Below are 56,943 nucleotides of genomic sequence, written 5' to 3'. Positions count from 1 at the left end.
GCACGATCTTCGGCGCCGACCTGCTCGACGTGCCGCCGCAGCGGCGCTTCTATGTCGGCGGTGGCGGCACGCTGCGCGGCTTCGACTACCAGTCGCAGAGCCCGCACAATGCGCAGGGCGATATTATCGGCGGCCTTTCGTTCCTCACCGCCTCCGCGGAGGCGCGCATCAAGATCACCGATACGATCGGCATCGTGCCCTTCGTCGATGTTGGCACGGCCTCGTCCGGCGACGTGCCGGACCTGAACGATCTCGGCGTCGGCGTCGGCGTCGGATTGCGCTATTATACGGCCGTGGGTCCGGTGCGCCTCGATGTGGCCATCCCGGTCAATCCCGGCCCCGACCAGACGGGCTACGGCGTCTATCTCAGTCTCGGACAGGCCTTCTGATGAAAATCGCCCGCATCATATTGAGCTGGATCGGCATAGCGCTGATCGTCGTGCTCGTGGTTGCGATCGGCCTGTTCGCGGCCATCCAGACCAGCGCGGGCAAGCGCATGCTGGCCGATTTCGCAGGCCGGATGGCGAGCAGCAACGGCCTCACCGTCACGATCGAAGGGCTGAGTGGCTTCATCCCGACCACCATGGGCGTCGAGCGTGTGACGCTCGCCGATAGCGAGGGCGTGTTCGGGGAAGTCGACGGGCTCGCGCTCGCCTGGCATCCGCTGGCACTGCTGAGCGGGACGATCGATGTCGAGCGCCTCGGCGCAGATCGCGTGTCGCTCGCCCGCCGCCCGGTTCTGCCGGCGGCCGCGCCCGACACCAGCACCAGCACGTCGGGCTCGGGCATTCCCATGCTGCGTGTCATTCTCGGCTCGCTCGATATCGGCGAGATCGCGCTCGGCGAGCCCGTCCTCGGCATGCCGGCGACGCTCGGCCTGCAGGCCTCCGCCCAGTTGGTCGACCCGGCGCAGGGCCTCGCGCTCAATTTCGCCGTCCTGCGCAAGGACGCGCCGGGCGAGATCAAGGGCCGCGTGCGCTTCATTCCCGATCCCGGCCAGGACAGCGGCAAGGATACGCTCGTCCTCGATGTCACCGCCTCGGAACCGGAAGGCGGCTTGGTCGCACGGCTCGCCGCGATCGAGGGGCTGCCGCCGCTTTCGCTCTCGATCAAAGGCAGCGCCCCGCTCGACGACTGGAACGGCAAGCTCGTGCTCGACGCCGCCAACGCCGGCCGCATCGAGGGCACGGGCGCGGTGCGCCGCGTCGAGAACGGCCGCCGCATCATGCTCGATCTCGGTGGCGCGGTCGCGGGCCTCGTCCCGGCCAGCGTCCGTCCCCTCTTCGACGACCACACCACCGTCGTCGGCTCGGCCGTGGTGCAGGATGATCGCAAGGTCGCGATCGAGGGCCTGAACCTCTCCGCCGCCGGCTTCGGGCTGGCACTGGTCGGCAGCCTCGATACCGAAGCCAAGACCGCCGACATCACCTTCGACCTCGTCGGCGGCGACCCGGCCCGCTTCGCCTCCTTCGCACCCGGCATCACCTGGTCGGGCTGGCGCCTCAATGCCGCCATCTCCGGCGCCTTCGTGGCGCCCGCCGTCAACGCCACGCTGACCGCTCAGGGCCTGTCCGGCAAGGGCTATGGCGCGCAGAACCTGAATGTCGTCGCCAAGACGACGCCACAGGCGGGCGGCCTCGCCTTCACAGTCGACGGCACGGCGTCGGGCCTCTCGGCGAGCGATCCCAAGGTTGCGGCGGCGCTGGGCCAATCCGGCACATTCTCCGCGGCTGGCTCGACCGGCGCCAATGGGCCGGCCCTGACCCGCGCGACCATCGCGCTGACGCCGGTCGATCTCGCCTTCGAGGGTACCGCGACGCCGAAATCCGTCGCCGGCGCGCTGCATCTGAACCGCCTCGACCTCATCGCCTTCTCCGCGCTCGCCGGCCGTCCGCTCTCCGGCACGGTCGCGCTCGAAGGAACCGTCGATACCGGCGCCGATTTTGCGAAGGTCGCGCTCGACGTGAACGGCACCGCCGACAAGGTCGCGACCGGCATCCCGACCGTGGACGGCTTTTTCGCCGGCCGCAGCACGATCAGGGGCGCCGTGGCGCGCTCGGCTGACGGGAGCATCACGGTCAACGGGCTGACGCTGGTGGCGAGCGGGCTCGACCTGACCGTCAATGGCGGCATCCAGCAGGCAACCGCCGACCTGACCGCCAAATTGAAGCTCGCCAATCTCAATCGCCTCGATCCGCGCGTCTCCGGCGGCGCCAATGCCGAGTTGCGCTTCTCCGGCGGGCTCGACGCGCTGGGCCTTGCCGGCACGATCGACATTGCCTCGGCGAAGGCGATGGACAAGACGATCGAGAACCTGCACCTCGCGGTCGATCTCGCCGACCTGACCGGCAAGCCCTCCGGCTCGGTCAAGCTCGACGGCCGCATCGCCGGCAAGCCGGCAACGGGCAGCGCGCGCTTCGCGGTCGGCGGGACCGGCCAGCGCGTCGACGATCTCGACTTCACGATCGGCAGCGTCCGCGCGCAGGGCGCGGCCGGCATCGGCGCGAACGGCATCGTCGATGGCCGCTTCACGGTCGCGGCCGGCAACCTGGCCGATCTCTCGGCGCTGATCCTGACCGATATTCGCGGCCGGCTCGATACCACCATCGTGCTCGATGCGGTCAATGGCGTGCAGCGCGTCGCGGTCAATGGCCGGGCGCAGGATATCGTCTTTGCCGGCAACCGCCTCGACCGTGCCGATATCGATGCGCGCGTCGTGAACCCGGCCGGCGTGCCCAGGATCGACGGCAAGGTGACGCTGGCTGGCGTTACGGCCGGTGATCAGCGGATCGAAAACGCCGTCATCACCGCCAAAAGCGCGGGCACTGCCACCGATGTCACGCTCGATACCGCGCTCCTCGGCGCGTCGATCAATGCGCGCGCCAATATCGCGCCGGCGGGCAGCGACATGCGCATCCGCCTCGATCAATTCCGCGCCGCCAAGGGCCCGACCACCATCACCCTCTCCTCGCCCGCCAATCTGACGCTCTCGGGCAGCAGCGTGGCGATCGACCGGCTGGCGCTCACCACCAGCGGCAACGGCAATGTCACCGTCAGCGGACGCGCCGGCCAGACGCTGGACCTGACCGTCGACATACGCGCCCTGCCGCTGGCGCTCGCTTCTCTCGCGGCGCCGACGCTGGACCTGCGCGGCACGCTTTCCGGCAATGCGCGGTTGAGCGGCCCGGCCACGGCCCCGAACGGCACGTATCAGCTCAACATCGCCAAGCTCTCCAATGCCGCGATCGCCAATCAGGGCGCGGGACCGTTCGACATTGCGGCAAACGGCACGCTCGGCGGCGGGCAGGTCCGGGTCGACGCGACGATCAATGGTCCGCGTCTCGAGGGCCTGACCGTTCGTGGTTCGGTGCCGATCGCCGCCGGAACGATGGATGTGCGCATTGCCGGCGCAATCGATCTCGCCATTGCCAATACGGCGCTCGCGACCTCGGGCTCGACAGTGCGCGGCAAGGCGACGATCGACGCGACATTGCGTGGCACTGCGGCGGCCCCGGCCGTCTCCGGCACGGTGCGTGTCGCGGGCGCGACCTTTATCGATTCGGTCAACGGCGTCACGCTCACCAACATCCAGGCCGTCCTGACCGGAACGGACCGCGCGATCCAGGTCACGACGCTGACCGCGCAGACGCCGAATGCCGGCCAGATCTCCGGCAGCGGCAACATCGCGCTCGACCCGGCGCGCGGCTTCCCGGCCTCGATCCAGATCAACATGCAGCGGGCCACGCTGCTTTCGAGCGACCTCGTGCGGCTGATCGCCGATGGCCGGCTGACCATAGACGGCCCGGTCACGACGCGGCCGAAGATCGCCGGACGGATCGATGTGCGCAATCTCGACATCAACATCGCCGACAAACTGCCGGGTGGCCTCGATCCGCTGACGGTCCGCCATGTCAACACCCGTGGCGCGCAGCAATCGGCGCAGGCGGGCCTGCGCGCCGCCTCGCAGGCTCGCGCCAAGGCCGGCGCCCGTGGCCGCGCGACACCCGCCTTCGTCGCGGATCTCGACCTCGCCATCGCGGCCGCAAACGGCGTGTTCGTGCGCGGCATGGGCATTGACGCGGAATTCGGCGGCGAGCTGACGGTGCGCGGCACCACGGCCGCCCCGGTCACGCTCGGCGGCTTCGAACTCCGGCGCGGCCGCTTCGACGTGCTCGGCCGCCGGCTCGATTTCACGGAAGGCAGGGTGGCCTTCGAGGGCAATACCGACCCGGCGCTCAATTTCACCGCGACCACGACCAGCAATGAGGTGACGGCGAACATCATCGTCTCCGGCCGCGCCTCGGCGCCGGAGGTGAGCTTCAGTTCTTCGCCGACCCTGCCTGAGGACGAAGTGCTCTCGCGCATCCTGTTCGGCCGCTCCGTCTCGACGCTGAATACGAGCCAAGCGCTGCAGGTGGCCCAGGCGATCGCGCAGTTCTCGGGCGGCGGCCCGGGCGTGCTCGACAGCGTCCGTCGCTCGCTCGGTGTCGATTCGCTCGATGTCGACACGTCCGGCAATGTCGGCATCGGCAAGCGACTGAACGACCGCATCTATATCGGCGCCAAGCAGGGCCCGACCGCCGCCTCCGGCAAGGTGACGGTCGATGTCGACGTCACCCGCAACATCCGCCTCCAGGGCGCCGCCGGCGCCGACGGCTCCAACGAACTCGGCCTCGGCGCGCAGTGGGACTATTGAGATCGGACGGCGGAGGCTGTCATGCCGAACGCATGACAGCCTCCGCCCGCTTGGCGAATATTGCCTTCCCTTATCCCCTCCCCCTGGATAGGATAGCCCCATGTCTCATGCGAACAATCCGGAAATCCTGAAGCGGCTGCGCCGGGCGGCCGGGCATCTGGCCAGTGTCGTTGCGATGGTGGAGGATGGGCGCGACTGCCTGGCCATCACCCAGCAGATGCAGGCCGTAATCAAGGCGCTGGAGATGACCAAGCGCACCTTGATCCATCATCATATCGACGAGCATCTCGGCCATGTCGCCGGCAACGCCGCTGGCCCGCTGCCGGCCGAGGCGCGGGCCCTGGTCGCCGAGATCAAGGAAATCAGCAAATATCTTTGAGGAGGGCCGCCATGTCCGGTCTCGCCCAGCATATCCCGCACCCAGACGGACTCGCGCACGACCATGTCTTTCTCGGCGCCCGGCATGACCGCAACCAGCGCCGCACGCTGATCGTGGTCGCCATCACCGCCGCCACCATGATCATCGAGATCGTGGCGGGCTATTTCTATGGCTCGATGGCGCTGCTCGCCGACGGCTTCCATATGTCGACCCATGCCGGCGCGCTGCTGGTCGCGGCGCTCGCCTATCGCTATGCCCGCCGCCATGCGCATGACCCCGCCTTCAGCTTCGGCACCGGCAAGATCGGCGATCTCGCCGCCTTTGCGAGCGCGGTCGTGCTCGGCGTCGTCGCGCTGCTGATCGCGGCGGATTCGCTCTGGCGCTTCGCAAGCCCGGTGACGATCCATTTCGAACAGGCGATCCTGATCGCCGTGATCGGCCTCTTCGTGAACCTCGTCAGTGTCACGCTGCTGCATGAGGGCCATGATCATGGCGACCACGGCCATGCTCATGGGCACGGACATGGGCACGGGCACGACCATGGCTCCCACGATCACGGCCATCACCATCATCATGAAGCGCGCGACCATAATCTGCGCGCCGCCTATCTCCATGTCGCCGCCGATGCGATGACCTCCGTGCTGGCGATCGGCGCGCTGGTGGCCGGGCGTTTTCTCGGCTGGGTCTGGCTCGATCCGGCGATCGGCGTGCTCGGCGCCGTGCTGATTGCGAGCTGGTCGATCAGCCTGCTGCGCGAGAGCGGCGCCATACTGGTCGATGCGGCGCCCGGCACGGGCCTCGACGCGGCCGTTCGCGCCCGGCTGGAGCGGGGCGGCGATCATGTCACCGACCTGCATCTATGGCGCGTCGGTCCGGGCCACCATGCCGCCGTGATCAGTCTCGTCACAGCGACGCCGGCCGAGCCCGCGCATTACAAGACAGCGCTCTCCGGCATCCATGGCCTCTCCCATGTGACCGTCGAGGTCAACGCCGCGCGGGCGGCGCCCTGACGTCTGAAGGAACGCGGCCGGCCGGGCTCAGCGCCCGACCAGCGCATGGAAATTGCCGTCGGGATCCTTGAACCAGGCCGCCTTCATGTGATCGCTGACGTGGATATCCTCCGCGCGCCGCATGCCGGGCATATCATAATGCGCGAAGGCGACGCCCCGGCCGCGCAGGGCGGAAACGACGGCCTTGATATCGTCGCCGAGATCCCAGGTGACGCTCGTCGCCTGGTTGGTGCCGGCGAATGGCGAGGGATAGACCAGCAACGACGATGCGCCGGTGCGATAGGTGACCGTGCCGGGCTCGCTGCCGGCCTCCGGTGTGAGGCCGAGCGTGCCTTCATAGAATAGCCGCGCCGCCTCGAGATCGCGCACGGCGACCGTCGCGATCGCGGTCGCCGACTTCAGTGAGCTTGCCGTCTTGAGCATGATGGTGACCTCCTGCAACGCCGCCTGCGCCGCGACCAAAGGACGGGCGGCGGCGGGGATTTCCGACAGGATGGCCCCCGATCGCCGCCGAAATCGGCGATAGCGCTTGCACTGCGCCACCGCAGAGGCCATCAGTCCGGCATGAACAGCACCACACTCCGCCTCGACCAGGCGCTCGTCGCGCGTGGCCTCGTCGAGAGCCGCGCCCGGGCGCGCGACGCCATATTGCGCGGCCATGTCCGCGTCGACGGCCGCGCCGTCGACAAGCCCTCCCTCTCCGTCCCGTCCGATGCGGAACTCGCGATCGACGATCCCGCCGCCGCCTATGTCTCGCGCGCCGCGCTGAAGCTCGTCGGTGGGCTCGGTCATTTCGGCTATGACCCGGCCGGCCGCATCGCGCTCGATGTCGGCGCCTCGACCGGCGGCTTCACGCAGGTTCTGCTCGAGCGCGGCGTCGAACGCGTCCACGCGATCGATGTCGGCCACGACCAGATGCATCCGAAGATCGCGGCCGATCCGCGCGTCAAGGCCAGCGAAGGGCTCAATGCGCGCGACCTGATCGAGGATGATATCGGCGAACCGTTCGACGCCATCGTCTGCGACGTCTCCTTCATCTCGCTCCGCCTCGCCTTGCCGCCGGCACTCGAGCTCGCCGCGCCGGGCAGCTGGGCGATCATCCTGGTGAAGCCGCAATTCGAGGTCGGCAAGGGCGGCATAGGCAAGGGCGGCATCGTGCGCTTCGCACAGGAAGGCGAAGCTGCCGCCGAGGCCATCGCGCGCTGGATCGCGGAGGAGGAAGGCTGGATCGTCGACGGACTCATCCCCTCGCCGATCGAGGGGGGCGACGGCAACCGCGAATTCCTGCTCGGCGCGCGCAAGGAGACAGCCCGTGGCTGAGACGCTCACCATCACATCGATCGGCCATGAGGGCGACGGCATCGCCGAAACCACCTCGGGCCGCGTCTATGTCCCGTTCACGCTGCCCGGTGAAACCGTCGCGGTTGAGATCGAGGGCGAGCGCGGCCATCTGGTCGATATCGTCACCCCGAGCCCCGAGCGGACCGCGCCGGCCTGCCGCCACTTCACCGTCTGCGGCGGCTGCACGATCCAGCATTGGGCGGCGGAACCCTACCAGGACTGGAAGCGCGGCCTCGTCGCCACCGCCTTCCAGCAGCGCGGCATCGAGACCGAGATCGCGCCGATCGTGCCCGTCGGCCCGCATACGCGGCGGCGAGCGGTGTTCTCGCTGATCAAGACCGATAGCGGGACGGTTCTCGGCTTCCACCGGCGCGAAAGCCATGACGTGCTCGCGATCGAGGAATGTCCGCTGCTGGTGCCCGAGATCGAGACGCGGCGGGAACGCCTCGCCCATCTCGCCGATCGCCTGCTGGAACGGGGCAAACGCGGCCGCATGACCGTCATCGCGACGGATAACGGCCTCGACGTCGCGCTCGACGAGGTCAAGACGCCGAGCCGGGCCGATTACGAGGCGCTCGGCCGGCATTCGACCGATGGCATCGTCGCGCGACTGACGGTCAATGGCGCGCAGATCTTCATGAGCCGCGTGCCCGAGATTCGCACCGACGCCGCGCTGCTCTATCCGACGCCCTCGGGCTTCCTGCAGGCGACAGCGCCCTCGGAGACCGCGCTCGCCCGTCTCGTCGATGCGGCGGTCGGCAAGGCCACGCCCGTGGCCGATCTTTTCTCCGGTATCGGCACCTTCACGCTCCGCCTCGCCAGACGCGCGCCCGTGCTGGCGGTCGAGGGCGATACGATTCTGCTGCAGGCGCTCGATCGCTCCATGCGCTTTTCCAAGGGCATCAAGACGATCACCGCGCGCCGCCGCGATCTCTTCGTCAATCCGATGGCGCCGCCGGAGCTGAAGCCGTTCGGCGCGGTGGTGTTCGATCCGCCGCGGGCCGGCGCCAAGGCGCAATCGGAGATGCTGGCGAAATCGACCGTGCCGAAGATCGTCGCCGTTTCCTGCAACCCGGCGACACTCGCCCGCGACGCGCGCATCCTGATCGATGGCGGCTATCGGCTGACCAGGGTCACCCCGGTCGACCAGTTCCTCTGGTCGGGCCATGTCGAGGTGGTGGCGGAGTTCGAACTGGCGCGCAAGAGCGGGCCGACGGCGAGACCGGTGAGGCTGAGTTGAGGCCGAAACGCCGGGACCGCCGGTTTAGATTGAAAGAGCGAGAAATTCGACCACGGCCTCGCCAAGCCTTTTCATCTCGTTCTCTCCAAGCCGACCAATCCGCTTGCCGAGCTTTGACCGTGGCACGGTCGTGATCTTGTCGACCATGAGGTCTGACGGAGTTCGCAACCCATTTTCTGCCGACGGCTCGATGAGTAAACGAACGAATGCTGCGTCGGCCAAATTACTGGTGATAGGGCATATCGTTACAGAATCGATCGCCGCGAAAGCGTCGCTCTGAAGGATGACTACCGGTCGCGGCTTGCTGGCGTAGTCAGGACCACCAGCAACGGTCCAGACTTCGCCGCGACTCATTAGAATTTCAGATAAGAGATTTCATCGATGAACGCCTGCTCCTCCGCCTCGTGCGGACTTTGAGCGACGAGCAAAGACTGGCGCCGCGCCTCGGCGAGGTATTCGGGTGAACTGGTATCGTGCACCCAGATCTGGACGAGCTTCATCCCCTGCGCCCGCATGCGGGCACGATGCGCCTGGACTCTTTCGCGGTTGGCCTTACGCTTTTCGGCAGGGCTCATCGATCCCTCCTCGGATTACATGTAACATAGGCGTTGATCGGCGGCTCTCGCAAGGGATCGAGGATGACAGCCCGGGCCCAACCAACCGCTGGACCGCATCAGCGAAGGAACGCGTCTTGGACATCGCCACTCTGCTCGCCTTTGCCGCCGCCTTCTTCGTCTTCGCGGCGAGCCCCGGGCCCGACAACATGACCATCGTCGCGCGGACGATCACGCAGGGCGCAGCCTCAGGCGTCGCCTATGGCGCCGGCACATCGGTCGGCATTCTGGTCTTCCTGGCGCTCGCCGCCTTCGGCCTGTCGCTGATCGCTGCCGAGATGGGCACGCTGATGGCCGTGCTGCGCTATGCCGGCGCGGCCTATCTCGTCTGGATGGGGATCCGCCTCTGGCGCGCCGAGCCGGTCGTGCCGGATCCCGCCATGGTTCAGCGGCAAAGCCTGCTTCCGACCTTCGCGACGGGCGTGGCGCTCAATCTCGGCAATCCGAAGATGCCGCTCTTCTATGTCGCGCTGCTGCCCAACATTGTCGGCGCGCATCTGGCGCCGCGGGACGTCGCGGAACTGGCTATGGTCATCATCGCCGTCGAGATCGTGGTGGTCGGCGGCCATGTGCTGCTCGCAAGCCGCGCCCGGCGGCTGCTGCGCGACCCGAAGACAGTCCGCACCGTCAACCGTGTCGCGGGCGGCACGCTGGTCGGTGCGGGCGTGGCGGTTGTCGCGGCCCGGTAGATTTCTCAGCCGTTCTGCGCGCGATGGCGCAGATAGTGATCGGCGATCGCGCAGGCGACCATCGCCTCGCCGATCGGCACCGCGCGGATGCCGACGCAAGGATCGTGGCGGCCTTTGGTCATGACGTCCACTTCCTCGCCCTGCGCCGTGATCGAGCGGCGCGTCGTCAGGATCGACGAGGTCGGCTTGACGGCGAAGCGGGCGACGATCGGCTGGCCGGTCGAAATGCCGCCGAGAATGCCGCCGGCATGGTTTGAGAGAAAGAGCGGCTTGCCGTCATTGCCCATCCGCATCTCGTCGGCATTTTCCTCGCCGGTGAGCGCGGCCGCGTCGAAGCCCTCGCCGATCTCGACGCCCTTGACGGCGTTGATCGACATCAGGAGGCTGGCAATGTCCTGATCGAGCTTGGCATAGATCGGCGCGCCGAGGCCGGCGGGAACGCCTTCGGCGATGATCTCGATCACGGCGCCGACGGAGGAGCCGGCCTTGCGGATGCCGTCGAGATAGTCTTCCCACAGCTTCGCCGTCTCGGCGTCGGGGCAGAAGAACGGGTTCTGGTCGATCTCGTTCCAGTTCCAGCGGTTGCGATCGATCTTGTGCGGCCCGATCTGGACCAGCGCGCCGCGCACGGAGACGCCCGGCACGATCTTGCGTGCAATGGCGCCGGCCGCGACCCGCGCCGCCGTCTCGCGCGCGGAGGAGCGTCCGCCGCCGCGATAATCGCGAATGCCGTATTTGACGTCATAGGTGAAATCGGCATGGCCAGGCCGGTAACGATCCTTGATGTCACCATAGTCCTTGGAGCGCTGGTCGACATTCTGGATCTCGAGCGCGATCGGCGTGCCCGTGGTGAGCAAGGTGCCGTCTTCCTGCGGCAGCACGCCGGAGAGGATGCGCACCTCGTCTGGCTCGCGACGCTGCGTGGTGAATCGCGATTGCCCGGGTTTGCGCTTGTCGAGCCAGGACTGGATCTCGGCCTCGGAGATCGCGATCCGCGGCGGACAGCCATCGACGACGGCGCCGAGCGCAGGCCCGTGGCTCTCGCCCCAGGTCGTGACGCGAAACAGATGGCCGAACGTATTATGCGACATGGCGGGAACCGGACTCCGAGGATCGGCCCCGGTTCTAGAAAGATGGTGCGCCGACGTCAAACCCCGCGCGCATCAACCGCTGTCGGATGGCCCGAACGCCCACGCTCCGCCGCCGTCAGGGGACGTCGCACAAGGCGCGACTCAGGGGAACAATTGGCGTGGGGATGAGCCGGACTGACAATCCATATTCTTGATTATAAGCAACGCTATCATCAGCTTATCCAACAGTCACAAACTTGTGATTCAGAGCCGGTATTGGGAACAAAATTCCTTTATGGCGCATCAATCCGGTTGCGACCGGAATTTCCATCTCAAGAAATGTCAAGTGATGCCCCGGATGATTTCTCAAGGGCCATTTCGTTCACTTCCTTGTGAATTGCAGCTTGGGTCACAATGACCAAATTCCGGCATGGAACGATGCATATCCTGAGCAGGCGCGCAGCTCGGATTGGCTTCGTCCCGGATGAGAACAAGAAGAGACGCCGGAGCAAACACAATGCGCCACCTTATGATCGCCGCGGCCCTGGCCGCGTTTATTGGCTCCACGGCGGGCGCAGTGGCCGCCTCCCAGACCGAGGGCACCGTGCAGAGCGTGAACGCGACATCCGGAACGCTGGTTCTCGACACGGGAGAGACCTTCACGTTCGCGAACAGTCTGGTGCTGCGTGGCATCCTGCCCGGCCAGCCGATCGCAGTGACCTATCGCGGCCAGGGACAGGGCGTCGGCGCCTTCAACCCGCATCGCGAGGCTCATGACAACAACGACAGTAATTGAGTTGGTTCCTGACCTCCAAGCCTAGACCGACTCACTCCGACGGCGCCCGGATTACCCCACCCGGGCGCCGTTCCCTTTTCAGGCCGTGCATGACGGGGCGCCAAAAGCGCCGGCGCCCGCTTCAGATCCAGCCGGCAGCCTGGCCGTTCCAGACGAAGACCTTGTCCTGCGGCACGTCCAGCATCGGCGTCACCGAAGGGTCGAGCTTCAGCAGCAGTCCACGCAGCACGCGGCAGACGCCGCCATGCGATACGACCACCGTGTCGGTGTCGATGCCGTCGAGCCAGCCCTTGATGCGCATGGAGAGCATGGCGTAGCTCTCGCCACCCGGCGGCACGAAATCCCATTTGTCGGCTTCGCGCTCATGCACGCGCTCGGGAAAAAGCGCCTTCAGCTCGGGGCCGGTGAAGCCCTCCCACTGGCCGAAGGTGATTTCCTTCAGAGTCGGGTCCTGCCGGTAGAGAGAGGGGTCCAGCCCCATCGCGCCGCGCACGATCTCCATCGTCTCGCGCGTGCGGCCGAGCGGGCTCGCCACGAAATCGAAATCCTTCGTTTCGGGCATGATGTCGGCGAGCGTCAGGCCGTTACGGCGGGCCTGGCCACGGCCGCGCGCATTCAGGGGAATGTCGCGCTGGCCCTGGAAACGGCCTTCGACATTCCAGTCGGTCTCGCCGTGCCGGATGAAGACGATTATCGGCACCGCGCACCTCGTTATGCGAATGTCAGTCCTTGACGACCGAGATATCCGGCGCGTCGACCGCCTTCATGCCGACGACATGATAGCCGGAATCGACATGGTGGATCTCGCCGGTCACGGCGCGCGACAGATCCGACAGGAAATAGACGCCGGAATCGCCGACCTCCTCCGTCGTGACCGTGCGGCGCAGCGGCGCGTTATATTCGTTCCACTTGAGGATGTAGCGGAAATCGCCGATGCCGGATGCCGCCAGCGTCTTGATCGGGCCGGCGGAGATGGCGTTGACGCGAATGTTCTTCGGGCCGAGATCGACCGCCAGATATTGCACGCTCGCCTCGAGCGCGGCCTTGGCGACACCCATAACGTTGTAGTTCGGCATGACCTTCTCGGCACCGTAATAGGTCAGCGTCAGCACCGAGCCACCATCGGTCATCAGCTTTTCGGCCCGCTGCGTCACGGCCGTCAGCGAATAGACCGAGATCAGCATGGTCTTGGTGAAATTGCCCTCGGTCGTATCGACAAAGCGACCGGTCAATTCGTCCTTGTCGGAAAAGCCAATGGCATGGACGAGGAAATCGAGCTTGCCCCACTGCTTCTCGATCTCGGCGAAGACCGCATCGATCGAGGCGCCATCGGTGACGTCACAATGGCCGACCACCAGCGCGTCCAGTTCGGCCGCGAGCGGCTCGACGCGCTTCTTCAGCGCATCGCCCTGATAGGTGAAGGCGAGTTCGGCGCCGTGATCGTGACAGGCCTTGGCGATGCCCCAGGCGATCGACCGGTTGTTCGCGACGCCCATGACGAGCCCGCGCTTTCCCTTCATCAAACCGCCTGCTTCAACAACCATGCCTGTTCCCTCTTCGTAGCGTCCGGAGGCGCGCCTCCTATGACACAGCGACTATGCCGCTTCAAGGCGAAGGACGGGCTTGTCCATCACTCTCGATGTAAGGCTGTTGCGGAAAGCGGGCGAATTGGAAGGATTGCCGTCGGGGAAGCCCGGCCGCGCCGTCTTGTCGTGCCGTTCCATCGATCCTCCCCCCGTCCCAAAATCGATCGTTTGCCAGCGGCCGCGCCACCTTGCGCTTTCAGCCATCAAGGCGAAGCGCTAACGCTCGATCATCGGTTCAACCAAGGGAGGCCACCATGGCGGAACAGCCAAGCGGAGCAAAGAGACCGCCGCAAGAGAAGACGTGGCGCGGGACGGGCAAATATGCCCGCGTCGGCGTAGCGGCGCTCTTCTTCTGGAGCACGACGATCTATCCCGTGCTAGCGGAAACGGCAGCGGCCGACGCCAAGGCGGCGCAGGCGCAGGCCGAGACGGCCGAAAAGCCCGCCATCGTCCCGCCTGCGCCCGAGGCTGCACCAAACGCGGCCGAGGCGCCCGTCGCGGACAAGGCTGCGCCCGCCATTGCCACGCCGGCGCCCCCGAATGCGCCCGCCGTGACACCGGCGCCGCCCGCCTATTCGTTCTCGGAACTCGAATATCTGTTCGGGCCGATCGCGCTCTATCCCGACACGCTGCTTGCGCTGATCCTGCCGGCGAGCACGGACCCGCTGCAACTGATCCATGCCGAACACTGGCTCTACGACAATCCGGAAGCCGCGGCGAAGGGCGACTTTTCGAGCGCGGACGAATTGGGGCTCGACGCCGCCGTCGTCGCGCTGCTGCGCTTTCCCGATGTGATCGAGATGCTGAATGATCATCTCGACTGGACGGAATCACTCGGAACCGCCTTTGCCAACCAGCCGGGCGATGTCGCCGCCGTCATCCAGTCGCTGCGCGCGCAGGCCGAAACGGTCGGCAATCTCAAGACGACGCCGCAACAGGTGGTGACAGTCCGCCAGGAGCCGAACGCGCCGCGCGTCATCTATATCGCGCCGGCTGATCCGGAGCGGATCTATGTGCCGGTCTATAATCCGGCGACCGTGTTCAACACCGCCGCCACTGGCGCGCTCATCTTCGGCACGGGCGTGCTCGTCGGCTCGGCGTGGAACAATAGCTGGGGATGGAACAATCGCGGCTGGAACAACCGGGGTTGGAACCAGGTCTGGGTCCAGAACAACTGGTATGTCTCGCCCGGCTGGAACAATCGGCCCGGCCGACCCGTCTATCGGCCCGGCGCCTGGCGACCCGACCGCCCGGTGACGCGTCCTGACCGTCCCGGCAGCCGGCCAGGCAACAGGCCCGGCGATCGCCCGAGCAACCGTCCCGGACGTCCAGAGGCGCGGCCAAACCGGCCAGACCGTCCCGTGATGCGGCCCGAGCGGCCGAATGCGCGCCCGGAGCGCCCCGGCAACCGCCCGGAGCGTCCGGCTGCGCGCCCAGGCAATCGTCCCGGCAATGCGGGCGAGCGTCCGAACACGCCGAACCGGCCGGCGGAGCGGGCGAACCGTCCCAACCGGCCGGAGGGCAGCAACCGGCCCGGCGCCTCGGGTCGCCCGGCCAACCCGAACCGGCCGCAAAATGCGCGGCCGCGTCCGGAATCGCGGCCGCAGCAACGCAACCGACCCCAACAGGGCGCGCGTCCACAACAGCGCCCGCAGCAGGGCACGAGGCCGTCGCAGCCACAGCGCAACCGCCCGCAGCAAGGGGCGCGGCCACAGCAGCGGCCCGGCAACCAGCAAGGCGCCCGGCCGCAGCAGCGGCCGCAGCAAGGCGCCCGGCCCTCGCAGCCACAGCGCAACCGGCCTGAGCAGGGTCGGCCGCAACAGCGGCCACAGCAGGGTGCGCGGCCATCGCAGCAGCAGCGCAACCGGCCGCAACAGGGCGCGCGACCCAATCAGGGCGCGCGGCAGAATCAGGGCGGCCGCACGCAACAGCGGCGCAATTGCCCGCCCGGCAGCACCGACGCCCGCTGCCGCTGAGGCCAGAGCGATCAGATGGCGGCGCGGATGTCCCGCGCCGCCATCGACCATGCCCCTCCCGACGGGGCACGGTTGACGCGGGCGCCGCATGTCGCGCGCAGGGCGTTGACGAAGCGGCCTTCGTCCTGCTTGCTGCGGCGACAAACAAGGTCCCGCCGCCATGCTCAATCGCCCTACCCCCGCTTTGCTCGACCAGTTCGCCGCCATTGTCGGCCCGGCCCATGCGCTGACCGACCCTGCGGCGACGGAGCCCTATCGGATCGAATGGCGTGATCGCTTCCTCGGCAGCACGCCGATGGTGCTCCGCCCCGGATCGGTCGCCGAAGTCTCGGCGATCCTGGCGCTCGCCAATGCCGAGCGGATCGCGATCGTGCCGCAGAGCGGCAATACCGGCCTTGTCGGCGGACAGGTGCCCGATTCGAGCGGCACGGAGATCGTGCTCTCGCTCGACCGGATGACGCGCATCCGCGCCGTCGACCCGGAAGGCTTCACGCTGACCGCCGAGGCCGGCGCCATTCTCGCCGATGTGCAGAAGGCGGCCGAGACCGTCGACCGGCTGTTTCCGCTCTCCCTCGGCTCGGAAGGCTCGTGCCGCATCGGCGGCAACATCTCGACCAATGCCGGCGGCACGGCCGTGCTCGCCTATGGCAATATGCGCGACCTCGTGCTGGGGCTCGAGGTCGTGCTGGCCGATGGCCGGGTCTGGGAGGGGCTGAACGCGCTGCGCAAGGACAATACCGGCTATGACCTGAAGCAGCTCTTCATCGGCGGCGAGGGCACGCTCGGCATCGTCACCGCCGCCGTGCTCAAGCTCTTTCCCCGCCCGCGCGGCCAGGCAGTGGCCTTTGCCGCGCTGGCGAGCCCCGCCGATGCGCTCGGCCTCTTCAGCGCGGCGCGCGACCGCGCCGGCCATGACCTGACGGGCTTTGAACTGATGCCGCGCATCGGCATGGATTTCGTGCTCCGCCATATTCCCGGCACGCGCGATCCGCTCGCCGCACCGGCGCCCTGGTATGCGCTGATGGAAATCTCATCCGGTGATTCCGACGAGACGGCGCAGGCGACGCTGGAGGACCTGCTGGCGGCCGGATTCGAGCGTGGCGTGGTGCAGGATGCCGCCATCGCGCAATCGCTCGCCGAGGCCAAGGCCTTCTGGCACATACGCCATGGTATGTCGGAGGCGCAGAAGCCCGAGGGCGGCTCGATCAAGCACGACGTCTCGGTGCCGGTCGCCAAGGTGCCGGCCTTTCTCGACGAGGCGATCGCGGCGGTCGAGGCGATGGTGCCGGGCTGCCGGCCCGTGCCCTTCGGCCATCTCGGCGACGGCAACATCCATTTCAACATTTCCCAGCCGATCGGCGCCGACAAGGAAGCCTATCTCGCACGCTGGGAGGAGATGAACGCGCTCGTCCATGGCATCGTCGCCACCTATGGCGGCTCGATCTCGGCCGAGCACGGCATTGGCCGGCTGAAGCGCGACCTGCTGCCCGGCGTCAAGGGCCCGGTCGCCATGGCGATGATGCGCGGCATCAAGGACAGTTTCGACCCGAACGGCATCCTCAACCCCGGCAAGATGCTGGCGGCAAAGGAGTAGCCGCCCCCCTACGGCCCGTCACTGTCTTCGACCAAGTCTCCGTCGGAGACATGGCGGGCGTAGTGCGGTGTGCCATCCTTCGCGACCACGTGCCAGGGCGCGTTGGATCCGACGAAGATGTGTTCCCTCGGACGCACGGTGGGCACGTCGATCAGCGTGCCCATCTGGACGTGGACCATGGTGCCCTCATTGACGAGCGCGAACAGCGTCGAACCGCAGAAGCGGCAGAAGCGCTCGCCGGCCCGCACGTCGCCAAAGACAGTCAAATCTTCCGCGCCCTGCGTGATCTCGAATTTCGCCGGCTCGATGCCGGCAAAGGTACTGAAGGCCGATCCTGTCCGCAGGCGGCAGTTCTGGCAATGGCAATAGCCGGCATAGAGAAACGCGTCCTCCACGGCATATTCGACCCGTCCGCATTGGCATCGTCCGATCAACATCGATCTCTCCATCAGGCACTCACGAAATAGGGCTTGAGATTGGCGCGGACACGGTCTGCCACTGTCTCGCCCGCGAGATCGGGAACGAAGCGCGTTCCGGTGATCTGCTCGAATGCCTGAATGTAGACGTTCGAGGCCTGTTCGACGAGTTCCGCCGGGATTTCGGGAATCGGATCCTTGTAGGGGTCGCAGCGCTCCGTGACCCAGGCCCGAATGAAATCCTTGTCGAAGCTCGCCGGGCGAAGGCCCCTGGCAAAGCTGTCGGCATAGCTCGACGCGATCCAGTAGCGGCTGCTGTCCGGCGTGTGGATCTCGTCGGCGAGGAGGATGCGGCCGTCCTTGTCGGTCCCGAACTCGTATTTGGTGTCGGCCAGGATGAGGCCATGTTCGGCCGCCCTGGCCTGCCCCCGGGCGAACAGCGCCAGTGCATAGCGCGACACGGTCTCCCACTGCTCCGCCGTCAGCAGTCCCTGGGCGAGGATTTCCTCACCCGAGAGCGGCTCGTCATGGCCGCCATCAAAGGCCTTGCTGGTCGGCGTGATGATCGGCTGCGGCAGCTTCTCGTTGTCGCGCAGGCCGTCCGGCAGCGTGATGCCGTACATCTGGCGCTCGCCCTTGCGGTATTTGGTCAGGATCGAGGTGCTGGTGGTGCCGGCGAGATAGCCGCGCACGACGATCTCGACGGGCAGGATGTCGAGCCGCTGGCCGATGACGACGTTCGGATCGGGGTAGGACAGAACGTGATTGGGGCAGATATCGGCTGTCTGCTCGAACCAGTAGCGCGCCGTCTGGGTGAGCACCTGCCCTTTGAAGGGGATCGACGTCAGGATGATGTCGAACGCGCTGAGACGATCGGTGGCGATGATGATCCGGCGGCCATCGGGAAGATCGTAGTTCTCCCTGACCTTGCCCTTGTAGTGATTGGGCAACTCGGGAATGTCGATATCGGAGAGGATCCGCGGGTCGCTCATCGGGATTCTTGTCCACCGTTGATTGGCGTGTTGCCGTTCCGCCGGAGGTCTCCGCGGTGGCTGGTTCAAGCTACAGGCCAAACGCCTCGACGGCCATATGCGAGGCCGTGCGAAACCCGCGCCGAGCGGGCCAATCGGAGCCTCCCGACGACCGCCCGTCGGTGCTCCGGCGGGGCAGCCGCCGGGCGCTCCCGGCAATATTTCATCAACCCTCTTCGGTCACCCGGCGCTAACCCTCTCCAAGAACACCGAAATTTAACCACGTTCCTTAAGACGGAAACGGCTGGGCGCATGGCATTGTCCCTCCAACGAAGGGCGAGCCCAGGAAATCGGGAGCGCCCGTTAAGGCCCTGTTAACCGGGGCATAACGAGCCAAGAAGGAGCGACAGGCCATGGCAAACGCAGCAGCAAAGCGCGCACGCAAGGATCTCCGCCTCGATCCGTTCGCACTCCCGATCCGCTATTCCGCCCCCCTGCCCGGCCCGGCTTCGGCGACCGCCGCCTCGGTCTATCTCGACCGCGCCAAGGTCGTCGTGAAGCGCACGCTCGGCGGCATTCCGGCCACCCTCTCCTACCCGGTCAGCGCGTTTCGCGGCGTCGCCGTCCGCATGAAGGTCGAGCCGGAAACCGGTGATGTCAGCGCGGTGATCGAGCTGATGCACCGCGATCCCTGCATGACGCTGCCGCTCGCCGTTGCAGGCGATCTGGGCGATGCCGAGGATGTCGCAGCCGACTGGCAGGCCTGGGGCAAGGCGCTCGGCCTGCCGCTCCTGATCGTCGAAGGCGACGGCACCGTGCGCGAGGCGCTCTCCCAGCTCGGCGGCCTCGTCGTCAACCCGGTCAAGGCGCGCCGCATCGTCTCCTCGCTCTCCCGCCGCCGCCCCCGCTTCCTGAAGCGCCGCAAGACCGGCATTCAGGGCGAGACGGAACTGCTCACGGGCCGCGAGATCATCGCCCGCGACTAGAGATCCCGGCGATCAGAGAAGGATGTCGGCCAGGAGACCAGCGAAGAGGATGAAGCCGAAGATCTTGTTCGACTTGAACAACATCAAGGCCCCTTCGCCATCGTCGACCCTGACCGTCGCGACCTGCCAGCCCAGTTGCACGGCGCCGAGGCCGAGCCCGACATAAGATGGCAGCCCGACGCCGGCGCGCCAGAAGGCGGCGGCCCAAAGCACGACCGCACCGGCATAGAACAGGCCGATGAAGAGCGGCGCGCGATCGCCGAAGAGCCGTGCCGTCGAGCGCACGCCCATGATGGCGTCGTCTTCCTTGTCCTGCAGCGCATAGATCGTGTCATAGCCGATCGTCCAGAGCACGCCGCCGGCATAGAGCAGCAGCGGGGCGAGCGACAGGCTGCCGAAAATCGCCGCCCAGCCCATCAGCGCACCCCAGGAGAAGGCAAGCCCGAGCACGGATTGCGGCCAGTCGGTGATCCGCTTCATGAAGGGATAGGCTGCGACGACCAGCAGCGAGCAAAGCCCGAGCACGACCGAAAACCAGTTCAGCGAGAGCAAGACGGCGAGACCGACCAGCGCCTGCAGCACCAGGAAGATCTTGGCGTTGCGCACCCTGACCTGCCCGCTCGGGATCGGCCGCGAGCGTGTCCGCGCGACGCCGGCGTCGAGATCGCGATCGACGATGTCGTTATAGGTGCAGCCCGCGCCGCGCATGGCGATCGCGCCGATCGTGAACAGGATCAGTTGCCCGATATGCGGCATGGTCTCACCGAGCGCATTGCTCGCCATCGCCGACGACCACCAGCACGGCAAGAGCAGCAGCCACCAGCCAATCGGCCGATCCCAGCGCGCGAGCCGTCCATAGGGCCGGAGCCAGACGGGCGCATGGCGATCCACCCAATTGCCGCGCACGGCGTCGGCGACGTTGATGTCGGTCATGGGAACAAAATCCGTGATGGTCATCGCGATGGTACGGACTATAGCACCGCCCTCAGGGCGTCGCGATGTGACTTCGGCACGCGCTTCTCTCCCGCGCTCGATCCGGCCTGGTTCTTGCCGGGATTCGACATTCCCGCCCCCGCTTGCTAAGCGGCGCGGGCAATTCAATCGGACCGGACCATGGCTCAATCGCGGATCAATGTTCTTCTCATCGGCTCGGGCGGGCGCGAGCATGCTTTGGCCTGGGCGCTTCGGAAGTCGCCGAGGCTCGATCGGCTCTTCGCCGCGCCGGGCAATCCGGGCATTGGCGAATGCGCGAGCCTGGTCGAGCTCGATCCCTATGATTTTCCGGCCGTGATCGGCTTCTGCCGCAAGAATGCCGTGCGGCTCGTCGTCGTGGGGCCCGAGGCGCCGCTCGTCGCCGGTCTCGTCGATGCGCTCGAGAAGGCCGGCATCAAGGCCTTCGGCCCGACGCAGCAGGCGGCCCAGCTCGAAGGGTCGAAGGGTTACACCAAGGATCTCTGCACCGAGGCCGGCATCCCGACCGCCGCCTATCGCCGCTTCACCGAGGCGGCTCCGGCGCGCGCCTATGCGAGCGAGATGGGCGCGCCGATCGTCGTCAAGGCCGATGGCATCGCCGCCGGCAAGGGCGTGGTCGTGGCCGAGACGCTGGACGAGGCGCATGCCGCGATCGACGCCTGCTTCGATGGAGCGTTCGGAGCAGCCGGCGCTGAAGTCGTCATCGAGGAATGCCTCGTCGGCGAGGAGGCAAGCTTCTTCGCGATCTGCGACGGCAAGACGGCGATCCCGCTTGCAACCGCGCAGGACCACAAGCGCGTCGGCGACGGCGATACCGGCCCCAATACCGGCGGCATGGGCGCCTATTCGCCGGCGCCGATCATGACGCAGGCGCTGATCGACCGCACCATGGCCGAGATCATCAATCCCACGGTCGCGGCGATGGCCGCGCGCGGCGCGCCGTTCAAGGGCGTGCTCTATGCCGGGCTGATGATCACGCGCAAGGGCCCTGAGCTCATCGAATATAATGTCCGCTTCGGCGATCCCGAATGCCAGGTGCTGATGATGCGGCTTGCGAGCGACCTGCTCGAGATCCTGCTCGCCGCAGCCGAGGGCCGGCTTGAAGGCATCGCGCCGGAATGGCGCGAGGAGCCCGCGCTCACCGTCGTCATGGCGGCGAAGGGCTATCCCGGCAACTATGAGAAGGGCACGCCGATCGGCGGCATCGAGGCGGCGGACGCGTTCATCGGCACCAAGGTGTTCCATGCCGGCACGGCGCTGAAGGACGGCGTGCTGGTCGCCAATGGCGGGCGCGTGCTCAATGTGACGGCGCTCGGCGCCACCGTGGCTGAGGCGCAGAAGCGCGCCTACCAGGCGGTCGCCGCGATCGACTGGCCGGACGGCTTCTGCCGCTCCGATATTGGCTGGCGGGCGATCACGCGCGAGGTTTGAGGCGGGGGCGGCTGCCCGCCCTTCCCCCAGGGGTGCGAATCCGGCAAGGTCGAAGGTCAACATCAAGATCGTGCCCATGACTGCCCGACCCATGACCGTTCGCCGCCTTTCCGAGACCGTGATCAACCGCATTGCCGCCGGCGAGGTGGTCGAGCGGCCGGCGAGCGTCGTCAAGGAACTGGTCGAGAACGCGATCGATGCCGGCGCGAAGCGGATCGAGATCGTCACGGCCGGCGGCGGTACGTCGCTGATTCGCGTCATCGACGATGGCTCGGGAATGACGCGGGAGGATCTCGCGCTCGCCATCGACCGGCATTGCACGTCGAAGCTCGTCGACGATCTGCTCGATATTCGCACGCTCGGCTTTCGCGGCGAGGCGCTCGCCTCGATTGGCGCGGTGGCGCGGCTTTCCATCGCCTCGCGCCACGCCTCGGAGCCGCATGGCTGGGAAATCGTCGTCGAGGGCGGGCATGTCCATGAAGCGCGCCCGACGGGCCTATCCCAGGGAACGCGGGTCGAGGTCACGGATCTCTTCTTCGCGACGCCCGCGCGGCTCAAATTCCTGAAAGGCGAGCGCGCCGAGGGAACGGCGATCACCGATGTCGTCAAGCGCCTCGCCATGGCGCATCCGGAGGTGCGTTTCGCGCTGACCGGCAGCGACCGCAGCGCGATCGACTATCCCGCCGTTTCCGGCGACGACGCCTTCGCCGACCGGCTGCGCCAGGTCCTCGGCGCGGAATTCGCCGAAAACGCCATGCCGATCGAGGCGGAACGCGCCGGCGTGCGCCTGTCCGGCCATGCCGGGCTGCCGACCTTCCACCGCGCCAACGGGTTGCAGCAATTCCTGTTCGTGAACGGGCGCCCGGTGCGCGACAAGCTGCTGCTCGGCGCGCTCCGCGCGGGCTATGCCGATGTCATGTCGCGCGATCGCCATCCGGTCGCGGCACTTTCGGTCACGCTCGATCCGCACGAGGTCGACGTCAACGTTCATCCCGCCAAGTCCGATGTGCGCTTCCGCGATCCCGGCCTCGTGCGCGGGCTGATCGTCGGCGCGCTGCGGCAGTCGATCCACCAGGCCGGGCACCGCGCCACCTCGACGGGCGCGAGCGCGACGGTCGCCGCCTTCCGGCCGGGTGCTGCCTCCGGCTATCGCTCCTTCGCCAATGTGGCGCCGGCGCCAAGCTGGCGCGGGCCGTTGGGCGGCGCCGCCGCGGCGCCCTCCTACGAGCCGGGCGCCTACCAGACAGCGGCCTACCAGCCGGGCTTTGCGGAGCCGCAGGCGCGCTTCGAGGCGATCGACCGCCCCTCCGCCGATGCCCGCGCCAACCAGCCGCTCGAAACCGACAATACCAGCCGGCCGCTCGGCGCCGCGCGGGCGCAGGTGCACGCCACCTATGTGATCGCGCAGACTGATGACGGCCTCGTCATCGTCGACCAGCACGCGGCGCATGAACGACTGGTCTATGAGCGGCTGAAGACGGCGCTCGCCCGCGCGGGCGTCGCGCGGCAGATCCTGCTCATCCCCGATGTCGTCGACCTGCCGGAGGAAGATGTCGCCCGCCTACTGCGCCGGGCCGACGAACTCGCCGAGGTCGGCCTCGTCATCGAGGGCTTCGGCCCGGGCGCGATCGCGATTCGCGAGACGCCGGCTTTGCTGGGCGACATCGATGCGCGCGCCCTTTTGACCGATCTCGCCGACGACCTCGCCGAATGGGACGAGACGACGCGGCTGCGCGAGAAGCTCGACCATGTGGCGGCGACCATGGCCTGCCATGGCTCGGTGCGCGCCGGACGCAAGCTGCGCCCGGAAGAGATGGATGCGCTGCTGCGCGAGATGGAAGCGACGCCCGGCTCGGGCCAGTGCAATCACGGCCGGCCGACCTATGTCGAGCTCAAGCTCTCCGACATAGAAAGACTGTTCGGCCGACGCTGAGCGCGATTGCAAGAGCGACGTTGCAAGGCGGCCGGTTTCGGACGATATAGAGACCATGAACCGTATGGAACCTTCGGGCCGCGGCGGCGAAGCGCGTCTTCGCTATCTCGACGGCGATTATCAGATCCTTTCGCCAGGGTCGTTCGTGCGTTGCGCCGTCACCGGCGTTCCGATCCCGCTCGACGAACTGCGCTACTGGAACGTCGCGCATCAGGAAGCCTATGCGGATCCCGCGACCTCGCTCGCGCGGCACAAGGCCCTCGGCCTCGTCTGAACGTCGCGAAGCTGCGAGCCGATAGCCTTCGCTCGTCAGCGTGGGCTGGCGCGCCGCATGACGGCGGTGATCAGGCTCGCCAGCAGTTCCTCATTTTCGAACACCATGCGGACCTCGAAGACCTCGGTCCATTGCCGCAGCCGCGCGACTTCACCCTCCGCCCGGCTCAAGCGGGCGAAATCCTTGGCGGTGGTGATCAGCCTCAGGCCCTCGGTCTCGGCCCGGCCGAGCAGCATGCGGGCGTCTTCGGCGGTATAGACGTAATGATCGGGAAAGGCCTTCACATCGCCGATCGGCGCGCCGGCCCGGTCGAGCGAATTGAAGAATTTCTCCGGCCGGCCGATGCCGGCAAAGGCGAGATAGGGCTCCGTGCCCCAGTCGCGCTGCAGCGCCGGCATCAGGCGGGCGCGCAACACCGGCCGCCCGGCCCGCGCGCCACGGCGCAGCATCCGGTCGCCCGGCTCGCCGGGGCCGACAATGACGAGCGCGTCGGCGCGGGCGAGCTGCGTGCGGAGCGGCGCGCGCAGCGGGCCTGACGGCATGACCCAGCCATTGCCGATGCCGGTCGCGCCATCAACGACGAGGAGCGCCAGATCCTTGGCGAGGGCTGGATTCTGGAAGCCGTCATCCATGATGATGATATCGACGCCGGCGCGCTGAAGCAGCGGCAATCCGGCCGGACGATCCGGCGAGACCACTACGGGCCCGGCTTCGGCGAGCAACAGCGCCTCATCGCCGACCCGCGCGGCATCGTGCAGCTTGCGGTCGACCATGAGCGGCTCGCGCGCCGAGCCGCCATAGCCGCGCGTCAGGAAGCCGGGCGCGAGGCCGAGGCCCATGCAGATGCGGGCGAGCGCCAGCGCGGTCGGCGTCTTGCCGGCACCGCCGACGACGAAATTGCCGACGCAGATGACCGGGACGGATGCGCGGGCCGAGGGCGCGCGCCGCATGCGACGGCCGGCAACCGCCGACCAGAGCGCCGCGACGGGCGCAAGCGCCAGGGCCGGCAGCGAGCTGCGCTGCCGCCACCAGAAGCGCGGCGCCTGCCACTTCATCGCTTGCCCCCTGCCCGCTCCTCGCGGTCCCGCAGCCGCGCGGCGATCGCCAGCGGCTGGATATAGGGTATCAGCGACTTCATCGTCGCGTCGAGCGCGCCGGTATAAGGCGCGATCGCTTCGGCCGCCTTGGCGGCGCGGCGCTGCATCGCGGTCGGGTCGGCGAAGAGTTCGTCGAGGATGCTCGCGAGCTCCTCGGAACCGCGCACCAGCTCGGCGCGGCCGGAGCGATCGAGCGCGGCATAGATCTCGGCGGCGTTGTGGACATGCGGCCCGTGCAGGATCGCGGCGTTGAGCTGCGCCGGCTCGATAGGATTGTGGCCGCCGATCGGCACCAGCGTGCCGCCGATGAAGGCGACCGGGGCGACGCGGTAGAAAAGGCCGATCTCGCCCAGCGTATCGGCGAGATAGATATCCGTTTCCGGGGTGACGGGCTCGTCGAGGCTGCGGGTCGCGACCACGAGGCCGCGCTGCAGCAGTTGCTCGCGAATCTCAGCCCCGCGCACGGGATGGCGCGGCACGATGATGGTCAGCAATTCGCGACGGCGATGACGCAGCACGCGATGCGCCGCGGCGACGACCTCTTCCTCGCCCGGATGGGTGCTGGCGGCAACGAAGACCGACCGGCCGGCAATATGGGCTGCGAAAGCCGAAACCGCCTCGGGAGAGGCATAGGGCGGCGGCACGTCGAATTTCAGATTGCCCGTGACGCGGACCTGCTTCATGCCGAGCGCGGCGAGGCGCTCGCCGTCGCCATCGCTCTGCGCGAGCGCCAGCGATACGCGCGAGAAGAGCGGGCTCACCGCGCGGCCGAGCTTGTCCCAGCGCGTGAACGAGCGCTCCGACATGCGCGCATTGACAAAAATCTGCGGAATGCCGCGCCGGGCGAGCCCGCTCATCATGCCGGGCCAGATCTCGGATTCGACCGATATCGCGATATCGGGCTTCCAATAATCGAGAAAGCGGTCGACGAAGGGGGTCAGGTCAAGCGGCGAGAACTGGTGAAATGCGCCGCGCGGCAAGCGCTTGGCGGCGACCGCCGCGCTCGTCACCGTCACGGTGGTGAAGAGCACGTTCAGCCCTTCGTCGACGATCCGCTTGACGAGCGGCAGCACGGCATTGGTCTCGCCGACGCTTGCCGCATGGACCCAGACCAGCGGGCCGGCCGGGCGGTTGATCGAGGCGCGGCCATAGCGCTCGTCGCGCCGCGCGCGCTCTTCCTTGCCCTTGGCGGTGCGATAGGCGAGCAGGAACGGCACCACCGGCAAGGCGGCATAGCCGGCAAGGCGATAGGCGAGAAGGAGCGGGCCGCCGGAGGCCTCAAACATCGCGCCCGCCGACGCGCGCATAGGCGAGATCCGTGATGCGGTTCAGCTCGTGCTCGAGCTCGAGCCGCTTTTCTTCCTGCATTTGCTCGTCGGCATCGCCCGGCACGAAGACCGGCTCGCCGAAGATGCAGGCGCCCTTGCTGAAGGGCAGGTTGATCGTCGTGCGATCCCAGTTTTTCAGCACGAGGCGCCGGCTGGTGGCGAGCGCGATCGGAAGGATCGGCCGGCCGGAAACACGGGCGAGCGTGATGATGCCGGTTCCCGCATGGCGCGATTTCGCATTGGAGAGATCGGCGGTCATCGCGACCGTCAGGCCCTGCCCCAGCGCCTTCTTCATTTCCAGGAAACCGCGCAGGCCACCCTTCTCGATGACGCGCGAGGGCGTGCGCGCCGCCGAGGCGCGAATGGTGCGATAGCCGAACTTCTCCGCGATGATCGCATTGATCTCGCCATCGCGATGGCGCGAGACCATCACGGCGAGATCGAAACCCTTGTGCGGCACGAAGGGCGCCATCAGGTGCTGGCCGTGCCACATCGTCATGATGCCGGGCAGCAGATCGCCGAGCCGCTCGAGCGGGCGCTCGGGGTCGAATTTGATGCAGCTCGTGCGGCGCACGAGCTTCAGATAGGCAACGGCCGCGAGCCCGGCGAACCTGATTGTGCGATCGGAGGACCCGATGCGCTTCAGCAGACCCTGACGGTTCTCGCTCTTCTTCGCCGACGCTTCACTCAAGATCGAATTCGTTCCTTCCATCGGCCACCGGACAGGCGGCCTTAAAATCCGCCGGGGACCGCCGGGCGGACTATTCAGTTCTTGTCGGTCTCAGGGTCCAGCAGGCGGTGCAGGTGGACGATGAAATAGCGCGTCTGGGCGCTGTCGACCGTGCTCTGCGCCTTGGTCTTCCAGGCATCATAGGCTGTCTTGTAGTTGGGATAGATGCCGACAATATCGAGCGCTGACAGATCGGCGAAATCCGTCGCGTCGACGCCGCTCAATTCGCCACCGAACACCAGGTGGAGCAGTTGTTTCTCCGGCATCTTGCCATCATCTCCTTCGTCCGAACGTCAATCTGCCTCAGGGCGCCGATCCACTGGCGGACATCGCCTTGGCCTCGGCCGCGGCGATCAGCGGCGCCACCGCATCGGCGAGACGCGGCGTTGCGGCGATCAGCACGGGATGACGCGGGTCGAGCCGGTTATATCGCAGCCTTGCGCCGTCCAGATCCCTCAGGATTCCGCCAGCTTCGTGCACCAAAAGGTCGACTGCCGCAAGATCCCAGTCATGGGCATGGGGTCGCGCCGTCGCCAGATCCAGCCGGTCGGCCGCGACCATGGCGAGGCGATAGGCGAGCGAGGGCGTGTAGAGCCGTTCGGCGACCGTGAGGCCGGCCGAGGCGAAGGCGCGCAGATGGCGAATGGGGCCGGCGACCCGTGCCCCCTCGACCGAGAGATGCGCGCCTACATGGATACGTGCGCCATTCAGCCAGGCGCCGCCGCCCAGAACCGCCTGATAATATTCCTCGCGCGCCGGCACGGCCAGCGCGCCGGCGACGGGAAAGCCATCCTCGACGATCGCGACCGAGACGCACCAGTCATGGCTGCCCTCGATGAAGCCGCGCGTGCCATCGATCGGATCGACCACGAACACGCGGCGTCGGCCGAGGCGGTCGGCCGTATCGGCGGTCTCCTCCGAGAGCCAGCCATAATCCGGCCGCGCGCCCGTCAGCGTCGCATGCAGATAGCGGTCGGAGGCGATATCGGCCTCGGTGACGGGCGAATCCTCGCCTTTGGTCCACTGACGCGGGTCGTTCCTGAAAAAGCCGAGCGCGATCCGCCCAGCCTCACGCGCCGCCGCAACGAGCAGCTCGAGGTCGGCCGTGCGATCTACGGGTGCGCCGACTGTCGATGGCAGATCACCGTCCGGCAAGGGTCATCCCTTCGATCGCGACGGTCGGCGCATTCACGGCGAAGCGGTATTCGAGATCGTTGGCCGCGACCAGCCGCCTGAACATGTCGCGCAGATTACCGGCAATGGTGATCTCGCCGATTGCCTCGGCGAGCTCGCCGTTCACGATGCGGAAACCGCCGGCGCCGCGGCTGTAATCACCCGTGACGCCATTGACGCCATGGCCGATCAGTTCGGTCACATAGAGGCCGTCGCCGATCGCCGCCAGCAGTTCCTGCGGGCTCTGGCGGCCCGGCAGGAGGGTCAGGTTGGTCGCGCTCGGATGCGGGTTGCTGCCGCCGCCGACAGCCCGGCCATTGGTCTCGAGGCCCAGTTCCCGCGCCGTGGCACTGTCGAGGAACCACGTCCGGAGCACGCCCTCGCTCACCAGATCGAACGGCTCGGCCGCCACGCCCTCGCCATCGAAGGGGCGCGAGGCGAGGCCGCGAATGCGGTGGGGATCGTCGGTGATGCGGATATCGGGAGCGAAGATCTGCTCGCCCAGCGCCCTCTGCAGGAAGCTGGTCTTGCGCACGATCGTGCTGCCGTTCACGGCGCCGGCGAGATGGCCGAGCAGCGAGACAGCGACGCGGGGATCGAACACGACATTGACCGGCCCGGTCGGCAGGCGGGTCGGATAGAGCCGGCGCACGGCGCGCTCGGCCGCCACCTTGCCGATCGAAGCGGCATCGCGCAGGTCGCTGCCATGAACCTTGGAATCGCTGTCATAATCTCGCTCCATGCCGGTGCCCTCGCCGGCAATGGCGGTCGCGGACACGCTGTGGCGCGAGCCGAGATAGGAGCCGGAAAAGCCGTGCGAGGTGGCGAGCACCGCGCCGCCGAGCGACCAGCCCGCCGATGCGCCGCCGGACTTGCTGACGCCGGGAACGCCGAGCGCGGCGGCCTCAGCCAGGCGGGCCCGCTCCACCAGTTGCTCCGGCGATGGGATCGTCTCGTCGAGCAGGTCGAGATCGGGGAATTCCTTCGCCAGCCGATCCTGTGGCGCGAGACCGGCGAAGCGATCTTCCGGCGCGACCTTCGCCATGGCGACGGCGCGCTCGGCGAGTTCGTCGGCCGCGGCGAGGCCGTTGGTGGAAATGCTCGCATGGCGCTGGCCGATGAAGACGCGCAGCGACAGCTCGTCGCTTTCCGAACGCTGCGTCTCCTCGACGGCGCCGTTGCGGACATCGACCGAAAGACCGATCCGGCGGAAAGCGACGGCGTCGGCGGCATCGGCGCCGGCCCGGCGCGCTGCGGCAACGAGTTCGGCGGCGCGATCGACGAGGCGGGATTGATCAGGCATGGCGGTCATGGCGGTTCTCCGTTCCCCCTTGTGTAGGGATCGCCGCCGGGCCGAACAACCCCATCCCATTGTGGCTGTTCCATATGCGGCGAAACTGACAAAGAATGCTCATGTTTCGCGTCCATAAAATGGCGCCGGCGGAGAGGCGATCGATTCGCCGTGTCCGTCGTCTTTCCTTGCATCCGTGCCCCTCAGGCGGCATCGTCTATCAGACCACCAGAGCGCAGAAGGGGCCTTGATGGCAGTCGAAACCCAGGGCACCGACCTCATCCAACTCGTCGCATTGCTCGGCGCCGGCGTCGTCGCCGTGCCGATCTTCAAGCGCCTCGGGCTCGGCTCGGTGCTCGGCTATCTCTCGGCTGGCGTCGTCATTGGGCCCTTCGGCCTGCGTCTCTTCACCGATCCGCAGTCGATCCTGCATGTCGCCGAGCTCGGCGTCGTCATGTTCCTGTTCGTCATCGGCCTGGAAATGCGCCCCTCGCGGCTCTGGAGCCTCAGGAGCGAGATCTTCGGGCTCGGTCTCGCGCAGGTGCTGACCTGTGGCGGCCTGTTGACGGTCCTCGGCATTGCCGCCGGCTTCGCGCCAGCCGCCTCCTTCGTGGCGGGCATGGGCTTCGTGCTGTCATCGACCGCGATCGTCATGCAGATCCTGGACGAGCGCGGCGAGACCTCGACGCCGGGCGGGCAGCGCATCGTCTCGATCCTGCTGCTCGAGGATCTGGCGATCGTCCCCCTCCTCGCCATCGTGACCTTCCTCGCGCCTGCCCACGAGGATGCGGGGGAAACGTCGCGCTGGCTTTCGATCGCGATTGCGGCCGGGGCGATCGCCGGACTGCTCGTCGTCGGCCGATGGCTGCTCAATCCGATGTTCCGCCTGCTCGCGACGGCGCATGCGCGCGAGGTGATGACCGCCGCCGCGCTGCTCGTGGTGCTCGGCGCCGCGCTGGTCATGCAGCTCGGCGGGCTCTCCATGGCGATGGGCGCCTTCCTCGCCGGCGTGCTGCTTTCGGAATCGAGCTTCCGCCACCAGCTCGAGGCCGATATCGAGCCCTTCCGCGGCATCCTGCTCGGTCTCTTCTTCCTGAGCGTCGGCATGTCGCTCGATCTCGGCGTCATCGCGCGCGACTGGCCAACCATCGTCATGGCCGTGATCGGCTACATGGCGCTGAAATCGCTCGGCATCTATGTCGTCGCGCGCCTGTTCAAGGCGGATCATTCCGAAGCGCTCACCCGCGCGGCCATGCTGGCGCAGGGCGGCGAATTCGCCTTCGTGCTCTACGCCGCCGCCACCGCCTCCGGCATCTTCACCGCCAATGTGAACGCGATGATGACGGCGACCGTCATCATCTCCATGGCGCTCACGCCGCTCGCCGTCATCGCGCTCAAATGGGTGCTGCCGAAAAAGGAACAGTCGCTCGACGGGCTCGATATCGCCGACGGGCTCGAAGCACGCGTGCTGATGATCGGCTTCGGCCGTTTCGGCCAGATCTCCGCGCAATTCCTGCTCTCGGAGGGCATCGACGTGACCGCGATCGACGACGACGTCGAAATGGTGCGCAGCGCCTCGCGGTTCGGCTTCAAGGTCTATTATGGCGACGGAACGCGGCTGGACGTGCTGCGCGCGGCCGGCATCGAGCGGGCCGACATCGTCGCAGTCTGCACGGATAGCCGCGAGAATACCGACCGGATCGTCGAGCTGGTGCGCTCGGAATTCCCGCTGACCAAGCTGTACGTGCGTTCGTTCGACCGGCAGCACACGTTGAAACTGCGGGCGCAGGGCGTCGATTTCGAGATCCGCGAGACATTCGAATCCGCGTTCGCCTTCGGCGTGCAGTCGCTGCTCGGGCTCGGCCTTTCCGAGGAACACGTCGCGGAGGTCGCATCCGACATACGCAGCCGCGAGACCGAACGGCTCGCGATCCAGCAATCGGGCGGCTCGGTCACGTATACGAACGTGCATGGCAAGCTGCAGCCGCAGCCCCTCACCGTGCCGAAGCGCGCGCCCAAGGCGCTCAATGAGGAAGCCGAGAAGGCAACCGCCGACGCTGCCGAATGAGGTAGCCGGCAGGGCGTTGGGTCAAAGCGGCAGGTCTCCCGACGCCATCGCAATCCACCGCCATTCGTTGAGCTGGGCGCTTTGTGAGCGCGGCCGTGACGGCCAGCCAAGGCTACCGCACGAGCACGGCAAGCCCGATTTCTTGGCTGCAGAGGCACGTGGCGCCAATCCGCCATCTGGACGGCCTCTCCCATGGGAGAGGCCGGGACACGGCGAACTTGCTTTACAGGTGCTTGACCAGCGGCACTGTCGCCTCGGCCTGCACGGCCTCTTCCGGCCCGCTCTTCGGCACGGGGCCGACGCGCACGATCATATCCGTGCCATTGGCGAGGAACCGCTTCGCGACGCGCCTGGCATCGTCGAGCGTCACGTTGGCGATGATGGCGTTGCGCTTTTCGACATAATCGATCGGCAGGCCGTCGATCTGGATGCCGAGGATCTGACGGGCGATCTTCATCGATGAATCGAAGCGCAGCGCATAGGAGCCGATCAGATAGCTCTTGGCCTTGGCGAGTTCCTCCGCTGTCGGGCCGTCCTTGGCGAGACGCGCCACTTCGGACTTGATGATGCCGACCGTCTCGTCGGCCCGATCGGCGCGCGTCGCCGTGCCGCCGGCAAACGCGCTGGAGGATTCGAGCGGAACGAGGGTGGACGAAATCGTGTAGGCAAGGCCGCGCTTCTCACGCACTTCCTCATAGAGGCGCGACGAGAAGGTGCCGCCGCCCAGGATGTGGTTGACCACATAGGCGGTCATGAAATCGGGATCGTGTCGCGGAATGCCCGGTCCGCCGAAGCGGATGATCGTCTGCGGGTTGGGCATGTCGATATCGAGATTGGCCATCTTCGGCGCGACGTCGGGCACGGGCGTCCGTTCAGCCCGGGCAGCCAGCGGACCGAAGGTCTTGTCGATCAGCGCGCCGGCAGTCTTGGCGTCGATGGCACCGACAATGGCGATCTTCAGATTGTCCCGCGCGAAGATGCGGTCGCGATAGGCCTTGAGATCATCGACCGAAATGGCCGCGACGCTCGCCTCCGTGCCGTCGACCGGCTGGCCGTAGGGATGGTTCGGATAGGCGGAGGCGCACATGGCCAGCATCGCCACCGTGTCCGGATCGGTCGAGGAGCGCTTCACGCGGCTCTCGATCTGGGCGCGGATCCGCTCGACCGGCTCCTTGTCGAAACGCGGCGACTGCAGCGACAGCGCCAGCATGGCGAAGGCTTCGTCGCGGTTTTCGGCGAGCGTCTTCACCGAGCCGTAGAACTGGTCGCGGCCGGCATCGAAGTTGAAGCTGAGCGAAAGCGCATCGAGCCTGGCCTGGAAGGCCTCGCTGTCGAGATTACCGGCGCCCTCGTCGAGCAGGGCCGACAGCATGTTGGCGACGCCCGGCTTGCCGGCCGGGTCCTGCGCCGCGCCGCCGCCAAAGGCGAAGTTCAACGCGATGACCGGCACGGCATGGTCCTCGACCAGCCACGCCTTGATGCCACCAGGGCTGACGACCTGCTCGATCTTGGCCGCATAGCTGGCCGGAACGATCAGGAGCAATCCGAGCAGGGCAAGCCCAAGCCTGGCTACGATCAATGGCATCTCGTTCATTCTCCTGCGTTCTCAGCTGCGGTTTTCGGCCGGAGCGGGAAGAAGGGAGCCGGTGACGGACCGGCGCTTGTCGAGATATTTGCGGGCGGCCGCGGAAACGTCGGCGACCGAGACATGATCGATGCGGCTCGGCCATTCCTGGACGTCGGCCAGCGACTGGCCGTTGACCATGACCGTGCCGACGATCCGCGCCAGCGTCGCCTGACTGTCCTGCGCATAGATGGCCGCCGCGCGGGTGCGCTTCTTGGCGCGGTCGAGCTCGTCCTGCGTGATGCCGTGATCGCGAATATCGGTGATCGCCGCGTCGATGGCGGCGCCCAGCCGGTCGAGCGATACGTCGCCGCGCGGAACGGCGAAGATGCCGAAGCGGCCGTAATCCAGCCCGTCGCCGGAATAATAGGCGCTGGCTGAATTGGCGATGCCCTGCTCGATGACGAGCGAGCGATAGAGCCGGCTGGTCGGCCCACGTCCGAGCACATCCGCCAGGATGTCGAGCGCTTCGGCCTCGCCGGGGGCCGCATTCGGATAGGACGGCGCCAGATAGCTGCGCGACAGGGAAGGCTGGGTCACCCGCTCGTCATGCAGCGTCACAGTCCGCTCGGCGATCGGCGGCGGCTCCTTGGCGCGCTGGCGTGGTCCCGGCTCGGAACGGCGCGGCACCCGGCCGAAGGTCACATCGGCCTGGCGGCGGACTTCGTCGGGCGTCACATCGCCGGCAATGACGAGGATGGCGTTGTTGGGGGTATAATAACGTTGATATTGGGCGAGCGCGTCCTCGCGCGTCAGGCCCGCCATCTCATGCTCCCAGCCAATGGTCGGGATGCCGTAATGATGGTTCTGGAACAGCGCCGCATCCATCGCCTCGGCGAGGAGCGCGCCGGGATCATTGTCGATCCGCATGCGGCGCTCTTCCAGGATGACGTCGCGCTCCGGCAGGACGACCGCATCGGTGAGGACGAGCCCCTCCATCCGGTCCGCCTCGAAGGCCATCACCGTGCCGAGCTGGTCCTTGCCGATCGTCTGGTAGAACGCCGTCGCATCATTGGTCGTGAACGCGTTCTCGGCGCCGCCACCTTCCGAAACCTTGGACGAGAATTCGCCGGCAGGATGCTTGGCCGTGCCTTTGAACATAAGATGTTCGAGGAAATGCGCGATACCGGACTTGCCGATCGGATCATCCGCGGCACCGATGCGATACCAAACCATACTGGTCACGATGGGCGCCCGGTGATCCGGCACCACGACGACCTGCATGCCGTTCTCGAGCATGAAGCTCACGGCATCCGGCGCGATGCGCGCGGAGGTCGCCTGAGGTGCGGAGGCCGGTTGCTCGGCACCAAAAGCAGCAGTCGCCCCCGTCAAAAAGGCGACAAAGGCAGCAGCGCGCAATGCTGACGACGCAACACTGGAAACTCGACAAAAGCGTGAAGCCATCGATCCTCGGCGCTCGCGGTGGCGTACCCCCGATAAGCAGCCTAGGCATTTCCGTCACTAATCGCGAGGATAAATTGTCGCAGCTAGCGAATATAACGGAAAAATAACAACTGCGAATCGCCGGCTTCGCGCCGCTCGACCAGCTCCAGCCCTGCGATCGGCGCAATTTCCGCAGCCGCCACTTCCTCCAGCACGACCAGCGCGCCGGGCTTCAGCCAGCCCCCCGAAACGAGCTCGGCGAGCGCGAGGTCGCCAAGGCCACGCCCATAGGGCGGATCGGCAAAAGCGAGATCGAAAGGCCCGAGCGTACCGGCGGGACCGAGCTTGGTCGCGTCACGCCGGAACAGTTTCGTGCGTCCCGTGAGGCCCAGTGCCTCGATATTCTCGCGGATCAGGCCGCGCGCCTCGACGCCTTCCTCGATGAAGACGGCATAGGTGGCGCCGCGCGACAGCGCCTCGATGCCGAGCGCGCCGGTGCCGGCGAAGAGATCGAGCACGCGGGCGCCAGCGACGATGTCGTCATAGCCATGGGCCAGCACATTGAAGAGGCTCTCACGCAGGCGATCGGATGTCGGCCGGATCGCTTGCGTGCGCGGCGCCGCGAGCGCGCGGCCACGAAATTCACCGGCGACGATCCGCACGACCCTGCCCGCTCCTGCCACCGCCTGAAGGCTTGCCACCAAAGGGCTTGCCGTCCGGCGATCTTCCGCCCGACGGCCTGTCCCCGGCCGGCTTGCCGCCGGAAGGTCTGCCGCCCCGTCCGCCCGATGGCTTGCCGCCGCGCCCACCTGGCCGCTCGCCGCCGAAATGGTCCGCGCCGGGCTTGCTGTCCGCGCGAGACCTGCCTTCCGAACGAGGCTCGCCTTCCGAACGAGGCTTGCCGCCAAATTCCGCCCTGCGCGCGCGGCCGCCGCGCGGCTCGCGCTCGTCCGAACGCGCCTGGTCCGGCCTTGTGCGGCTCATCGGCCCTTCAAAGGCACGGCCATCGCGCGGCCGATCTTCCAGCCGGCTTTCGCCCGCGGCGCCGGCGCGTGGCCTGCGACCGCCCGGCTTGAAACCGCCCGAGCGCTCTATGCCATCATCCGGCCGCTGGGCCCGGCCCTGCGACCGCGGCCCTGCGCCACGCGCGCCTTCCGAAGGTTCACCGAATCGTTCGCTCTCGCGTCCCCGTCCGGAAGACGGGCGCTTCGGCCTGAATTCGCGCTCGCCCTCCGATCCGGACTGAGCACGGCCGGCGCGACGGCCATGCGGCCTGGCGGCGGCCGGCGCTTCCTCGACGGGAGCGGCAGGGCGCTGATCGCGGCGCGGCGCCGGGCGGCGGGGCTCGTCTTCCAGTTCGCGCAAGGGCGCATCGAAATCGGCGCCCGAATCGTTGGCGAGCTTCGGACCGAGCTGGTCGCGCAATACGCGGCCACGGATTTCAACCGCCTGACCCTCGGGCAGGTCGCCGAGCTGGAACGGGCCATAGGACACACGAATCAGGCGGCTCACCTCGAGGCCGAGGCTGGCCAGGACCTTCTTCACTTCGCGGTTCTTGCCTTCGCGCAGGCCGAGCGAGATCCAGAGATTGGTGCCCTGGATACGATCGAGCGTCGCCTCGATCGCGCCATACATGACGCCGTCGATCGTTACGCCGTCCTTGAGCTTGTCGAGATCGGGCTGCAGCACCTCGCTGCCCCAGGCGCGGACGCGGTAGCGGCGCAGCCAGCCCGTCGACGGCAATTCGAGCACGCGGGCGAGGCCGCCATCATTGGTGAGGAGCAGAAGCCCCTCCGTATTGATGTCGAGACGGCCGACGGCGATGACGCGCGGCAGGTGATCCGGCAGCGAATCGAAGACGGTCGGCCGGCCTTCCGGATCGCGCGCGGTCGTCACCAGCCCGCGCGGCTTGTGATAGAGCCAGAGGCGCGTGCGCTCCTTCTGCGGCAACGGCTTGCCGTCGACCTCGACCACATCGTTCGGGCCGACATTCACGGCCGGGCTCGTCAGCACCTTGCCATTGAGCGCGACACGGCCTTCGGTGATCCAGCGCTCGGCGTCACGGCGCGAGCAGAGGCCGGCGCGGGCGAGCACCTTGGCGATCCGATCGGCCTGATCGTCGACCGTTGCGCCGGCTTGCGCGGCGCCATCCTTCATGCGTTTCTTCGGCGGCTTCATCTTTTCAGTCCTTGAAGCCGATCCTTAGAGCATTTCGAAGGGCGCTGGATATGGGGCCCATGAAGAAATGCCAGAAAATCGCCCCGAACATCGATCCATGAACCCGGTTTCAGCAAAAGAGCATGAGCGGCGTCCGACCATCCTTCATGAATGCCGCCCTTGATGAAGCGCGAAAAGCCGAAGCACGCGGCGAAGTGCCGATCGGCGCCGTGATCGTGCGCGATGGCGTGATCATCGCCGCCGACGGCAATCGCACGCTCGAACTCAAGGATCCGACGGCGCATGCCGAGCTGCTGGCGATCCGCTTCGCCTGCACGGCGCTCCAATCCGAGCGACTGCCGGACTGCGATCTCTATGTGACGCTGGAGCCCTGCCCGATGTGCGCGGCGGCGATTTCGTTCTCGCGCATCCGCCGGCTCTATTACGCCGCCGGCGATCCCAAGGGCGGCGCGGTGGAAAACGGCGTGCGCCTCTTCAACCAACCGACCTGCCACCACGCGCCCGAGGTCTATGGCGGGATCAGCGAGCGCGCGGCGGCCGAGATGCTCAAATCGTTCTTCAAGGCGCGGCGATAGCCGACCAGGCTCCGCGCCGGCTCCACGGTGCGCGCTTCCCGGATCGCATCCGATCATGCCCGTCGTCCCGACGACAAGCATCACGGCTTCGTCTCAAGGCCCGGCGATCAATCGCCTCGGGCCAGGTCCCTCGGCAGCCTGCCTGTCGTTCCAGTTCAGCAGACTGCAGCGATCGATCGACAGGCACCCGCAGCCGATGCAGTCCGCCAATCCATTCCGCAAGCGCTGGAGCAGGGCAATCCGCGCATCGAGTTTTTCTGCCCACCGGGACGACATCAACTCCCAGTCTTCCCGCGAAGGCGAGCGGTCCTTGGGCAGTTGTTCGAACGCCGCGCCGACTTCCGCCAGTGAAATCCCCAATTCCTGTGCAATGCGGATGATCGAGACGCGACGCAGGACGTCTCCCGCATAGCGGCGCTGGTTGCCGAGTGTGCGATTGCTGCGGATCAGGCCCTTGGATTCGTAAAAATGGAGTGCCGATACGGCGACGCCTGCCCGGGCCGCCAACTGCCCAACCGTCAGTTCCCGCGCCATGGAATCCTCTTGACCTCGAGTTTGGTTGAGGTTGTACCCGTCTTGCGTTTCCAACGAAAGACCGGACCATGACTAAACTGCATATGCCAAGGATTGACGGGCTGTACGAGACGCATTTGACCGTTTCCGATCTGGCCCTATCGACGGATTTCTATCGCGACGTTGTAGGCCTGGAACTGGCTCGGCTGTTTACGGATAGACGGATCGCGTTCTTCTGGATCGACAGCAAGAAGACGGGCATGCTGGGACTCTGGGAAACCGGAAGCGGGCCGCTGCGCATGCGTCTGCACCTTGCATTCCGGATGAGCCTGGAGGGGGTGCTCGCTTCGGCTGCCGCGCTGAAATCGCGCGGCGTGGCGCCGCTCGGCTTTGCGGGCCAGCCTGTCGACGAGCCAGAAGTTATCGGCTGGATGCCCGCCGCTTCGCAGTATTTTTCTGACCCCGACGGTCACTCGCTCGAGTTCATTGCCGTGCTCGACGATGCTCCCGATGTGCAATTCGGGGTCGGCCCCTATTCCAAGTGGCTCGGCCGCTAGTCAGGTTGTCATTGCGGCAGGGGAATCGGTATCCCGCTCGATGGCACTCATCGGTGCCGTTCGCAGCCCCCGCGGCAGGAATGAGACCAGGGCGTGGGAGCGCCACAGCGGCGCGCGTTGTAGGCTCGCCGCGGACCGCCCGAGCACGATCTGGAGCCTTGATGCGACCGTGCGGTCGGCCGCACGGCGCGGGCGATGGCCGATAGGGAGGGCGGATCGATCCGCCCTCCCGATTTTTTCCGGCTTCGCTCAGCCCTTCACGAAGGCCAGCAGATCGGGGTTGATCACGTCGGCATGGGTGGTCAGCATGCCGTGCGGGAAGCCCGGATAGATCTTGAGCGTGCTGTTCTTGACCAGCTTCGCCTGCAGCACGGCCGCATCCTTGTACGGGACGACCTGATCGTCGTCGCCCTGAAGAACCAGGGTCGGCACGGTGATCGCCTTGAGGTCGTCCGTCTGGTCGGTCTCGGAGAAGGCCTTGATGCCTTCATACTGGGCGATCGCGCCGCCCATCATGCCCTGGCGCCACCAATTCTGGATGATGCCCTGCGAGACCTTCGCGCCCGGCCGGTTGAAGCCGTAGAACGGGCCCGAGGCGACGTCGAGATAGAACTGGGCGCGATTGGCAGCCAGCGCGGACCGGAAGCCGTCGAACACCGCGATGGGCGTGCCATCGGGATTGCTGGCGGTCTTCAGCATCAAGGGCGGAATGGCCGAGACGAGCACCGCCTTGGCGACGCGGCCCTGCGGCTGGCCAAAGCGCGCCACGTAGCGAGCGACCTCGCCGCCACCCGTCGAGTGCCCGATATGGACGGCATTCTTGAGGTCGAGATGCTCGACCACGGCCGAGGCGTCGGCGGCGTACTGCTCGATCGTGTTGCCACTGTCGACCTGCGACGAGCGGCCGTGGCCACGGCGGTCATGGGCGACGACGCGATAGCCATTCGCCAGGAAGAACAGCATCTGGGCGTCCCAATCATCGGCCGAAAGCGGCCAGCCATGATGGAAATGGATCGGCTGGGCGTCCTTCGGACCCCAATCCTTGAAGAAGATTTCCGTGCCGTCCTTGGTCTTGATGAAGCCGCTGCTCATGAGAGTCTCTCCTTTGGAAGTGTGGCTGGATGTGGCGGTCTGGGCGAATGCGCCACCGCCGGGAAGCATGGTCGACGCAGCGAGAACGGCTGTTCCGGCAAAAACGTCCCGCCTGGTGGGGCGGAAGCGTGGAGCGGGTGGGGACGTGATCATCTGCATCCCCCTCACTTGATCCACGATCCACGGATCGCTTCGTGTCGATCCGACTGGTGGGAAGCGCAGACGCGCTGCGCAGATGTCATCGTCCTCATGGCCCTTGTCTCCGGTGCGGTGAACTCGCATGGACAAGGTAGGCGGCGGACGGCTCCGGCTGAATCCTACACACGGTTCGAGGCGTCATACAAAGGTATCAAGCGCCTAAGCGATTGCTACATCTGGCTTTTCGCCCGAGATGGTGCATTCGCCGACAGCTGGCGATGGCGCGTGGCTCATACCAGCCGGGAGGCAGTCAGGGGGAGCTCGGAGGGCCGGTAACAGGCCGCGATGCCTTCGCGGATGGCGCCGGGGGGCGCTTCAGCGCCACGCACAGGCGAAGGATCGACGGCCGCTCCGGCAGGGCTGTTGAGGCTGGTGTGGACGGTGCGGTGCGTGGGCTGCTGCGCCGCTGCGCATGGCCGCGTACAAACAAAAAGGGCGCGGCTTGCGCCGCGCCCTTCCTGAACTAGTCGAGTGACAGGGACTTCTTAGAAGTCCATGCCGCCCATGCCGCCGCCGCCCGGCATCTGGGGAGCGCCAGCGTCGCGCTTCGGCAGATCGGCGACGAGCGCCTCGGTGGTGACGATCAGCGAAGCGACCGAAGCCGCATCCTGCAGAGCCGTACGAACGACCTTGGTCGGGTCGATGATGCCGGCCGCGACGAGATCGACGAAGGTCTCCGACTGAGCGTCGAAGCCGAACGTGTCACCCTTGTTCTCGAGAACCTTGGCAACGACGATCGAACCCTCGACGCCGGCGTTCTCGGCGATCTGACGGATCGGAGCCTCGAGCGCGCGGAGCACGATCTTGATGCCGGCCTCGACGTCCGAATTGTCGGACTTCAGCTTCTCGACGGCGCGCTTGGCGCGCAGCAGAGCGGTACCACCGCCGGGGACGATGCCCTCTTCGACAGCCGCGCGGGTCGCATTGAGCGCGTCATCGACGCGGTCCTTGCGCTCCTTGACTTCGACTTCCGTCGCGCCGCCGACGCGGATGACCGCGACGCCGCCTGCGAGCTTGGCGAGACGCTCCTGGAGCTTCTCCTTGTCGTAGTCCGAGGTCGTCTCTTCGATCTGAGCCTTGATCTGGTTGACGCGGGCTTCGATCTCTTTCTTCTTGCCGGAGCCGTCGACGATGGTCGTGTTCTCCTTGGAGATCGTGACCTTCTTGGCGCGGCCGAGCATGGCGAGCGTGACGCTCTCGAGCTTGATGCCGAGATCTTCCGAGATCACCTGGCCGGCGGTGAGGACGGCGATGTCCTCCAACATGGCCTTGCGGCGATCACCGAAGCCCGGAGCCTTGACGGCTGCGACCTTGAGGCCGCCACGGAGCTTGTTGACGACGAGCGTGGCCAGAGCCTCGCCCTCGACGTCTTCCGAGATGATCAGGAGCGGCTTGCCCGACTGGACGACGGCTTCCAGGACAGGAAGGATCGCCTGCAGGTTCGACAGCTTCTTCTCGTGCAGGAGGATGTAGGGATCCTCGAGCTCGGTGACCATCTTCTCGGCGTTGGTGATGAAGTACGGCGACAGGTAGCCGCGGTCGAACTGCATGCCTTCGACGACTTCGAGCTCGGTCTCAGCGGTCTTGGCTTCCTCGACGGTGATGACACCCTCGTTGCCGACCTTCTGCATCGCCGAAGCGATCATCTGGCCGATTTCCTTCTCGCCATTGGCGGAGATGGTGCCGACCTGAGCGACTTCTTCCGAAGTCTTGATCTTCTTCGAGCGCTTCTCGAGATCCTTGACGGCCTCGGAGACGGCGAGATCGATGCCGCGCTTCAGGTCCATCGGGTTCATGCCAGCGGCAACGGCCTTGGCACCTTCCTTGACGATCGCCTGGGCGAGCACCGTGGCGGTCGTGGTGCCGTCACCAGCGATGTCGTTCGTCTTCGAAGCGACTTCGCGGACGAGCTGGGCGCCGAGGTTCTCGAAACGATCCTCGAGCTCGATCTCCTTGGCGACGGTGACGCCGTCCTTGGTGATGCGGGGCGCGCCGAAGGACTTCTCGATGACGACGTTACGACCCTTGGGGCCGAGCGTCACCTTGACGGCATTGGCGAGGATATCGACACCGCGCAGCAGCTTTTCGCGCGCGTCGGCCGAGAATTTTACGTCTTTAGCAGCCATTGAATCAGTTCCTTTTCAGGGTGTTGCGGGCAATAAAAAACCGCGTGAAGGAGAATTCCTTACGCGGCCTTCTTGCCGGCAGCCTTGCCGTCGATGATGCCGAGGATGTCCGACTCCTTCATGATGAGGAGTTCTTCGCCATCGATCTTGACTTCCGTGCCCGACCACTTGCCGAACAGGATACGATCGCCAGCCTTGACGTCGAGCGCGACGAGCTTGCCGGCTTCGTCACGAGCGCCCGGACCAACGGCGACGACTTCGCCTTCCTGCGGCTTTTCCTTGGCGGTGTCGGGGATGATGATGCCGCCAGCAGTCTTCTCTTCCGATGCAACGCGACGGACGACGACGCGGTCATGCAGAGGACGGAATGCCATGTTTGTTCTCTCCTCGCGAGGGGGCTCCCGCATGGGGGTGCGCCCGATTAGTTCGATCGTTAGCACTCATTCCAACCGAGTGCTAACAGGCGACCTGCATCTAGGTCTGGGGCTCGATATTGTCAAGGAGAGCGGCTGCGCCTCACCGGCCGTTTTTTACCCCGCCGGGCTCCCGCATGGCCCGGCCCCAGGCCGCCGCGAGGGCAGCTAGACCCATTCCGCGCTCGGCGTTTCCCGGGCAAGATCATCAATCGCCTCCTCGAGGCGCGCCACGAAACGTTCGCCCGTGCCGGTCATCGCCGACCCGATGACGACGTCGCAGAAGAATGGGACGGGAAGATGGTCGCCCTTCGGCAGCACGCGACCGAAGCCCTTGAGGAAAACGGGGATAACGGGCACCTCGGGCCGCCGGCGCGCAATATGGCCGATGCCGCGCTTGAACGACTGGCGCATTTCCGGCTCGCCGCGCGACCCTTCTGGAAAGAAGATCAGGATCTCGCCGCGATCGAGCGCCGCCAGCGCCGGCGCGAGCGGGTCCGCGCCACCCTTGGCCGCGCCGCGCTCGATCGGCAGGATGCCGATCAGGTCGACCGCCAGCCATTTCAGCCAGCGATTGCGCAGGAAATAGTCCGCCGCCGCGACCGCATGGATGCGCGAGAGCTGGCGCAGCGGGAAGAGCGACATCAGCGCGAGCGTATCGAGATGGCTGTTGTGGTTGGCGGCCAGAATGACCGGCCCGTCCTTCGGCAGCCGCTCGCGATGGCGCACGGATAGCCCGATCGCAACCAGGAGGAAGGGGCGCACGAGCAGCCCGAAGAAGGCCACCCGCAGCACGGCACGGGCGCGAAGGCGTGCGGAATGGAGCGTCAGGCGCACGGTCACGGCTCAGAAATAGAGATAGCGGACCGCATGGAAGAACAGCGGCGCGGTGAAGACGAGGCTGTCGATGCGATCGAGGATCCCGCCATGGCCCGGCAGCATGGTGCCGGTGTCCTTGATGCCGAGGTCGCGCTTCACCGCCGACATGACGATGTCTCCGAAGAAGCCGGCGGTGGCGATCAGTGCCCCGACCAGCGCGGCATGGAGCGGCATGATCGGCGTGATGGTGGGTGCGAGCAGCGTCGACAGCAACGTCGTGGCGAGCAGCCCGCCGACGAAGCCTTCCACCGTCTTGTTGGGCGACACCTTGGGCGTGATCTTGCGGCGGCCGAATGTCCTGCCGGCGATGAACTGCGCGACATCGTTGAATTCGGTCGCGATCAGCAGGAACAGCAGCAGCCCCTCCCCCGTTCCGGCCGGCGCCTGGGGCGGCGGCACGGCGATGAGGAAGGCCGCGTGGCTGACGGCGAAGACGGTAATCATCAGCCCCCAATGCAGCGTGCCCGCCGCCTTCAGGAAGCCGGTCGTCTCGCCGCGCAGCACCATGGCTGCCGGCAGGATCAGGAACATGTAGACCGGCACGAAGATGACGAACATGCCGTACCAGCCGATCCCGACCCAGCGATACTGGATCGGCACCGCGAGATAGGCGACGAGGAGCACCACCCGGTCCGCCTTCCGGGTCGGGATCATCGTCAGATATTCCTTGAGCGCGACGAAGCTCACAAAGGCGAAGAGCACGACCATCGCCGTGCGGCCGAGCAGGAAGGCCGCGACGAGGACGAGCACCATCACCCACCAGCTGCCGATTCGTGCCTTGAGTTCGGCTGATTTCTCGATCGCCTTGGCATCATCGGCCGGCACCGGGCGAAACCAGGCGAACAGCGTCGCGACCACGAGACCGAGCATGACGATGGCGAGCGTCGCCACCAGCTCCAGCGGCAGGCCGAACATCATGAAGCGGAAGGCGATATCGGACATCACACGCTCCTGAGGGCCGAGCGGGCGCGATTGACCGAGGTCAACACCGCGAGTGCGGCGAGACCGCTCATGACCGCATCGATCCACCAGCCGCCCGGCATGCCGAGCGCCGCGGCGAAAGCGAGTGTCCCGATGGATGCAGCACGGTCGGACTTGCCCATCGGCCCATCATAGCGCCGTTCGCCCGTGATCGTCTGGCCGACGACGCCGACAAATTCGGTGAGCACCGCCAGCACGACGAAGAGGACGATCGGCAATCCATGCGCGCCGAAGGGAGCCAGGGCCGGCACGAGGGCGAGATAAAGCGCGGCATCGGAGACGACGTCGCCGGTTTCGTTCAGCATCGCGCCGAGCCGGCTCTTCTGGCCGTGTTCGCGCGCCAGCATGCCGTCGATGGCGTTGAGCGCCATGCGCAGGAAGAGCACCAGCGGCAGGATCAGCAAGCTGGCGCGATGGCCCGCCAGCAGGACGAGCGCGCCACCGCCGGCGACAGAAAGGAGCGCCGCGGCGATCGTGACCTGATTGGCCGTGACGCCGGACGCCGCGAGCGTGCGGACGAGCGGTCGCAGAAGGGCTTGAAAGCGTGGCTTCAGGTCGTAGACGGATGCCATTGGGTCAACCACGCGAGCGGGGCCGGGCGACGCCCGGCCGGTCCGCATGTCAACATCACGGCCAGCCCGTCCAGGCTATGAGGCCCGTCACATCAGGAGATGGTCAATGGCAGCTCGATCGGGGCCGACTTGCCGGTGGCCTCATCCGTAACCTTGAGCACCAGCACATAGACGCCGGGTTTCAGATCGGGGAGCTGGAAACCGACCGTAATCTGGAATTCACGGCTGCGGCTCAAGCCGGTCTTCTCCAGCGGCGCCGGGTTGGGCGAACGCGCGAGGATCTGGCCGCTCTGGTTGCGGATCTCGATCTCGGTCTTGAAGGCAATCCGGTGGCCGGTGGCCGTAACCGTCGAGCCGAAGCCGACCGGCTCGGCATAGATCTTCAATTCGCTCTTCGGCGCGAAGGTCGTGCCCTCGTGAGCGACATAGTCGCCAAAGCCGTTGACCTTGTCGACGAAGACCGCCTTGCGGAAGCCGAGCGGCGCCGTCTTCCAGAATGCCTCGATGGACTCGTCGAAGGCGGCGACCGCTTCGTCGACCTTGCCAGCCGCAAGCAGCTTCTCCGCCTCGGCCGCCTTGTCGGCGGCTTCACCGGCCGACGCCCCCGTCGCGACGCCGAATGTGGCAAGCGCCATCGCGCAGGCCAATGCGATCCCGGAAACCCGGGACCCCCGTTCCTTCATGACGATACCCCTCGTTTGGCGCGCAAGCGCGCCCGTCTCAACCCTTCCCGGCCGAACATGCCGTTCTACCGCGCTGCACGCAAGCGTTTCGGTGGCTCAGTCGGCCCTGACGGGAAATGCGGTTAAGCCGTTCTTCTCTCAAGCCAAGCCTGGCGCTTGCGATAGATCGTCGAGGGGCTGATTTCGAGCGCGGCCGCGGCGCGCGCAATGTTGCCGCTATAGGCGCCGACCGCGCTCTCGATGATCGAGCGCTCCTGCTCCCAGAAGGGCGCGATCGGATCGGCTCCACGCCCCGCCTTGGCGGGCTGGCCAGGACGGCTCGGCGTCTCGCCGCGTATGGTCGGCGGCAGCATGGGGGCCGTCACTTCGCGGCCCTGATGCAGCACCACCATGCGGCGGATCGCGTTCTGCAGCTCGCGGACGTTGCCGGGCCAGTCGTGGCGCATCAGCAGGTCGGCGGCCTCGATCGTGAAGCCCTCGAAGCCCCGCGCCTCCTCGGCGGCGTAGCGCTGCAGGAAGCTGGTGGCGAGATCCATGATGTCGCTGCCGCGATCGCGCAGCGGCGGCAGATGGATCGGCAGCACATGCAGGCGATAGAACAGGTCCTCGCGGAAACGACCGGCGGCGATCTCGGCGAAGGGATCGCGGTTGGTGGCGCTGACGATGCGGACATCGACGCGGCGCACGGTTGCATCGCCGACGCGCTGGACCGTGCCGCTCTGGACGAAGCGGAGCAGCTTGGCCTGCAGGGCGAGATCCATCTCGCCGATCTCATCGAGGAACAGCGTGCCGCCATCGGCCATCTCCGCCGCGCCCGCCCGCGTCTCGGTCGCGCCCGTGAACGCGCCACGGACATGGCCGAATATCTCGCTTTCCATCAGGTCGCGCGGGATCGCGCTGCAATTGATCGCGACGAACGGCTTCCCCTCGCGGCCGGAGCGCGCATGGATCGCCTCCGCGCAAAGCTCCTTGCCGGTGCCGCTTTCGCCCGTGACGAAGACCGGCGCCCGCGAGGGCGCGATCCGCTCGATCTGGTCATAGACGGCGCGCATCGCCGCCGAGCGGCCGATGAAGCCGGAAAAGCCGTCGCGATTGGATGGCGCGGCAGGCGTGCGGGCCGGTGTGCTGCGCTCCGCCCTACCCCATCCGGCGATCGCCGCCTCGATCCGCTCGATCAGCGTCGCCGGACCATAGGGCTTGGGCAGGAAATCGACCGCGCCGGCACGGATCGCGGCCACGGCCGCATGAACCGACCCCCGCGCGCTAGTGACGATGACCGAGGCGGAACCGCCCGCAAGAGCGGAAAGCGCCTCGGCGCCGCCCAGCGTTTCCATGTCGGCGACAACGATGGACTGCCCCGCCTCGCCGGACAGGCATTCGAGCGCCTCGGCCCGCGTCGCGACAGCGTGGGACTGCATCAGCGGCCCGGGCCGCGATGCCAGATGCGCCGCAACCATCCGGCGCTGCACCGGATCGGCATCGACGATCAGAATATGAACGGGCTCTTGCGAACCCTCGGCGAACCCCATTCAGGAAGACCCCTCTCCCGTCGCGGTACTCTTCCCGCGATGGATCGATCATTCTCCGTACAGGGTAAACAAAGGGTTCCGATCGGCACGAAAAGCCCGTCCGCTCATTCCCGGACGGTCATAGACCGGCTGCGTCAGCCGCGGTGACGAGACGACGGACCAGATCGGGATTGGGCACCAGGCGCGACAGCTCGGCCGTCGGATCGGCGACGAGAGCCGGGAACTGCACCCGCATCTCGGCGCGGATCGCCGCCGCCTTGGCCGCATCACCGCTGCGATCCGCCGCGATCAGCCGCAGAACAGGCGTCAACGGATTGGCCGAGAGATTCGTCCGCGCCAGATAGGTCCGCATGCCCGCCGTGTCGCCGGCCTGGAATGCGGCCAGCCCGCGATAGAGATCGTACCAGCCGGGATAGGCAGCATTGGCCTCGGCCGATTGGTTGATCTGCGCCATGCCGCGCTCATAATGCCCCTCGACGATCAGCACGCGGCCATAGTCGGCAATGATGTCCGTATCGAGCGGATTGAGGGAGACGGCCTTGGCGCCCGCCTCGAGGGCGCGGTCGAAGCGACCGGCGGCGAAATAGGCATTCTGGAGGGCTTCATGCGCGCGGGCGCTGGTCGGCGCGAGCTGGACGGCGGTCGTCGCAGCCTGTAATGCGCGCTCCAGCGCCGGTGTGCCCGTCCGTGGATTGAAGCCGAAGCGCTCCTCGTCGACATAGAAGAACGCGAGTTGCGCGAAGGGCAGCGCATAATTGGGATAGCGACGCGTCAGGGCCTCGAGGCAGCTACGCGCGGCGGCATGATGCGCCGCATCGAAATTCCGCCAATAGTCGAATGCCTTGATCACGCAGGCGAAACCATCATCGGCGCTGTCAGTCCGGGCGAGCCGATCCGCCATCACGACGCCGTAAGGCTGCACGATCTCGACGACGATGTCGCGCATCAGCCGATCGATCGGTCCGGCGGGATGGGCGGGATCGCGCGGGGCCGTGAAACGGCCCGACCAGACGACCCGGCCGCTCGCACGGTGGACCAGCAGCGCGGAAGCGACAATGCCGTTCGAGCCCTCCTCCACCGAGCCCCGGACGACATAGTCGGCGTCGCCTTCAGGCCGGGTGACGACCGTAACCTCGTCGAAGCGCGCCATGGCGGTCGCCACGCGCGCGCGAAAGCGATCGCCAGAGAGGCCCTCTATCGCCAGATCATTGGCGATAGTGAAGGTGTCGACATAGATGCGCGGGGCCGTCGGGCGGTTGGCCGCGATCGGCGTCATCAGATTTTCCAGCCCTGATGACATCCTCGGGGCGGGCGAGAACCACCAGTACGCCAGGGCCGCCAGCGCCAGTACCATGATGGCGAGGAGAAGCATCAGCCACAGCCGACCGAGCCCCCGCTCGCCCGGTTCCTGCGCTATCTCGACGGCCGGCATCGGCGCGGCCGAACGCTCGAAGCGGGGAACATAGGTCCCGCGCGGGATGTCGATGCGGAGCGGCGCGGTCGCCCCTTCGCCCTCATAATAGGCGGCGAGCGCCCGGCGCAGCCGGCCCGCCTCGACCCGCACGATCGGATCCATCGCCGGATCGAAGCTCTCCGGCCGGCCGAGCGCCTCGGTCGCGATCGAATAGGCCTTGATGCGGTCAGCCTCGCCGGCCAGCACCTTGTCGACCACATAGGTCAGAAAGGCGTTCAGCTGCCGCGATGCGGAAAAGACGGGGCATCGCTTAATCGTGGCGACGGCCGCGCGGATTTCATCCGGGCTGATCGCATTGTCCATGGGGGGATCGGCGGCGTAGACCGGAAGGCTCATGGCTGGGCCCGATCGCCGATGCCGGCCTTGGCCAGCGCGCTGTCCAGGCTTACCGCAAATGGGGTGTCGGGAAAGAGCCGCGCCAGTGCCGCATGGCGATCCGTCGCGAAGAGCGGCGCCACGGCCTTCAAATCCTGAACCGCCTTCTCGCGCTCGGGAACCTGCCCGGCGTGATCGAGCGCGATCAACCGCGCCACCGCCTCATAAGGCGTAGAGGCAACGTCGGCGGCCACCGGCTCGGCCGTCGCGTCCGACAGCGTTCCCATCTCGAGCCGCGCCAGGAAATCGAGGGCGTCATAGGTGGCAACATGGGCCGGGTCGAGCGACTGTCCCTCCTGCGCCTCTGTCCAGGCCCGCTCGGCATCGCCGGCGGTGAGCAGGACGAGCGCCTGTTGCGCGCGCAGGAGCGGATCGAACGGATTGGCGGCCAGGGCACGCTCACCCATGCGCTGCGCGGCGTCGAGATCCCCCTTGTGGAACGAAACCGACTGCACCGCCCACATAGCCCGAACATTGGCCGGTTCACGCTCGAGCGCGTGTCGCGCAGCCGTTTCCGCCGTCGCGAAGAGCATGGCCGCGCGGCCGGCGTCCGGCTCGCGCCGATAGGCAGCGAGATACAGCAACGCCTGCGATGCGAGCCCGTCGGCAAAATCCGGATAGGCGACCAGCATGTCCCTCAAACACGTATCGAGCCTCTGCCAACTGCCGTCATCCATGCGGCCCGTATGGAGCTGAGCCTCGATCAGGCAGCGATAATCATCGGCCGATCGCAACTGCGTGTTGCCGTCGCGGCCGCCCAGATAGCGTGCTATCGCGCCAAATTGTGGAGCGATTGCGATCGTCGCCCCTTCGACCAGCCGATCAAGGCCGTCACCTTCGAGAAAGTCGGTGATCGGCAGCTCGACGGCGGTGCTCCAGATGACTTCGGACGTCGCCAGGGCTGCCAGGCGGAAGGCGACGGTCGCGACGCCGCCTGAGACCGTCACCTCGCCCTCGAGCTGGAAATCCGCCGACTGGTCCGGATCGGCGATGACGCGGAGCTCGGGAAATCGGGCGAGTGCGATGGTGAGGTCCGAGGCCAGCTGGTCGACCCGCTGGTTGACCTGCCCGCTTGGCGGCCGTTCGAAGCGCTCGACCTTGACCGCCGGCATGGGCGGCTCTTCGCCATCGACGCTCACCGAAGGGGGCGAAACCGCGACCGGCACATCGCTGGTCGTCGGGCCGGCGCTGCGATCGGCGATCACCAGCCCGATAATGCCGAGGCCCACGAGAACGAGCGCACCGAGGATCGGCAGCCAATGGCCGCGGTTCGGCGCGTCCGGCGGCGGCTCGGCCTCAGTGCCATTTCCGTTTACGTCAGCCCAATCGAACCGCGGCACATAGGAGCCACGCTCCACGACCAGCCTTATCCGATCCTCGGCACCAGCCCCGGCATAATAGGCGGCGAGCGTGCGGCGCAGCCGATGGGCCTCGACGCGAACGATCGGATCGCGCTGCGCATCAAAGCCCGGAGCGCGACCGAGCACAGCGACCCCGACATTCTGTCCTTTGAGCAAATGCGCCTGACCGTCGAGCTTGGCCTCGACGATGTAGCGCAAAAATGCGCTCAGCTGCGGCGTGGCCTGGAATTCGGCGCTTGCCAGCACGCGCGCCAACTCAGCGCGAACGAGTTCATCCGAAGGCGGCAAGCTTCGCGTCTCCCTGGCCGATCCTGTCGGCTCCTTGACCATGTACCGCCCCTGTCGAACTGCGCGCCGCCGCTTCCCTCCCCCAGACCGACAAAGATTTTACCTGTTAAGTCTGCACCATGCCATAGCGGCGGCGAGGCGTGCACCAAGGTCCACAAGAAGAATGCACCGCACTCTTTCGATGCTTCGGCAACTTTTTCCAAGTATTATCTCTGGATGAATTCGTAATATTTTGCGGACAGGCCAGCCGACCCTTTGATTCGGGACGCTCATCGTTACGTCCGGTGAATTCATCAGACAAATGATCATCAACCCGTCGGGGTGACCTGATGGCCGCTGCAACCACCGAATGACCGAATGTCGGCGTGACGGGCCGACGATCACGCCACCGAAACACCATGCGTTTGGTCGCTCTGCATTCCGCCCTCCGATCGCGCCCTCCCTCGCATGGGGTCTCTCCTGCGGAGAATGATCGCATTCCGGCTATTTCGACGCGGTCATTGCTTGACCCTCGCGCGCGGAACCAATACGCCCGCGCCATGACCAACTCGATCTCCCCGCCCCGCATTGCTGGCCTCTCCGCGTTGAGCCCGCTCTACCCCGTCCTGCTGTGCGACGTCTGGGGCGTTCTGCACAATGGCGTCGTTTCGTCGCCGCCCGCGCGCAACGCGCTGCTGCGCCACCGCGAGGCGGGCGGCACGGTCGTCCTGATCACCAATGCACCGCGTCTCAGCCCCTTCGTCGTCGAGCAGATCAGCGATCTCGGCGTCGAGCCGGAATGCTATGACGCAATCGTCACCTCCGGCGACGTCACCCGCGCCCTGCTCGCAGCGCGCGGCCCGGTCAAGACGCTGCATATCGGAACCGATCAGCATCTGACGCTTTATGACGGGCTCGATCTCGAACTGGTCGAGGCCGATGCGGCGGAGATCATCTCCTGCACCGGGCTCTATGACGACGAGCAGGAAAGTCCGGATGATTATGATGCGATGCTGAAGAGCCTCGCAGCCCGCGGCCTGCCGATGATCTGCGCCAATCCCGACATCGTCGTCGAACGCGGGCACAAGCTGATCTGGTGCGCCGGGGCGCTCGCCGAACGCTACCGCTCCTTTGGCGGCACGACCTTCATCGCCGGCAAGCCGCATGCGCCGATCTATGACGAGGCGCTGACCCAGGCCGCACGGATTCGCGGCGACGCGATCGCGCGCGAGAGAGTGCTCGCGATCGGCGACGGCGCGCCGACCGATCTCAAGGGCGCCTACAGCCAGGGGCTCGACGTGCTGTTCGTGAGCGGCGGCATCCACGCCGCAAGCTTCGGACCGGCCGCCAACCCCGATGGCGCCGCCGTCAGCCGCTTCATGAGCGAGGAAAAGCTCGGCGCACGCGCCTATCTGCCGAGCCTCGTCTGGTGAGGCCGGTCATGGCGCTCTCGCGTCAGCCGGCCGGCTTGACCATGTCGTGGCGAACGGTCAGTTTCCGCCGGCGGCGGCCGCAAGGACGCCTTGGCATCGAGAGCTCTCCGCCCGGAACAGAACCATGACAGCCAGTGTGTCTCTCCCCGCGGCCCCGCTCGTCCCCCTCGAGGATTTTCCCGAGCATCTGCGGGGCAGCGTGCTCGCGATCGGCAATTTTGACGGCATGCACCAGGGCCATCATGCCCTGTTCGATGCGGCGCGCGCGGAAGCCGCCCGTCGTGGCGCGCCGGCGCTGATGCTGACCTTCGAGCCGCATCCGCGCGCCGTCTTGCGGCCCGACCTGCCCTTGTTCCGCCTGACGCCGCTCGACACCAAGGCGCGGCTCGCAGCCGCATTCGGGCTCGACGGCGTGGTCGTCGTGGCTTTCAACCGCGCCTTCGCCGAGACGAGCGCCGCGGATTTCGTATCGCGCATTCTGGTCGAGCGCCTCGGCATTGCGGCCGTCGTGGTCGGCCATGATTTCCAGTTCGGCCATGATCGCCTCGGGACGCCCAATTTCCTCGCGCGCGAAGGCAGCCGGTGCGGCTTCGCCACGGATGTCATCGACGCGGTGACGAGCGCCGATGGCGCGCCCTATTCCGCCACCAGCATCCGTCTGGCGCTGGAGAGTGGCGATGTCGCAACGGCCAATCGCGAGCTCGGCTATCGCTGGTTCGTCACCGGAACGGTCCAGCATGGCGACAAGCGCGGCCGCGAACTCGGCTATCCGACCGCCAATGTACGCCTGCCGGCCGATTGTGGCCTGGCACTCGGCATCTACGCCGTCACCCTGACGCGCGCCGACGGCACCACGCTTCCCGCCGTGGCGAGCTATGGCAAGCGGCCGACCTTCGACAATGGCGCCGTGCTCCTCGAAGTCCATGTCTTCGATTTCGCGAGCGATCTCTATGGCGAGGAAGTGGCGGTCACGTTCCATGCCTTCCTGCGCGGCGAGGAACGCTTCACCTCGATCGAAGCGCTGATCGCGCAGATGGATCGTGACTCGATCGCAGCGCGCGCCATATTGGCGGCGGCCGGGCCCGGCAGCGCCGTCGATCGCGCACTGGCCAATATTGCACCGCCGCGGCATGTTGCCCAATCCGGCCCAATCGCCTAGAAGACGCCTTGGGGTGAGACTGCTTGGAGCCGTGCCGGAATTTTGCCCGGTTCTGGTCCTTTAATACCGCAAGCGATTGCTGCGTGCCGATTCGGGTGCGCCGAGGAGTCACCGATCGATATGCCCGCATCGAATGTTCAGCGTCTTCTTGCTTTTCCGGCTGGAGCCCTTCTCGTGGCCGGTCTTGCGGGATGTTCCGGGACGACCTACGGAACCGGAATATCGCCCGAGCAGCAGACAATCGAAGATGTCGTGAGCATTGCGAGCCTCGGCAGCAAGGACAAGCCGCCGATCGACTACCGCCCGCGCGGTGGCATCGTCGCGCCGCCGACGACGGACCTGCCAGCCCCGGGCTCCAACACCACCACGGTCGCCAACGACCCGAACTGGCCCAAGGATCCGGACGCCGAACGGCGCCAGCGCAAGGCCGCCGAGGCCGCGGCGCCTTTGGACCAGCAGTCGCCCAACTTCGTCCTGCCCGCCGGACAGACGACGTATACGATGGCAGCTGCCAATACGCCTGCACAAGACGAGGCGGCCAAGAAGGCTGCCGGCCAGCAGGCCTGGCTCGACAAGCGCAAGAGCAAGGGCGGTTCCTATGACGCCAATGGCAACCCCACGCGCAAATATCTGACCGAGCCGCCGGTCGCCTATCGCGAGCCCGATCCCAACGCGCCCGTTGCCGAGCCGCCGAAGCAGAAGACCAAGTTCGACATTTCGAAGCTCTGGCCCTTCTGAGTCGGAATGCGTCGCAGACCTGCGATCGCATGAACGATCGCGCCGCTCGGCTGCCTGTGGTGCCGAGTGCTTGCCAGGGCTGATCGGTGCTTTCAGTCCTATCGCGTCTTTTCCGACCGATGACCGGCGCGCCTGAGCGCTGAGGGCGGCGACGATCCGTATGCCCATGCCTGAATGCAGCGCAGCGTGGCCGTTGCACACTGTCATCTTCCGGTAATGTTGCAGCAATCTCGCCGTCAGATGCGCTTTCCCATAGTCTCGGCACGAGCGGGTTCGCCGAACCGGAGAGAGTTATGCTGAAATTGAAGTCCTTGAAGACACTCCTGCGGACCATCGGCAGGACCGCGCTGCCCTATTATCGATCCGATGAAAAATGGTTCGCGCTCGGCATGCTCGGCCTCGTCATCGGCCTGCAGCTCTTCGGCGTCTGGCTCGATGTCCGCTTCAACCGGTGGAACAATGATTTCTACACGGCGCTGCAGCAGAAGGACTGGACCGCCTTCGCCTACCAGATGTTCGTTGTCTTCTCCTGGATCGCCGCTCTCTCCATCATCTCGGGCGTCTACCAGACCTATCTCTCGCAATGGCTGCGCATCCGCTGGCGCAAATGGATGACCGGTCGGTATCTCTCCGACTGGATGGGCAATGGCACGCATTACCGCATGCGGCTTTCCGGCAACCCGGCCGACAACCCCGACCAGCGTATCGCCGAGGACACGCAGCGTTTCGTCGACGGCACGCTGTCGATCGGCGTGGCGCTGCTCGGCCAGATCGTGACACTCGTCTCCTTCATCGTCATTCTCTGGAACATGTCGGCCTCGAACCCGATCGTCCTGTTCGGCCAGAGCTATGTCATTCCCGGTTATCTCGTCTGGACGGCGCTCATCTATGCCGTGGTCGGCACGATCCTCGCCCATCTGATCGGCAAGCCGCTCGTCAAGCTGAACTTCGACCAGCAGCGCTATGAGGCGGATTTCCGCTTCGCGCTGATCCGCAACCGCGAAAATGGCGAGGAGATCGCGCTCCTTAAGGGCGAGCCGGCCGAACGCGCCACCCTCGGTCATCGCTTCAACCACGTCGTGGGCAATTTCTACGACATCATGATCCGCCAGAAATGGCTGAACTTCTTCCAGAGCGGCTATACGCAGGTCGCGGTCATTTTCCCCTTCATCGTCGTCAGCCCGCTCTACTTCTCCGGCACGCTCGAACTCGGCGGCCTGATGGCGACCGCCTCGGCCTTCGGCATGGTGCGCAGCGCACTCTCCTTCTTCGTGACCGCCTATGACACGCTGGCCGACTGGAAGGCCGTGGTCGATCGTCTCGACGGCTTCGAGAAGGCGCTCGGCAAGGCCGTCGCCGAGGAGAAAGTCGGCCCCGCGCTCGCCGCGGACCGCGCGGATCGCGACCTCGCCATCCGCGATCTGGTCGTCCGTCTGCCCGATGGCCGCGAAATCGTCGACGTCCCGGCGCTCACCTTCGCCCCCCGCGAACGCGTCCTCGTCACCGGTCCGTCGGGCTCCGGCAAGACCAGCCTCTTCCGCGCGCTTGGCGGCATCTGGCCATTCGGGGGCGGCGGGGTTCATATTCCGGCCGGCGCGGATCTGCTGATCCTGCCGCAGCACGCCTATATGCCGCTCGGCACTCTCAAGACCGCGCTCGCCTATCCGGCACCTGAGGCGGATCTCGCCGATGCCGACGCCGAGACGATGCTCGAACTGGTCGGCCTGGCCGGACTTGTCCCGAGCCTGCATGAGGCCGCGAATTGGGGCAACCGCCTTTCGGGCGGCGAACAGCAGCGCATTGCGATCGCTCGCGCCCTGATCGCCAAGCCCGACTGGCTGCTCCTCGACGAGGCGACGAGCGCGCTCGATGAAAAGGCGGAGGCCGACGTCTATGGCTTGATCCGCCAACGCCTGCCGGAGACGACGATCATCTCGATTGGCCACCGCTCCAGCCTGGCGGCGCTGCATGACCGCTTCCTGCAGCTCGTGGAGAAGGAAGGCGGTCGCCACACCGTCGTCGAGGCAAAAGCACCTGTGCTCGCGCCCGCGTGAGCACAACATGTCTTGAAATCAAGAAGGTGTGGAACTGTGCACGCCGATTGAACAGTGTGTAGAGATTTGCCAGCGTACACCTGACAATCAGAATGCTGTAGAGCTTCGTCATCTTGTCCCTGACTGGAGTTCGTCATGTCCGACACCTCGTCGCAGAAGTTGATCATTCCCGCCCTTGGCGGCCTCTATAACGCTACGCCGTTCTTCGAGGCGGTGCTGCGCGTCGCCGTGGGCCTCTGGCTGATGCCGCATGGCGCGCAGAAGCTGTTCGGCATGTTCGGCGGCGGCGGCATCGAGGGCACGGCCGGCTTCTTCGCGCAGATCGGCCTTCAGCCGGCAGTGCCGCTGGTCATCCTCGCCGGCCTCGGTGAGTTTGTTGGCGGCCTCTTCCTGGCGATCGGCTTCCTGACCCGCCCGGCCGCGGTCGTGACCACCTTCCTGCTCGCCGTCGCCGTCTTCAGCGTCCATATCGGCAATGGCTTCTTCGCCCAGGGCGGCGGCTTCGAATATCCCGGCCTCTGGTTCTTCGCCTCGCTCTACTTCGTCTTCCGCGGCGGCAACGAGTATTCGGTCGACGCCAAGCTGGGCCGCGCCTTCTGATCCAGGCACGTTCAAAGTGAATAAGGCCGCTCTTCGGGGCGGCCTCCGACCACTGACAGACCCCGTCATTTTTGGCGGGGTTTTGTTTTGTCTGACTTCCCGGCTGAGCCGGCGGCAGAAGTGGCTCCGGTATCGACGTATCGGCGGCAGCGGAACCTCGGATACACGCGAGATCGTCGGCATCTTCCTGATAGTCTGGCCGTTGCTGCCAGCAGGCGCTCTATCACTTTCCGACGAAGCAGGCGTTATTGAGTGGTCTGGTTGAGGCGCATCTTTCTGGGATAGAGGCATCTGCGGGGCTGACGGGCGAGGGTGTATGGCCTGATGGTCGGAGCGTGGCGTTGGCGCTTTTGCGTTCGTGCTGGGGGAAGTCTGGTGGCGACCGGGATCGTGCGCTGGGTTTTCTGGCGGCGATGGCGGAGACGCCTTCGTTGTTGGATCCGATCCGGGCTCACAATCGTCGGATTGTTTCGAGCCTGCGACGTGCGCCGTCGCCTGATGTTGCGTTGATCGCGTTT

The 56,943-nt window shown here is 66.6% G+C and carries 53 protein-coding genes (1 of these 53 only partly in view); 23 read left to right on the top strand and 30 right to left on the bottom strand.

Translation table 11 applies throughout. The features are described from left to right. The 4 genes from QO014_RS22000 to dmeF form a co-directional block, all read left to right on the top strand. Positions 1–389 carry the end of an autotransporter assembly complex protein TamA gene (locus QO014_RS22000; protein ID WP_266350912.1) on the top strand. It extends 1,516 nt beyond the left edge of the window, so only the last 389 of its 1,905 coding nucleotides appear in the window; its start codon lies beyond the left edge, outside the window; it ends in the stop codon at positions 387–389. Continuing rightward, positions 389–4,696 (top strand): translocation/assembly module TamB domain-containing protein, encoded by a 4,308-nt coding sequence (locus tag QO014_RS21995; protein WP_266350911.1) that lies wholly within the window; start codon positions 389–391, stop codon positions 4,694–4,696. The genes QO014_RS22000 and QO014_RS21995 overlap by 1 nt, the downstream gene beginning before the upstream one ends. 100 nt (positions 4,697–4,796) lie before the next feature. Next, the gene (locus QO014_RS21990) at positions 4,797–5,075 is read left to right on the top strand and encodes a metal-sensing transcriptional repressor (RefSeq protein WP_266350910.1); all 279 of its coding nucleotides are present in this window, start codon (positions 4,797–4,799) and stop codon (positions 5,073–5,075) included. 11 nt (positions 5,076–5,086) lie between these two features. Beyond that, positions 5,087–6,085, top strand: a complete 999-nt coding sequence (dmeF, locus tag QO014_RS21985) for a CDF family Co(II)/Ni(II) efflux transporter DmeF (protein WP_266350909.1) — start codon at positions 5,087–5,089, stop codon at positions 6,083–6,085. A gap of 27 nt (positions 6,086–6,112) precedes the next feature. On the opposite strand, the gene QO014_RS21980 is transcribed toward dmeF, so the two are convergent. Beyond that, entirely contained in the window at positions 6,113–6,508 is a 396-nt protein-coding gene (locus QO014_RS21980) for a VOC family protein (RefSeq protein ID WP_266350908.1), read from the bottom strand. A gap of 141 nt (positions 6,509–6,649) precedes the next feature. Here QO014_RS21980 and QO014_RS21975 point away from each other — a divergent pair, with 141 nt between their 5' ends. Then, complete coding sequence (locus tag QO014_RS21975; protein WP_266350907.1) at positions 6,650–7,405, top strand: TlyA family RNA methyltransferase; 756 nt, start codon at positions 6,650–6,652, stop codon at positions 7,403–7,405. After that, positions 7,398–8,666, top strand: coding sequence for a class I SAM-dependent RNA methyltransferase (locus QO014_RS21970; RefSeq protein WP_266350906.1), 1,269 nt, complete (start codon positions 7,398–7,400; stop codon positions 8,664–8,666). Before QO014_RS21975 ends, QO014_RS21970 begins: the two co-directional genes overlap by 8 nt. 24 nt (positions 8,667–8,690) lie before the next feature. Here the strand turns inward: QO014_RS21970 and QO014_RS21965 are convergent, their stop codons facing one another. Further along, positions 8,691–9,020, bottom strand: a complete 330-nt coding sequence (locus QO014_RS21965; RefSeq protein WP_266350905.1) for a type II toxin-antitoxin system PemK/MazF family toxin — start codon at positions 9,018–9,020, stop codon at positions 8,691–8,693. Next, on the bottom strand, positions 9,020–9,241 hold the full coding sequence (locus QO014_RS21960; protein WP_266350904.1) for an antitoxin MazE family protein: 222 nt from the start codon (positions 9,239–9,241) through the stop codon (positions 9,020–9,022). The genes QO014_RS21965 and QO014_RS21960 overlap by 1 nt, the downstream gene beginning before the upstream one ends. A 116-nt stretch (positions 9,242–9,357) precedes the next feature. Here QO014_RS21960 and QO014_RS21955 point away from each other — a divergent pair, with 116 nt between their 5' ends. Then, positions 9,358–9,969, top strand: a complete 612-nt coding sequence (locus tag QO014_RS21955; protein WP_266350903.1) for a LysE family translocator — start codon at positions 9,358–9,360, stop codon at positions 9,967–9,969. Between the two features lie 5 nt (positions 9,970–9,974). Here the strand turns inward: QO014_RS21955 and aroC are convergent, their stop codons facing one another. Beyond that, on the bottom strand, positions 9,975–11,060 hold the full coding sequence (gene aroC / locus QO014_RS21950) for a chorismate synthase (protein ID WP_266350902.1): 1,086 nt from the start codon (positions 11,058–11,060) through the stop codon (positions 9,975–9,977). Between the two features lie 496 nt (positions 11,061–11,556). Between aroC and QO014_RS21945 the strand changes: the two genes are divergently transcribed. Continuing rightward, entirely contained in the window at positions 11,557–11,835 is a 279-nt protein-coding gene (locus tag QO014_RS21945; RefSeq protein WP_266350901.1) for a DUF1344 domain-containing protein, read from the top strand. A gap of 121 nt (positions 11,836–11,956) precedes the next feature. Here the strand turns inward: QO014_RS21945 and QO014_RS21940 are convergent, their stop codons facing one another. Together QO014_RS21940 and fabI are read right to left on the bottom strand one after the other, a co-directional pair. Continuing rightward, positions 11,957–12,535, bottom strand: a complete 579-nt coding sequence (locus QO014_RS21940) for a histidine phosphatase family protein (RefSeq protein ID WP_266350900.1) — start codon at positions 12,533–12,535, stop codon at positions 11,957–11,959. Positions 12,536–12,557: 22 nt separating this feature from the next. Continuing rightward, positions 12,558–13,379 (bottom strand): enoyl-ACP reductase FabI, encoded by an 822-nt coding sequence (gene fabI / locus QO014_RS21935; RefSeq protein WP_266350899.1) that lies wholly within the window; start codon positions 13,377–13,379, stop codon positions 12,558–12,560. Positions 13,380–13,675: 296 nt separating this feature from the next. Here fabI and QO014_RS21930 point away from each other — a divergent pair, with 296 nt between their 5' ends. Continuing rightward, a complete protein-coding gene (locus QO014_RS21930) occupies positions 13,676–15,397 on the top strand; it encodes a DUF3300 domain-containing protein (RefSeq protein ID WP_266350898.1) in 1,722 nt (573 codons plus the stop codon). A 160-nt stretch (positions 15,398–15,557) separates the two neighbouring features. Next, entirely contained in the window at positions 15,558–16,991 is a 1,434-nt protein-coding gene (locus QO014_RS21925; RefSeq protein WP_266350897.1) for an FAD-binding oxidoreductase, read from the top strand. A gap of 8 nt (positions 16,992–16,999) precedes the next feature. Here the strand turns inward: QO014_RS21925 and QO014_RS21920 are convergent, their stop codons facing one another. Both QO014_RS21920 and QO014_RS21915 read right to left on the bottom strand, forming a co-directional pair. Beyond that, positions 17,000–17,428, bottom strand: coding sequence for a GFA family protein (locus tag QO014_RS21920; protein WP_266350896.1), 429 nt, complete (start codon positions 17,426–17,428; stop codon positions 17,000–17,002). Positions 17,429–17,439: 11 nt separating this feature from the next. Beyond that, a complete protein-coding gene (locus QO014_RS21915; RefSeq protein WP_266350895.1) occupies positions 17,440–18,399 on the bottom strand; it encodes a phosphoribosylaminoimidazolesuccinocarboxamide synthase in 960 nt (319 codons plus the stop codon). A 392-nt stretch (positions 18,400–18,791) separates the two neighbouring features. Between QO014_RS21915 and QO014_RS21910 the strand changes: the two genes are divergently transcribed. Next, positions 18,792–19,364, top strand: a complete 573-nt coding sequence (locus QO014_RS21910; protein ID WP_266350894.1) for a DUF6101 family protein — start codon at positions 18,792–18,794, stop codon at positions 19,362–19,364. Positions 19,365–19,376: 12 nt separating this feature from the next. Here QO014_RS21910 and ubiA read toward each other — a convergent pair whose 3' ends face one another. Then, complete coding sequence (gene ubiA, locus QO014_RS21905) at positions 19,377–20,297, bottom strand: 4-hydroxybenzoate octaprenyltransferase (protein WP_266350893.1); 921 nt, start codon at positions 20,295–20,297, stop codon at positions 19,377–19,379. 195 nt (positions 20,298–20,492) lie between these two features. Here ubiA and purD point away from each other — a divergent pair, with 195 nt between their 5' ends. From purD to QO014_RS21890, 3 genes are all read left to right on the top strand, one after another. After that, positions 20,493–21,767 (top strand): phosphoribosylamine--glycine ligase, encoded by a 1,275-nt coding sequence (gene purD / locus QO014_RS21900; RefSeq protein WP_266351164.1) that lies wholly within the window; start codon positions 20,493–20,495, stop codon positions 21,765–21,767. A 91-nt stretch (positions 21,768–21,858) separates the two neighbouring features. Beyond that, positions 21,859–23,700 (top strand): DNA mismatch repair endonuclease MutL, encoded by a 1,842-nt coding sequence (gene mutL / locus QO014_RS21895; RefSeq protein ID WP_266351163.1) that lies wholly within the window; start codon positions 21,859–21,861, stop codon positions 23,698–23,700. 55 nt (positions 23,701–23,755) lie between these two features. Beyond that, positions 23,756–23,974 (top strand): DUF2093 domain-containing protein, encoded by a 219-nt coding sequence (locus QO014_RS21890; RefSeq protein WP_266350892.1) that lies wholly within the window; start codon positions 23,756–23,758, stop codon positions 23,972–23,974. Between the two features lie 35 nt (positions 23,975–24,009). Here QO014_RS21890 and lpxK read toward each other — a convergent pair whose 3' ends face one another. The 6 genes from lpxK to QO014_RS21860 all read right to left on the bottom strand — a co-directional run bounded on the left by lpxK (position 24,010) and on the right by QO014_RS21860 (position 29,614). After that, positions 24,010–25,029 carry a tetraacyldisaccharide 4'-kinase gene (gene lpxK, locus QO014_RS21885; RefSeq protein WP_266350891.1) on the bottom strand — a complete coding sequence of 340 codons (1,020 nt, stop codon included), beginning with the start codon at positions 25,027–25,029 and terminating at the stop codon, positions 24,010–24,012. After that, entirely contained in the window at positions 25,026–26,378 is a 1,353-nt protein-coding gene (locus tag QO014_RS21880) for a 3-deoxy-D-manno-octulosonic acid transferase (protein WP_266350890.1), read from the bottom strand. The genes lpxK and QO014_RS21880 overlap by 4 nt, the downstream gene beginning before the upstream one ends. After that, a complete protein-coding gene (locus QO014_RS21875; protein ID WP_266350889.1) occupies positions 26,350–27,090 on the bottom strand; it encodes a lysophospholipid acyltransferase family protein in 741 nt (246 codons plus the stop codon). Before QO014_RS21875 ends, QO014_RS21880 begins: the two co-directional genes overlap by 29 nt. 74 nt (positions 27,091–27,164) lie before the next feature. Continuing rightward, positions 27,165–27,395 (bottom strand): DUF4170 domain-containing protein, encoded by a 231-nt coding sequence (locus QO014_RS21870; protein ID WP_266350888.1) that lies wholly within the window; start codon positions 27,393–27,395, stop codon positions 27,165–27,167. A 37-nt stretch (positions 27,396–27,432) separates the two neighbouring features. Further along, positions 27,433–28,284 (bottom strand): 3'(2'),5'-bisphosphate nucleotidase CysQ, encoded by an 852-nt coding sequence (locus tag QO014_RS21865; protein ID WP_266350887.1) that lies wholly within the window; start codon positions 28,282–28,284, stop codon positions 27,433–27,435. Continuing rightward, positions 28,271–29,614: a TldD/PmbA family protein gene (locus QO014_RS21860; protein ID WP_266350886.1), complete on the bottom strand. Its 1,344-nt coding sequence runs from the start codon at positions 29,612–29,614 to the stop codon at positions 28,271–28,273. Before QO014_RS21860 ends, QO014_RS21865 begins: the two co-directional genes overlap by 14 nt. 229 nt (positions 29,615–29,843) lie before the next feature. Between QO014_RS21860 and QO014_RS21855 the strand changes: the two genes are divergently transcribed. Continuing rightward, positions 29,844–31,661 (top strand): monovalent cation:proton antiporter-2 (CPA2) family protein, encoded by a 1,818-nt coding sequence (locus QO014_RS21855; protein ID WP_266350885.1) that lies wholly within the window; start codon positions 29,844–29,846, stop codon positions 31,659–31,661. Between the two features lie 223 nt (positions 31,662–31,884). Here QO014_RS21855 and QO014_RS21850 read toward each other — a convergent pair whose 3' ends face one another. The 4 genes from QO014_RS21850 to QO014_RS21835 form a co-directional block, all read right to left on the bottom strand. Further along, positions 31,885–33,246: a M16 family metallopeptidase gene (locus QO014_RS21850; protein ID WP_266350884.1), complete on the bottom strand. Its 1,362-nt coding sequence runs from the start codon at positions 33,244–33,246 to the stop codon at positions 31,885–31,887. A gap of 21 nt (positions 33,247–33,267) precedes the next feature. Further along, on the bottom strand, positions 33,268–34,524 hold the full coding sequence (locus QO014_RS21845; RefSeq protein ID WP_266351162.1) for a M16 family metallopeptidase: 1,257 nt from the start codon (positions 34,522–34,524) through the stop codon (positions 33,268–33,270). A gap of 248 nt (positions 34,525–34,772) precedes the next feature. Continuing rightward, positions 34,773–35,330: a 16S rRNA (guanine(966)-N(2))-methyltransferase RsmD gene (gene rsmD / locus QO014_RS21840; protein ID WP_266350883.1), complete on the bottom strand. Its 558-nt coding sequence runs from the start codon at positions 35,328–35,330 to the stop codon at positions 34,773–34,775. Continuing rightward, complete coding sequence (locus tag QO014_RS21835) at positions 35,311–36,846, bottom strand: pseudouridine synthase (protein ID WP_266350882.1); 1,536 nt, start codon at positions 36,844–36,846, stop codon at positions 35,311–35,313. Before QO014_RS21835 ends, rsmD begins: the two co-directional genes overlap by 20 nt. Positions 36,847–36,968: 122 nt before the next feature. On the opposite strand from QO014_RS21835, the gene QO014_RS21830 reads away from it, so the two are divergent. After that, the gene (locus QO014_RS21830) at positions 36,969–37,421 is read left to right on the top strand and encodes a nucleoside deaminase (RefSeq protein ID WP_266350881.1); all 453 of its coding nucleotides are present in this window, start codon (positions 36,969–36,971) and stop codon (positions 37,419–37,421) included. A gap of 93 nt (positions 37,422–37,514) precedes the next feature. Here the strand turns inward: QO014_RS21830 and soxR are convergent, their stop codons facing one another. Continuing rightward, positions 37,515–37,955, bottom strand: coding sequence for a redox-sensitive transcriptional activator SoxR (soxR, locus tag QO014_RS21825; RefSeq protein ID WP_266350880.1), 441 nt, complete (start codon positions 37,953–37,955; stop codon positions 37,515–37,517). A 68-nt stretch (positions 37,956–38,023) separates the two neighbouring features. On the opposite strand from soxR, the gene QO014_RS21820 reads away from it, so the two are divergent. Then, entirely contained in the window at positions 38,024–38,491 is a 468-nt protein-coding gene (locus tag QO014_RS21820; protein ID WP_266350879.1) for a VOC family protein, read from the top strand. Between the two features lie 249 nt (positions 38,492–38,740). Here the strand turns inward: QO014_RS21820 and QO014_RS21815 are convergent, their stop codons facing one another. The 10 genes from QO014_RS21815 to QO014_RS21770 form a co-directional block, all read right to left on the bottom strand. Further along, on the bottom strand, positions 38,741–39,583 hold the full coding sequence (locus QO014_RS21815) for an alpha/beta fold hydrolase (RefSeq protein ID WP_266350878.1): 843 nt from the start codon (positions 39,581–39,583) through the stop codon (positions 38,741–38,743). Positions 39,584–40,266: 683 nt separating this feature from the next. Then, positions 40,267–41,907, bottom strand: coding sequence for a chaperonin GroEL (gene groL, locus QO014_RS21810; protein ID WP_266350877.1), 1,641 nt, complete (start codon positions 41,905–41,907; stop codon positions 40,267–40,269). A gap of 59 nt (positions 41,908–41,966) precedes the next feature. Beyond that, entirely contained in the window at positions 41,967–42,281 is a 315-nt protein-coding gene (gene groES, locus QO014_RS21805) for a co-chaperone GroES (RefSeq protein ID WP_266350876.1), read from the bottom strand. A gap of 207 nt (positions 42,282–42,488) precedes the next feature. Continuing rightward, a complete protein-coding gene (locus QO014_RS21800) occupies positions 42,489–43,157 on the bottom strand; it encodes a lysophospholipid acyltransferase family protein (RefSeq protein WP_266350875.1) in 669 nt (222 codons plus the stop codon). Between the two features lie 9 nt (positions 43,158–43,166). Beyond that, complete coding sequence (locus QO014_RS21795) at positions 43,167–44,141, bottom strand: phosphatidate cytidylyltransferase (RefSeq protein WP_266350874.1); 975 nt, start codon at positions 44,139–44,141, stop codon at positions 43,167–43,169. Further along, positions 44,141–44,752 (bottom strand): CDP-alcohol phosphatidyltransferase family protein, encoded by a 612-nt coding sequence (locus QO014_RS21790; RefSeq protein ID WP_266350873.1) that lies wholly within the window; start codon positions 44,750–44,752, stop codon positions 44,141–44,143. Before QO014_RS21790 ends, QO014_RS21795 begins: the two co-directional genes overlap by 1 nt. Before the next feature lie 92 nt (positions 44,753–44,844). Next, the gene (locus QO014_RS21785; RefSeq protein ID WP_266350872.1) at positions 44,845–45,387 is read right to left on the bottom strand and encodes a hypothetical protein; all 543 of its coding nucleotides are present in this window, start codon (positions 45,385–45,387) and stop codon (positions 44,845–44,847) included. 170 nt (positions 45,388–45,557) lie between these two features. Then, positions 45,558–46,964 (bottom strand): sigma-54-dependent transcriptional regulator, encoded by a 1,407-nt coding sequence (locus QO014_RS21780; RefSeq protein WP_266350871.1) that lies wholly within the window; start codon positions 46,962–46,964, stop codon positions 45,558–45,560. Positions 46,965–47,082: 118 nt separating this feature from the next. Beyond that, positions 47,083–48,774 carry a tetratricopeptide repeat protein gene (locus QO014_RS21775; RefSeq protein WP_266350870.1) on the bottom strand — a complete coding sequence of 564 codons (1,692 nt, stop codon included), beginning with the start codon at positions 48,772–48,774 and terminating at the stop codon, positions 47,083–47,085. After that, the gene (locus QO014_RS21770) at positions 48,771–50,462 is read right to left on the bottom strand and encodes a tetratricopeptide repeat protein (RefSeq protein WP_266350869.1); all 1,692 of its coding nucleotides are present in this window, start codon (positions 50,460–50,462) and stop codon (positions 48,771–48,773) included. The genes QO014_RS21775 and QO014_RS21770 overlap by 4 nt, the downstream gene beginning before the upstream one ends. A gap of 539 nt (positions 50,463–51,001) precedes the next feature. On the opposite strand from QO014_RS21770, the gene QO014_RS21765 reads away from it, so the two are divergent. The 6 genes from QO014_RS21765 to QO014_RS24615 form a co-directional block, all read left to right on the top strand. Then, positions 51,002–51,874 (top strand): TIGR01459 family HAD-type hydrolase, encoded by an 873-nt coding sequence (locus QO014_RS21765; protein ID WP_266350868.1) that lies wholly within the window; start codon positions 51,002–51,004, stop codon positions 51,872–51,874. A gap of 124 nt (positions 51,875–51,998) precedes the next feature. Continuing rightward, a complete protein-coding gene (locus tag QO014_RS21760; protein ID WP_266350867.1) occupies positions 51,999–53,033 on the top strand; it encodes a bifunctional riboflavin kinase/FAD synthetase in 1,035 nt (344 codons plus the stop codon). A 252-nt stretch (positions 53,034–53,285) separates the two neighbouring features. After that, positions 53,286–53,771, top strand: a complete 486-nt coding sequence (locus tag QO014_RS21755) for a hypothetical protein (RefSeq protein WP_266350866.1) — start codon at positions 53,286–53,288, stop codon at positions 53,769–53,771. Positions 53,772–54,064: 293 nt separating this feature from the next. Then, positions 54,065–55,825 (top strand): ABC transporter ATP-binding protein/permease, encoded by a 1,761-nt coding sequence (locus QO014_RS21750; RefSeq protein ID WP_266350865.1) that lies wholly within the window; start codon positions 54,065–54,067, stop codon positions 55,823–55,825. A gap of 135 nt (positions 55,826–55,960) precedes the next feature. Beyond that, positions 55,961–56,425, top strand: a complete 465-nt coding sequence (locus tag QO014_RS21745) for a DoxX family protein (protein ID WP_266350864.1) — start codon at positions 55,961–55,963, stop codon at positions 56,423–56,425. A 335-nt stretch (positions 56,426–56,760) separates the two neighbouring features. Beyond that, positions 56,761–56,943 (top strand): hypothetical protein (locus tag QO014_RS24615; protein WP_370877202.1); only part of this gene is annotated, 183 nt, incomplete at its 3' end.

Source organism: Kaistia dalseonensis (genome assembly GCF_030814715.1).
GTDB classification, from domain to species: domain Bacteria; phylum Pseudomonadota; class Alphaproteobacteria; order Rhizobiales; family Kaistiaceae; genus Kaistia; species Kaistia dalseonensis.
This window is presented reverse-complemented; position numbering and strand designations above follow the sequence as displayed.

What these genes read in the sequence shown, in the direction of transcription:
- QO014_RS21830 (WP_266350881.1), top strand. Translation starts at nt 36,969, where the DNA reads ATGAGCGGCGTCCGACCATCCTTCATGAATGCCGCCCTTGATGAAGCG.
- QO014_RS21975 (WP_266350907.1), top strand. Translation starts at nt 6,650, where the DNA reads ATGAACAGCACCACACTCCGCCTCGACCAGGCGCTCGTCGCGCGTGGC.
- QO014_RS21795 (WP_266350874.1), bottom strand. Translation starts at nt 44,141, where the DNA reads ATGTCCGATATCGCCTTCCGCTTCATGATGTTCGGCCTGCCGCTGGAG.
- soxR (WP_266350880.1), bottom strand. Translation starts at nt 37,955, where the DNA reads ATGGCGCGGGAACTGACGGTTGGGCAGTTGGCGGCCCGGGCAGGCGTC.
- QO014_RS21860 (WP_266350886.1), bottom strand. Translation starts at nt 29,614, where the DNA reads ATGACCGCCATGCCTGATCAATCCCGCCTCGTCGATCGCGCCGCCGAA.
- QO014_RS21855 (WP_266350885.1), top strand. Translation starts at nt 29,844, where the DNA reads ATGGCAGTCGAAACCCAGGGCACCGACCTCATCCAACTCGTCGCATTG.
- QO014_RS21915 (WP_266350895.1), bottom strand. Translation starts at nt 18,399, where the DNA reads ATGAGCGACCCGCGGATCCTCTCCGATATCGACATTCCCGAGTTGCCC.
- QO014_RS21745 (WP_266350864.1), top strand. Translation starts at nt 55,961, where the DNA reads ATGTCCGACACCTCGTCGCAGAAGTTGATCATTCCCGCCCTTGGCGGC.
- QO014_RS21780 (WP_266350871.1), bottom strand. Translation starts at nt 46,964, where the DNA reads ATGGGGTTCGCCGAGGGTTCGCAAGAGCCCGTTCATATTCTGATCGTC.
- QO014_RS21775 (WP_266350870.1), bottom strand. Translation starts at nt 48,774, where the DNA reads ATGAGCCTTCCGGTCTACGCCGCCGATCCCCCCATGGACAATGCGATC.
- QO014_RS21990 (WP_266350910.1), top strand. Translation starts at nt 4,797, where the DNA reads ATGTCTCATGCGAACAATCCGGAAATCCTGAAGCGGCTGCGCCGGGCG.
- QO014_RS21920 (WP_266350896.1), bottom strand. Translation starts at nt 17,428, where the DNA reads ATGTTGATCGGACGATGCCAATGCGGACGGGTCGAATATGCCGTGGAG.
- QO014_RS21790 (WP_266350873.1), bottom strand. Translation starts at nt 44,752, where the DNA reads ATGGCATCCGTCTACGACCTGAAGCCACGCTTTCAAGCCCTTCTGCGA.
- QO014_RS21815 (WP_266350878.1), bottom strand. Translation starts at nt 39,583, where the DNA reads ATGAGCAGCGGCTTCATCAAGACCAAGGACGGCACGGAAATCTTCTTC.
- QO014_RS21820 (WP_266350879.1), top strand. Translation starts at nt 38,024, where the DNA reads ATGACTAAACTGCATATGCCAAGGATTGACGGGCTGTACGAGACGCAT.
- QO014_RS21910 (WP_266350894.1), top strand. Translation starts at nt 18,792, where the DNA reads ATGGCAAACGCAGCAGCAAAGCGCGCACGCAAGGATCTCCGCCTCGAT.
- QO014_RS21750 (WP_266350865.1), top strand. Translation starts at nt 54,065, where the DNA reads ATGCTGAAATTGAAGTCCTTGAAGACACTCCTGCGGACCATCGGCAGG.
- QO014_RS21960 (WP_266350904.1), bottom strand. Translation starts at nt 9,241, where the DNA reads ATGAGCCCTGCCGAAAAGCGTAAGGCCAACCGCGAAAGAGTCCAGGCG.
- lpxK (WP_266350891.1), bottom strand. Translation starts at nt 25,029, where the DNA reads ATGAAGTGGCAGGCGCCGCGCTTCTGGTGGCGGCAGCGCAGCTCGCTG.
- QO014_RS21760 (WP_266350867.1), top strand. Translation starts at nt 51,999, where the DNA reads ATGACAGCCAGTGTGTCTCTCCCCGCGGCCCCGCTCGTCCCCCTCGAG.
- QO014_RS21850 (WP_266350884.1), bottom strand. Translation starts at nt 33,246, where the DNA reads ATGCCATTGATCGTAGCCAGGCTTGGGCTTGCCCTGCTCGGATTGCTC.
- groES (WP_266350876.1), bottom strand. Translation starts at nt 42,281, where the DNA reads ATGGCATTCCGTCCTCTGCATGACCGCGTCGTCGTCCGTCGCGTTGCA.
- QO014_RS21845 (WP_266351162.1), bottom strand. Translation starts at nt 34,524, where the DNA reads ATGCTCGAGAACGGCATGCAGGTCGTCGTGGTGCCGGATCACCGGGCG.
- QO014_RS21765 (WP_266350868.1), top strand. Translation starts at nt 51,002, where the DNA reads ATGACCAACTCGATCTCCCCGCCCCGCATTGCTGGCCTCTCCGCGTTG.
- QO014_RS21880 (WP_266350890.1), bottom strand. Translation starts at nt 26,378, where the DNA reads ATGCGCGCGTCGGCGGGCGCGATGTTTGAGGCCTCCGGCGGCCCGCTC.
- QO014_RS21965 (WP_266350905.1), bottom strand. Translation starts at nt 9,020, where the DNA reads ATGAGTCGCGGCGAAGTCTGGACCGTTGCTGGTGGTCCTGACTACGCC.
- dmeF (WP_266350909.1), top strand. Translation starts at nt 5,087, where the DNA reads ATGTCCGGTCTCGCCCAGCATATCCCGCACCCAGACGGACTCGCGCAC.
- QO014_RS21930 (WP_266350898.1), top strand. Translation starts at nt 13,676, where the DNA reads ATGGCGGAACAGCCAAGCGGAGCAAAGAGACCGCCGCAAGAGAAGACG.
- QO014_RS21925 (WP_266350897.1), top strand. Translation starts at nt 15,558, where the DNA reads ATGCTCAATCGCCCTACCCCCGCTTTGCTCGACCAGTTCGCCGCCATT.
- QO014_RS21945 (WP_266350901.1), top strand. Translation starts at nt 11,557, where the DNA reads ATGCGCCACCTTATGATCGCCGCGGCCCTGGCCGCGTTTATTGGCTCC.
- QO014_RS21785 (WP_266350872.1), bottom strand. Translation starts at nt 45,387, where the DNA reads ATGGCGCTTGCCACATTCGGCGTCGCGACGGGGGCGTCGGCCGGTGAA.
- aroC (WP_266350902.1), bottom strand. Translation starts at nt 11,060, where the DNA reads ATGTCGCATAATACGTTCGGCCATCTGTTTCGCGTCACGACCTGGGGC.
- QO014_RS21980 (WP_266350908.1), bottom strand. Translation starts at nt 6,508, where the DNA reads ATGCTCAAGACGGCAAGCTCACTGAAGTCGGCGACCGCGATCGCGACG.
- QO014_RS21835 (WP_266350882.1), bottom strand. Translation starts at nt 36,846, where the DNA reads ATGAAGCCGCCGAAGAAACGCATGAAGGATGGCGCCGCGCAAGCCGGC.
- mutL (WP_266351163.1), top strand. Translation starts at nt 21,859, where the DNA reads ATGACCGTTCGCCGCCTTTCCGAGACCGTGATCAACCGCATTGCCGCC.
- QO014_RS21995 (WP_266350911.1), top strand. Translation starts at nt 389, where the DNA reads ATGAAAATCGCCCGCATCATATTGAGCTGGATCGGCATAGCGCTGATC.
- fabI (WP_266350899.1), bottom strand. Translation starts at nt 13,379, where the DNA reads ATGGTTGTTGAAGCAGGCGGTTTGATGAAGGGAAAGCGCGGGCTCGTC.
- QO014_RS21890 (WP_266350892.1), top strand. Translation starts at nt 23,756, where the DNA reads ATGAACCGTATGGAACCTTCGGGCCGCGGCGGCGAAGCGCGTCTTCGC.
- ubiA (WP_266350893.1), bottom strand. Translation starts at nt 20,297, where the DNA reads ATGACCGACATCAACGTCGCCGACGCCGTGCGCGGCAATTGGGTGGAT.
- QO014_RS21870 (WP_266350888.1), bottom strand. Translation starts at nt 27,395, where the DNA reads ATGCCGGAGAAACAACTGCTCCACCTGGTGTTCGGTGGCGAATTGAGC.
- groL (WP_266350877.1), bottom strand. Translation starts at nt 41,907, where the DNA reads ATGGCTGCTAAAGACGTAAAATTCTCGGCCGACGCGCGCGAAAAGCTG.